The sequence below is a fragment of the Thiopseudomonas alkaliphila genome, from assembly GCF_001267175.1.
In the GTDB taxonomy this organism is placed as follows: domain Bacteria; phylum Pseudomonadota; class Gammaproteobacteria; order Pseudomonadales; family Pseudomonadaceae; genus Oblitimonas; species Oblitimonas alkaliphila.
The window spans coordinates 1,991,101-2,042,500 of record NZ_CP012358.1; the positions used below are offsets into that span (position 1 = coordinate 1,991,101).

Sequence of the window (51,400 nt, forward strand, 5' to 3'; positions counted from 1 at the left end):
AAGAAGAATCTTACCATGCTGTCTAGTGAATAAAAGGCGTGCAACTCAATCGGGTTGCAGAAATCTAGGCTAAGAAGGCGTATGTTAAGTCGCTAAATTTAGTAAAAAGGGGCAGCGTGTGGCATTACCTATTGTGATTATTGGCACGGGTTTGGCGGGCTATAATTTAGCCCGTGAGTTTCGGCAGTTAGATCAAGACAGCGAATTGGTGCTGATTAGCCGAGATGGTGCAGAGTTTTATTCCAAACCCTTATTGTCGAATGCCTTAAGCCAAGGCTTAGCAGTTGAACAAATTATGACTTCTTCGGCGGAGCATATGGCCGAGCAGTTACAGGCCAAAATTTACTCTGAGACTGAAGTGACAGCGATTAATCCCGTCGAACATTGGTTGGAGTTTGCTGGGCAGCGCTTGGCGTACCGTAAGTTAGTCTTAGCCTTGGGCGCTGAGCCATGGATTCCACCGCTGCAAACCGAAGGCTTAATTGAAATTCATAGCGTCAATGATTTGCCCAGTTATGCCCGTTTACGCCAAGCCCTGCCTCGGCAACAGCGCGTATTGATTTTAGGCGCGGGATTAATTGGCTGTGAAATTGCTAATGACCTATTACTCGCTGGGCATCAAGCGCTGTTAGTGGCTCCCTGTGTTTGGCCGTTGCCTGAGCAACTGCCCGAGTTGGTGGCCACAGCCTTACAAACTGAACTAGAAGCGGCGGGTGCTCAGTTTTATTTAAACACCAGTGTGCACCGTTTAACTCAGCAGGGTGCAGGTTATCGTGCTGAGCTGGCCAATGGTCAGCAGTTACAGGTGGATACCATTATTACCGCAGCTGGCTTACGGCCACGAACAACCTTAGCCAGCCAAGCGGGATTAGTGACAGCTAAAGGCATTGTGGTGAATCGTCAGTTGCAAACCAGTGCGCCAGATATCTATGCCCTTGGTGATTGTGTTGAACTAGAGGGACTGAACTTACAATATATCTTGCCATTAATGGCTGAGGTTCGAGCCTTGGCCAAAACCTTAGCGGGTCAGCCTACAGCCGTGGCTTATGGGCCCATGCCAACGGTAGTGAAAACGCCGGCGCTGCCAATTGTATTTGCTGGCCGCGCACCAGCCGATGCCCAGTGGTTAGTTGAGGGCAGTGCGCCACACCTGAGTTTGCAATATCGCGAACAGGAGCAATTACTAGCTTATGTGGTAACTGGTGAGCGGCAGCGTGAGCGCTTACGCTTAAATCGACAGCTACCTTTTGTATTGCCAGCACTGCCAGCGGAGTAAGTACGAATAGGTCAGCCTGCAGGCAAGTTTCAGAGTAAAAACCCTCAGGCAAAAACAGACTCATAAGTCAGTTGCGCCAAGCCTGCTTTTTGTAGCTGAAACCCATTACAATGCCTGCTTTTGAGTGGTTAATCAGGAGCGCTAGCCTTGAAGTTTAGAATTTTATTGTGGGCCCTTAGTCGTTTAATGAAGCGCGCAAGCTGCCAAAGCCCGAAGTTTCAGGAGCAAATTAAAGATAAGGATGTAGTGTTTTTGCTGCATACCTTAGATGGCAAGGTTCAGCGTTATTACCATGTGCATAATCAAACCGTCACGAGCAGCAAAAAATCAGCCCAAGCGCCAACCTTTAGTATTGGGTTTAAAGATGCGGCTTTTGGCTTAGCTACCATGACCGCTAAAAATAAAGCGTTGGCGTTTATGCAGGGTATTCAGGATAAAAGCATTAAAATTGACGGCGATACTCGGCAGGTGATGTGGTTTCAAAACCTGATGAAATATATGACGCCGAAAAAGAAGAAAGCCTAGTCTGTTATGTGTTCAGCGAAGCGGAGTGATCGGCTTCGCTGACTGTTATTGCTGGGCTGTTAAAAACTGGTTACTGCGGTTAATACTTGTGCTTAGGCATAAAAAACCGTGCTAATCGAGGACTAGCACGGTGGTTAAAGCCAAGATCAGTTACTTGATACCTTGACCTAGTACTACGCCATTAACTTTCTCACCGTAAAGGTTAACACCATCGTTAGCGTGGAACTTAACGCGGGTTTTCTCTACATCGCCATCCACTAAGCGTGGATCTTGTGGACGCTCGTGGCTGTTCATAAAGGCGGCAACGTCCCAAGCCTGTTGATCGCTTAAGGTATTGCCTTTACCTAGTGGCATGTTGGCTTTAATGAACGACGCTGCAGTGTTGATCCGGTGCATACCGGCACCCCAGTTGAACGAGTCCTTACCCCAGAGTGGTGGGAACACGTAGTGCTCGCCGACTTTTTGACCTAAGCCATCATCGCTGTGACAGATGGCGCATTGCTCGGCATAAACTTGCTTACCGCGCTCAATGCTATAGCCGCCTTCTGGCTGAGCAACTTCAGGGTAACCACGGCCTGGAATTTCAACGCCGGTTGGCGCACCAGTGGCTAACCAGTAGGAGTAGGTCATCAGTGCGGTCATTTCTTCACTGTCAGCTGCGGGTGGAGTACCGTCCATACTGAACTGGAAGCAGCCTTGGATTCGCTCGGCGTAGGTGTTGACCTTATCGTTTTTCTTACGATAAGCCGGGTACATGGTGTACGCGCCCCACATTGGTGCGGCGTTAGCCAAACGGCCTTGATCCATGTGACAGTTCACACAGTTCATGCCATTGCCCACTAGCTCGGGCGCTTGACGTTTAGTATCGACAAATAGCGCGTGGCCTTTACGTACCATTTCGCCATAGGCGTTATCTGGTAAGTCAGCTTCTAAGGGCGGCACATGATACTGCTCGCCTTCGGCTTTTACCGGCGCTGGTTTCAGTTGTGATTGGTCTTCCATAGCAATCGGTGCGGCAATCGCCGTACCAATGGCGCTGAGGGCAAATGCACTGAGTAATAATTTTTTCATGGCTTGCTCCTTATTTACCAAGACCAGCGAAGTAATCGGCAACTGCGGTGATTTCTTCTTCAGTGAGTGAGCGGGCAATATGACCCATTAGATCGTTTTGATCATTTTTACGGGTGCCTTGTTGCCAAGCGCGTAACTGGGTTGCGAGGTAATTTGAACCTTGGCCAGCCAATGTTGGGAAGGCATCGCCAACCCCGACACCACTTGGACCATGGCAGGCCACACACTCAGGAATCGAGCGGCTCCAATCGCCACGAATCGCTAAGGATTCGCCCAGATTGTCTGGCGTCTTAGCCCGGGTGATTTCTGCTACTTCAGGTTTCTCAAGACTGGCCATATATTTGGCTACGGCATCAATTTCGGCATCGGTTAAAGCCGTGGCAATTGGCAGCATAATCACGTTTTCACGGGTGCCATTTTTAAAGTCTTGGATCTGCTTAGCTAAATAACCTGCAGAGTAGCCGGCAATGTTAGGAAAGCCGCCGGCATCCATACCTTTACCATCAGGCATGTGGCAGGTAATACAAGCAAGCGCTCCTGGCTGTGAGCCACCTTGCTTATAAATTTTCTCTCCATCGTCTGCCATCACAGGACTGATGGCAGTGGCCAATAAGCCACCATAGATCAGGTGTTTAATTGAGCGCATAGGATATCTCCTTGGCATACTAAAACTGTACTTTTGGTAAAGTTTTAAGCACGGTTTATTGGTGGTTTACACACAAGGATGTCGCATGTAAATACTTAATGTTCTTAGGCTAGATGCACATTTATTATGGTTTTTATCTGGATATTGACGTCATCTTAGACTGAGTAGTGCTAGTCTAAGAACTAAACGTTACTTAGTAAACCGCTAGTGCGACAAATTGCCTAACCCCTTAGTCCTAGTAGGGTTAATTCAATGTTGCAGCACGCTAAAGATTAGCGGGCTGCACTGAGTCGATATTGCAGCGCCTCGGCCAGATGAGTGCGGGTAATGCTGGGGGCGTGCTCGAGATCGGCAATGGTGCGGGCGACTTTTAAGATGCGGTGGGTCGCGCGTAACGATAGGTTGAGGCGCTCACAGGCTTGCTCTAGCCAGTGCTGATCATCAGGGGTCAGTGCACAGACATCACGTAAGGTGAGTAAATTCAGCTGTGCATTGCTGCAACCTTGACGCTGTAATTGGCGCTGATTGGCCGCGGCAACTTGCGCCGCAGCTTGGGCACTGGATAATCCAGGATCGGCATTTGGGGTTAAGCGAGTTGATTCGCGGGCCACGGTTATATGCAGATCAATGCGATCGAGCAGCGGTCCGGATAGTTTGTGTCGATAGCGTTCGGTTTGCTCAGGCGTACAGCGGCAGCGCCCAGAAGGATCGCCTAGAAAGCCACAGGGGCAAGGATTCATCGCAGCGACCAACTGGAAACGTGCGGGAAAGCGGACTTTTTCTTGGGCTCTGGCGATCACAATCTCGCCAGATTCTAAAGGCTCACGTAGCACTTCTAACACTTTACGATCAAACTCAGGTAGCTCGTCTAAAAACAGTACGCCTAAGTGGGCCAAGGTAATTTCCCCAGGCTGTGGTCGGCTACCCCCACCAACTAATGCCGGTCCTGAGGCGCTATGATGAGGTTGCCGAAAAGGTCGTAATGGCCAAGCAGTTAGCGGGGCGTAGCTGACTACCGAATAAATGGCTGCCACCTGCAGGGCTTCTGTTTCCGTCAGTGGCGGTAGTAACCCTGGTAAGCGGCTAGCCAGTAATGTTTTACGGCCGCTGAGGAGTAAATTATGTTGCCCGGCCGCTGCCACCACTAACGCGCGTTTAGCTGCATGTTGCCCCTGAACATCGGAGAGATCTGGGTAGTGCTGGGGGGCTGCAATCAAGCCTTTAGACTGATAAGGCTGCAGCGGTTGTTGGCCAAGAAAATGCAAAACCAGTTGCATCAAGTGTTCGACGGCATAAATAGTCAGTCCCGAAGCAAGACTGGCTTCTTCGGCATTGGCCAGTGGCACTATCAGTTGGCGTTTGGCGGCGCGCGTTGCAAGGGCAGCGGGGAGTACTCCGCGAATCGGGCGTACCTCACCAGATAAAGCCAGCTCACCAATGCACTCAAAACCATCGAGACAATTTTCAGCCAGCTGCCCGCTGGCGCAGAGTAAACCTAAGGCAATCGCCAAATCAAAGCGCCCGCCTTCTTTAGGCAAATCAGCCGGCGCTAGATTGAGGGTGATCCGACGAATGGGAAAATCCAGTCCCGAGGTCATTAATGCGCTGCGTACTCGGTCTTTACTTTCGCGTACCGCAGCTTCTGGTAAGCCGACGAGAGTAAACGAGGGCAGGCCATTGCTTAGGTGAACTTCGACGCTCACGGCAGGAGCTTCAACTCCGGTTTGCGCACGACTTTGAATAATGGCGAGAGACATAGATCCTCCTTGATCTAAAGCTTACGCCGATTACTCAGTAGCTGCGGGGGTATCCTCGCTAGGCTGGGTAGTGGCCGGCTTAGCTTCAGCTGCGGTTGAGGTGGCGTTGCCAAGTTGCTGCTCAAGCTCAGCGACTTTGGCCTCGAGCGCTTCTAAGCGGGCGCGGGTACGGGCTAACACCACCATTTGTGAGTCAAACTCTTCACGACTCACTAAGTTTAGGCGCGAAAAGGCACTTTGCAGTAAAAGATTTAACTGGGATTCTAGTTCGCCTTTGCTGCCAGGTTCAGCGCCTTCAAATAAGCGGTTAACCTGACTGGTGAGCGAATCAAATAATGATTTAGGCGGTAGCATAGGAGTGCTCCAAGCGAATAAAAACAAACCGCAGTGTAGCACGAGCTAACCACCGCTCGTGCGCCGAATGCCAGCGATTCAGCTTACTGCATAAACCAGCCATTACTGGCAACAAAGGATTGCCCGGTTAAGGCTGCACTGGGGAAAGTGGCTAAAAACAAAGCTAGCTGAGCAATATCTTGTACGGTCGTAAACTCACCGTTAACCGTGTTACCTAGCATTACCTGTTTCACCACCTCTTCTTCACTAATGCCTTTTTCTTTAGCTTGCTCGGGGATTTGTTTCTCAACCAATGGCGTTTTGACAAAGCCTGGGCAAATGACGTGGGCGCGTACATTGTGCGCTGCGCCTTCTTTCGCAAGCACACGGGCTAAGCCCAGCAAGCCATGTTTGGCTGTCACATAGGGCGCCTTGAGTGGTGAGGCTTCATGGGAATGGACGGAACCCATATAAATCACCACACCGCCACGATTTTCTGGATACATATGCTTGAGCGCTGCCTGGGTGGTGATAAAAGCGCCGTCAAGGTGAATGGCGAGCATTTTACGCCAGTCACTGAGGGCTAATTTATCGATGGAGTCAATAATTTGAATACCCGCGTTAGACACTAAAATGTCTAAGCTACCAAATTTGGCAACCAGAGCATCGACCCCAGCGTGTACTTGTTGCTCATCGGTCACATCCATAGCCAGCGCCATAGCGCGGCCACCGGCGGCCTGAATTTGTTTTGCAGTGGTTTCAGCGGCGGCTAAGTTTAAGTCGGCAATTCCCACTGCGGCTCCGGCTTTGGCATAGCTTTCAGCAATGGCTTTACCAATGCCACTGGCGGAGCCGGTGACTAAAGCAACTTTATGGGAAAGATCGGGTGCGAGAGTAGTTGGCATAATATCGGACACTAATGAGTGGAAGAAAAAACTGCCGAATCAACGGAGTAACGAAGATCAGACTGCCTTACAGCGCATTAGTTGTCCACAAGGCAGCTACCTGGAGAAAATTACTGCATGTGCTGCCCGCCGTTAATGGCAATATTGGTCCCGGTAATAAAACCGGCTAAATCACTGGCAAGGTAGCTCACTAGTCCAGCAATTTCTTTTGGTTCTCCTAAACGACCGACAGGAATTTGCGCAATGATGCTCTCGCGCACTTTTTCTGGTACTGCCATCACCATCTCGGTAGCGGTGTAACCGGGGGAGATGGTGTTAACCGTTACGCCTTTACGGGCCAGCTCTTGGGCTAGTGCCATGGAAAAACCGTGCATGCCTGCTTTTGCCGCACTGTAGTTGGTTTGTCCAAATTGTCCTTTTTGACCGTTAATTGAAGAAATATTAATGATCCGGCCAAAGCCTTGCTCAGCCATATCATCGGCTACCAGCTTGCAGGTATTAAATACCGAGTAGAGGTTGGTTTGAATGACTTCGTGCCATTGCACAGGTGACATCTTACGTAAGGTGCCATCGGCAGTTATACCGGCATTATTGACCAGTACGCTGATGTGGCCATGCTGCTGTTTGATAGTTGAGACCAGTTGTTGGCATTGCTCATAATCACCAACGTCACATTGATAGGCAAAGGCTTCAATCTGATCTTGCGCCAGCGTTTGTTTCCATTCTTCGTCGCGGCCTGGTCGCATAAAGGTACTGATCACTAAAAAGCCTTGCTGGCCCAATGCTTTACAAATTTCACGACCAATACCACCTAAACCGCCTGTTACTAACGCAATTTTCTTTTTCATCCTGTATTCCTTTAAGTATTGCCCCTAGCAGTAGTTATCATCCTTTTTCTTGAGTCATCCTACTCAAGTGGGTGTGGCTTGTTATTTTTGTAGGACAAAGGCTAGGTGGCTTTCTGGGTGATGAATATACAACGTAAGGCTAAGCCGTTAATTGCTGCAGAATGATTAAAGGGTTGCTTAGAATTTTCAGATTGAGTCAGAGCTGGATGTAAGTAGTTGAATTTGCATCTATTTGTTATTTTTTGGCGGCGGCTTGCACAAATAATCAAAAAATGTGCTTATTACCTGTTGCAATCGCTCAGCATAGGTCTTAGATTGCGCGCCTAGAACGCTCATACTGGAAACGATCCATGCGGCTCAAGTACTGCTGACGAGAGGTTGGTAGCTGATTTAGGGATAACCTTAGATTTTATGGCTATAAATCCTCGGCGACATGCCTTGGGAAGTAGGCGAACCAAAGTGGGGAAACTGATAAAGCGTTCGGTATTCACCCCTTTATTTCTATTGTTTTCCGAGGAGAAACCGGTATGTCCATTAACGTGGAAGATTATTTCGCGCCCGAAACTTTTGCTAAGCTGAAAACCTTTGCTGATCAACAAGAAACGCCTTTTGTAGTAATTGATAAGCAAACTATCGCTAACGCCTATGATGAGCTGGTGGATAACTTTCCTTACGCTAAAATTTACTTTGCAGTGAAAGCGAATCCGGCGCTTGAGATTACTGATTTATTGCGTGAGAAAGGCTCAAACTTTGATATTGCCTCGATCTATGAGCTAGATAAGGTAATGTCCTGCGGCGTTAAAGCCGAAACGGTGAGTTTTGGTAATACCATCAAAAAAGCCCGCGATATTCGCTATTTTTACGATAAAGGGGTGCGCTTGTTTGCCACCGATTCAGAGGCGGATTTGCGTAACATCGCCGAGCAAGCACCGGGTTCTAAAGTGTATGTGCGTATTTTAACCGAAGGCTCAAGCTCTGCTGATTGGCCGTTGTCGCGTAAGTTTGGTTGCCAAACCGATATGGCGATGGACTTGCTGGTACTGGCCCGTGATTTAGGTTTGGTGCCCTATGGCGTGTCGTTCCATGTGGGTTCGCAGCAGCGTGAAATTGGCGTATGGGATGCAGCAATTGGTAAGGTTAAAATCATTTTTGATCGTTTGCGTGATGAAGATGGTATTCATCTAAAAATGATCAATATGGGCGGTGGTTTTCCTGCTAATTACTTAACTAAAACCCAAGACCTAAAAGCCTACGCTGAAGAAATCACCCGCTTTTTGGTCGAAGACTTTGGTGAAGAATTACCTGAAATTATTCTGGAGCCAGGCCGTTCATTGGTGGCCAATGCGGGAATTTTAGTGAGCGAAGTGGTGTTGATTTCACGTAAATCCAATACTTCTATGGAGCGCTGGGTGTTTACCGATGTGGGTAAGTTTTCTGGGCTGATTGAAACGATGGATGAGTCAATTAAGTTTCCAATTTTGACTGATAAAGACAGTGACACCAACGTAGAAGATGTAGTGATTGCGGGGCCGACCTGTGACAGCGCCGATATTATGTATGAAAACTACAAATATGGTCTGCCTTTAAGCTTACAAAGTGAAGATCGTTTATATTGGTTATCCACAGGGGCTTACACCACCAGTTATAGTGCGGTTGAGTTTAATGGTTTCCCGCCGCTGAAATCGTTCTATATTTAACCCCGACTGCGGGTTCGTTCTAATAATGCCAAGCCCTTTGCTTGGCATTATTGTTTCAGCAAATGAGCAAAAATCAGTACAAATCACGGCGATAGCGGCCTTCGGCAAGCAGGTGTTGCAAGGCGTCTTGACCTAGAGTTTCAAGCAGGGTCTGATGCACTGCTTCGCCCATGCCTTTAAGGCTACCGCAAACATAAATAGCACCGTTTTGTGCAATCCAGTGCTTAACTTGCTCAGCCTGTTGCTGCAAGCGGTGCTGTACATAGTGCGGTTGCTTAGGGCAGCGCGAGTAAGTTAAATCAAGCTGTTGCAATAAGCCTGAGCTTTGCGACTGTTGAAGCTCAGCAATTAATGGCTGATCGTTGTGTGGATCACGCTCACCGTAAATTAGCCAGTTCTGAGTGGTTGTGGGGCGCTGCTGTAAATGTCCCCGTAATCCTGCTAGCCCACTGCCCGCACCGATCAGTAACAGTGGTGTTGAATCATCTGGGCCATGGAAGTTTTGGTTGCTGACTAGCTCGGCATCAATGCGGTCGCCCAGTTGCAGTGAGTGACATAACCAACCAGAGCACAGGCCAAACTCTGGGCCTTGGGCAGTGTGATGCTCGGCCAGCCGTACAATTAGATCCAGGCTGCCAGATTGCTGAATAGAGGCTAATGAATATTCGCGTGGCTTATGCTGTGTATCATTCCATGGATACAGTTTAACTAAATCGCCTGCTTGCCAGTGTGCAGTTTTGGGCAGGCTAAATTGCAGGTAAAATAATCCGGCGTGTGGGCTTTGTGGATTAAGGCGGGTACGTTTAACCAGCATCAGTGGATAACTGGGCGTTGGCGCTGGCTGGCTAAATTCAAGGCTAAAGTGTTGGTTTAAGGTCGATTGCCAGCGGGTTAAATCAGTAGGGTGTAAGCAATCTAGGGTATGTAATGCTACTTGAGGTTGTGCACCTAAGCGTTGCAGTTGCTGATCTAATTGCTGGGCAAAACCACAAAACTGTTGATAACTGCTATCACCTAAGCCTAACAGCCAGTAATTGACGCAGGATAAGTCTAAGTGGCTGCGCCTGAGTTGCTGATAAAAAGCTTGGGCATTATCTGGCGGTTCCCCTTCACCATAGGTACTGACGATAAAAATCACTTGGGTTAAGCCGTGGAGCCGCTCTGGGGTTAGTTGCTTTAGGGCGATGGCTTGGGCACTGAGATGTGACTGCTTAAACGCAGCCAGTAATTGTTCGGCTTGTTTTTGTGCCTGACCCGACTGGCTAGCCCAAGCAATAACTATCGAGTCCTCAGCAGTTAGCTTGGGCTGCGCAGCGCGGCGCTGTCGAGCCTGCCACAGTAACGCGCCACACCCCGCAAGGTAACTGAAGGTTAACCCTGCGGCGAGCAATTGGCGGCTTGTGTTTTGAACCAGCTCGAACATATCGCTTAGGGCGCTAACACTTCAAAGGTAGCACTGTAGCTCGCGCGGCGTTTTTGGGCCGGTGAGTCTTTGAGTTGTGGCTGCGTTTCGGCTACGGCTTCTAACCAATACATGCCAGGACCTTGCCAGTCGATGCTGATTTTGCCGTCTTGATCAGTTTTTAAGGTTAAATCATTGAGCTCATCGCGGTAACGATTGCCGCCTGGCACTACAGAAACCTCTAAGTTAGCTGCTGGCTGACCGTCTAATAAAAACTGAAACACAGCCGCTTCATCGGCTACCAAGTCATTGGGGTGAGTCTCTGGAACTAATTCTAAGCCTTGCTTGCTTGGTTTTAGCACTTCGTCAGTTGGGTTGCCTGAAGTGACAAACACTTCCATACGGCTTGCGGTTTCAGTGACCTGTAGTTTGTCAGCTGTTGGGTTCACCTGTTGGGCAAAGTCTGCCGCTTTACCTGACCAGCGCTGCATTTTTCCATCTTGCTCAAAGCGGGCGAATAAGCCTTGGTTAACGATAGCCAGTTTCCACGTCCCTTTTTGATCCAACTGCACATCAAAGGTGCTGCGGTAGCGGCCCGTGTTGCCGTATAGAGGTTCGGCTTTACTGCCATCGGGGCGAATAATTTCTAAGTTGGCGCGAGGACGAGCGGGCGCTGGTTTTGCATCTTTTTTCTCGGCTGCGGCTTTTTGATTGGGTAGCACAAGTGGCTCGCCAACACCTTCAATTTGCAGTGGAAAATGCTCAAAGTAGAACAAATCATTAGAAACAGCGGCATCCACGGTAATCCAAGGCTCTTCACCCGACAGCACCGTCGCTGAAGGTAACATCCAAGCGCGGTGGGCTTGGGCGCTTAGGGGGAGACAAACGGCTAATGCTAAAGCGGTCCACTTAACGACAGGTTTCATAGGTGCTCCTTACGAGACAGAGAGAAATAACTTAAGGGGTTAGGGTGAGATTAATCTTGCCCAACTCGCTGTTGCCTTGAGTGCTGAGCATTTCACTGGCTTTTGGCGGCCAGTTAAAAGAGATTTTAAGTAGCTCACGGCCACCAACTTCTCGGGCAGCTTCAACAATTAATTGATACTCGCCTGCTTCAAGTTGCTTAAGGGCTTGATGATCGTGTTTAAAGTTAAGGGTATGCGTGCCTACAGGGCGAGTTGCTGCGCTGACACCATCAACAGGAAACTCAAGGCTGCGGCCACTTTTACGCCACCACTGGCGCATATCCTTTAGCCATTTTTCGCCTTCGTTGTCTTTCATCTTTAGGTCATACCAGACGTTGAGGTCGGCAACGTGTTTATTGTTTTGCTCAATCCATAACGCAACATAGGGACGGTGGTATTCAGCAACGTCTAATTGGGGTACTTCAACATCAATTGAGATTTCAGCCGCAGTAGCTGAAAAACTGAGACTTAGGGCGCTCAGTGTTAGCATTTTTTTAAGCATAACAACTGTCCTTAGGTAAATGCTGCCTCAGTGAATAAACAGCAGCATGATGAGTAACGGCAGTAATAAGCCGGCGAGGGTAATGGGCCAGGTGGTTGGGCGTGATTTAGCTTGGTGCTGCAGCAGCCACAAGCCGGTTAGGCTAAACACCACACAAATCCCAGCAAAAATATCAATAAACCACGACCATAATTCGCCCGAATTGCGGCCTTTGTGCAGGTCATTAAAGTAGGCAATCCAGCCTCGATCAGTAGATTCATACAGCAGCTCGCCGCTGTCTAAATCTAAACTCAGCCAACCATCACCGCCGGGGCGTGGTTGGGCTAAATACAGTTCATCTTCCGACCATTCTGGGTCTTGCCAAGCAAGGCCGCGGGGTACTTGTTGCTCAATCCATTGCTTAATGGCTGGTGTGAGTTGTTGATTAGCCGCAGATTTTTGCAGTTGCTTGAGTAGCGGCTTTGGCAACTCGGCCTCTACCGTGATCGTTTGGGGCTTCGCTTCGATGCTGCCGGCGTGATTTAGCGTAATGCCGGTGATGGCAAATAACAGCATCCCAGCTAAGCACAGCGCCGAGCTGATCCAGTGCCATTGGCGCAGTGTGCCGAGTGAAAACTGTTTAATAGCGTATTTAGACATAGGGCAAGTAATCACTGCCGCTTAGTTAAGCGGCAGTGAGGATTGGCTTAGAAGTTATAAGTAGCTGATAACCATAAGCGGCGACGCTCTTGGTTATTGTTGTACTTATTGTCGTAGGCAACTTTTCCAGACGAATCTGTATACGATTTATACTTAATGAAGTCTTTATCTAATAAGTTATAGATAGTGGCGTTAAGTACAAGGTTATCTGTTGCTTGGTAGCTGCCGCCTAAGTGGAATAAAGTGTAGGCCTTGTAATCACCAAATGCGTTATAAGCAAAGTCTTCACTTGCATCAGTACGGCGATAGCGCTCACTCCGGTATTCGGTTTTAAGCCAAGTATTCAACCGATCAGTGGTTTGCCAATTGAGTCCAGCGTTAAACATATGGCGTGGAGTATTGGTGAGTGGCCAGCCTTTGTTAGCCCCACTTTTTTGCTCAGTGCGGGTATAGGTATAGTTAGCGTTGAGACTCCAGTCATCAGTAAAGTGATAGGTACCAGCAACTTCGTAACCTTGAGTAACTGCCTCATCTACGTTAATTGCTTTACTGAAGGTTGGGGCTACTTGTTCCCAGCCAGCGCCAATATCTACACAGCTTGCACTATTGGTTACCCGACAGTTATCAACTGTGGTGGTAGCAAGTTTATCTTTAAATTTGTTGTGGAATAGGGTGAAGTTACCGTTGAAGTTATCTAGGTTATCGAAATAGAAACCTAACTCAGTGCTGACGGTTGTTTCTGGTTTTAGATCTGGGTTACCAATTAATGGAAGTTTTCCTTGTCGACCAAAGCCATTAATACCATCAGCGAGCTGCTGTAACTCAGGGGCTTTAAAACCTTTACTGACGCCACCTTTTACTGTCCAGTTATCATTAGCATTCCAAACCAAGTAGGCGCGTGGGCTGTACTCAGTGCCAAATTTGTCATGGTGGTCACGACGTAGGCCTAAAGTTAATGAGAAGTCATCATGGAAGCGCCATTCATCTTCAATGAACAGGGCATTCATGCGGTGTTTAAATTTGTCGAGCACTACACCATCGGTTAGTTCTGCTTTATAAAGCTGTCCACCTACGCTCATAAAGTGGTCGCCTAAAGAGAACATAAACTTAGTGTCAAAAATAGTGTTTTCAGACTCTAGTTTGCGCTTTCCACCTGGGGTAATACCTGGCGTGGTCATAGCTGACGGATTTAATCTGCCATGGGTTTCAGTGGTGTTACGCATAATGCTAGATTCCAAGGTACCTAGAGCATAACGGCCGGTATGGAACAAGGTGTATTGTTCGCGATCGTAGCGCTGCTCATCTTCATAACCACCGGCAGCCCCTAAAGTACCTAGTTGGCCTTTTTTATTGTCGTAAGTTTGCTTATTAACTTCGTATTCAAAACCAAGGTCATTATCTTCATTGGGGGTGAAGACGAGACGAGTACCTAAGTTATAAATATCGGATTTTACGGGGTTGCGGCCCATACTTGGGTTTACACTTTCACCGCTAGCATTGTCGTATTTAATTTTAGATTTATCGCGTTCAAAATAGCTACCGCGTAGGGTTAAACCTAACGTGTCTTCAATAATTGGTCCGCTTAAATAAGCATTGGTGGCGCGACTATTGCCATATTGGCTTTTTTCTTGAAGAGTGGTTTCAGCAGTAATGGAGCCGCCCCATTCAGTATTTACTTTGCGGGTAATGATGTTAATCACACCACCCATGGCGTCGGAGCCATATAACGTGGCCATCGGTCCGCGAATAACTTCAATCCGTTCAATCGCGGAAACAGGAGGCATAAAGCTAGTGGAGGTTTCGCCAAAACCATTAGGGGTAACATTACCAGCAGCATTTTGACGACGGCCATCAATCAAAATTAGGGTGTACTTACTTTCCATGCCGCGCATGCTGATGTTGAGACCGCCTGTTTTTCCTGCGCTGCCCCCTACATCCACACCTTCTACATCTGATAGCGCATCAGCGATACTTGTTATGCGCTTTTTTTCAAGCTCTTCTCGGCTAATGACAGAAATACTTGCCGGTGCATCGGTGATTTTTTGTTCAAATCCTGACGCACTAACAACAACATTACCAAAATCAATGGTTTCATTAGCAAGCGCTACTGAAGATACCGCAAAAACAGAACACGCCAACAGAGAGCGTGAAAAAGGAATGTGCATGGCAGCCTCCACCTAGTTATAGTGGCGCACATGCTAATCATTCTCAGTAGCTAAGTAAAGGCAAATGAGAGTAATTGTCGTTTGCCGTCTCATTTGCCTATTAGGGCGAATGCCAGAGAAGGTTATTGCACTTCAATCACACCATCGGCAGACAGCGTTACTTGGGCATTGCCGCCTTCTACTTGAGGAATATCAGCCGACTCGCTCATGGCATATTTAGCACTGGCAGCGCGCATATACATGGGCGGCGTTGGAAAGTTACTGGTGTTCAAGTTTAAGTTCACCACTTTATAAGACTTGCCACCCAATGCATCGGTGGCAATTTTGGCCCGAGATTTAAACGCACTAATCGCTTCGGCTAGTAATTTATCCTCGTGTTCGCGGCGGGTTTCTGGGGCAATTGCAAACTGCATACCACCCATTTTTAACTCTTTTAACAGCTCACCAGTGAGTTGCGAGAGGGCTGTGAAGTCTTTACTTTCTAAACGAACTTCACCGCGTTCTTGCCAAGCGGTAATTTCTTGATTCTTTTCACCGTAAACTGGGTAACTATTACGATTACCCATACTGATCTTAATGCCTTCTACTTTACGAGCACTGGTCACTGCTTGGTTTAATTGTGCGGTGACTTTTTCGGCAATAACGTTTGGCTCTGCGCCACGTTCCTCGCTATATAGGGTGACCGACATCAGATCGTGGGGCACCTCGGTGCTGGCTTCAGCCCGCAGTGAAATCTGATTAAAGCGTGGCTCGGCCGCTTGGGCGGAATTTAGCAATAAACTGCCCGCCACTAACAGCGGGGTTAAAAATAACGGCTTAAGCACAGAAGACATAGGTAAACTCCAAAATTAATCAGCCCAATGACTGTTAAACTACAGGTTGAGTTCCATAGTAAGCCAAGCCGCTACTGTACTGGCTAGCTTTTTGTAAGGATAAATTTAAGGAAAACTATGCTTGCCCCTGCCCAACTGTTTTCTGCTAGCCAGCAAAATTTATGGCGCTTAGCGATTATTCGCATGGTGGTGTTGGTCGCCCAAGGCGCTACCTTATGGATTGCCTACGCCTCGGAGTTAATTCATTTAGATTGGATGCAGCTAATAGGGTTGTTGGTACTGTCGTTTATTGCCATTTTGCTCACGCTATTACGGTTGCGTTTGTCATGGCCGGTGACGGAGTTTGAGTTTGCCGTGCAACTGGGTTTCGATATTTTTATCCATAGTGCCTTGCTGTATTACACCGGTGGGTCAACCAATCCCTTTGTGGCCTATTATTTAGTGCCGCTAACCATTGCTGCTGCGACCTTATCTTGGATGTACTCGCTTATTTTGGGCGGCTTAGCGTTAACCGGTTATACCGCGCTATTAATTTGGTTTCATCCATTACACATGGTGGGTGAAAAGTACGGCATTAATCTGATTTCTTTGCACCTGTTTGGTATGTGGCTGAATTTTGCGTTATCGGCGGTTTTTATTATCTTTTTTGTGGTGAAGATGGCTGGCGCGGTGCGCAATCAAGATTTATTGCAAGCGGTGCGTCGTGAAGAAGCCATGCGCGATCAGCAGTTGTTGGCGGTAGCTACCCAAGCGGCAGGTGCTGCGCATGAATTAGGTACTCCGTTATCGACCATGAGTGTGTTGCTGGCAGAGCTGGAACAAAGCTATCGCGCGGATCGTTTGTTACATGAAGACGTTAAGTTATTACAGGGCCAAGTTAAGTTATGCCGCGAAACCTTACAGCAATTGGTGCGGGCCTCAGAAGCGGATCGCAATCATAAAGCCGAGTGGCAGCCGATTACCCAGTGGATGAAAAAATCCTTAGATCGCTGGCATCTGATGCGCCCTGAGGCTACTTACAGTTATCAAGTGTTAAGCCGTGAGAATGAGCCAAGTAAACAGATTCCAGCGGATGTGACGCAAGCACTATTAAATGTACTGAATAATGCTGCAGATGCTTGTCCAGATAATTTGATTATTACCCTGGAGTGGAGCCGAGAATGGATCAGCGTCAAGATTAAAGATCATGGCAGCGGAGTGCCCTTAGCCATTGCTGAGCAACTGGGTAAACCCTTTATTACCACCAAGGGCAAAGGCTTTGGTTTGGGCTTGTTTTTAACTCAAGCCAGCGTCAACCGAGCAGGGGGCACGGTAAAGCTTTATAATCATGCAACGGGCGGGACTTTAGCCGAGTTGCGCTTACCTTGCGCTTAAGCATGTCGATAATTAATCGCCCGCTCGAATAGGAGTACGCAATGACTGATGACGCTATATTTGATAGCACCGAGCAGCCCCATTTACTGCTAGTAGATGATGATGAAACCTTTACCCATGTTATGGCTCGTGCAATGACGCGCCGTGGCTTGCGGGTATCGGTGGCAGCCAATGCCGATGACGGTTTACAGATCGCGAAACAGGATTTGCCTAATCTAGCGGTGCTTGATCTGAAAATGGAGGGTGATTCTGGCTTGGTCTTGCTGCCAAAATTACTCGAGTTAGATGCTGAAATGCGTGTGCTGATTTTAACCGGTTACTCCAGCATTGCTACGGCAGTCGAGGCGATTAAGCGCGGGGCCTGTAATTACCTGTGTAAGCCAGCCGATGCTAATGATGTATTGGCTGCCTTGCTATCAGATAAAGCCGATGTGGAAACCTTGGTTCCAGAAAATCCTATGTCAGTGGATCGTATCCAATGGGAGCATATTCAGCGGGTATTGGCCGAACATGATGGCAATATTTCCGCCACGGCACGGGCTCTGGGTATGCATCGCCGGACTTTGCAGCGGAAGTTACAAAAACGTCCGGTGCAGCGCTAAATGATGAATCGCACACTGTATAGCATCTTGCTGTATCTGGCCGTGCCTTTTATTTGGTTGCGCTTGCAGTTTCGTGCGCGCCAAGCACCGGCCTATAGGCAGCGGATTGCCGAGCGTTTTGCATTAAAAAAGTTAGCCTTTAAGCCTGGTGGTATTTGGTTGCATGCGGTGTCAGTGGGTGAAAGCATTGCCGCAGCACCGGTAATTAAGCAGCTGCAGCAGTTATATCCGCAGTTACCGATCACCTTAACCTGCATGACGCCTACCGGTTCTGAACGGATTCAAGCCTTGTTTGGTGATTCGGTGCAGCACTGTTACTTACCTTACGATTTGCCCTGTGCGGCGAAACGCTTTTTAAATCAAGTGCAGCCTAAACTGGCCATTGTGATGGAAACCGAGCTATGGCCTAACCATATTCATCAGTGTTATTTGCGCTCCATACCTGTGGTATTGGCCAATGCGCGTTTATCTGAGCGCTCAGCTAAAGGTTACGCCAAGTTTCAGCGCTTAACTGCACCTATGCTGGCTGAACTATCTGGAATTGCGGTGCAAAGCCAAGCGGAGGCGAAGCGCTTTTTACAATTGGGTGCGCAACCCGCCGCGGTGCAGGTGACCGGATCAATTAAGTTTGATTTAAACCTAGCTCCTGAATTACTGCAATCGGCGGCACAGTTAGCGGATATATGGCACTTAGCATCACGTTTTGTCTGGGTTGCAGGAAGCACCCATGCCGGTGAGGATGAGCTAATTTTACAGGCCCATCAGCAGTTGTTGCAGCAAGTGCCTGAAGCCTTGTTGATTTTAGTCCCACGTCATCCAGAGCGTTTTAATCAGGTGGCGCAGCTGATAGAACAGCAGGGGCTGCGCAGTATGCGGCGTTCGCAGCAGCGTCCATTACAGATGGCGGATCAAGTGTTGCTAGGCGATAGCATGGGCGAGCTGATGCTGTGGTATGCCGTGGCCGATGCCGCCTTTGTTGGCGGAACCTGGGTGGACAATGGCGGGCATAATTTTTTAGAGCCTGCAGCACTGGCTAAACCCATTGCAGCTGGCCCTTCGCGCTTTAACTTCTTAGAGATTGCCGAGCAATTGCAGCAGGCGGGCGCCTTAACTTTAGTGAGCACGCCAAGTGCGCTGGCTGAACAACTGCTGGGTTGGCAACAGTCCGAGGCGTTGTGTCAGCAACAAGGGCAGGCTGGAATTAAGGTGTTGCAACAAAACCAAGGGGCTTTGGCGCAATTAATCGGGCTGCTTAAACAACAGTTAGAGAAAACCAAGTAGCAGCAGCTAGAACTACCGATTGTTTTTCCCAGCGCATATCGTTGGGCTAGCACTTCGGGTTAAACTGCAGGCTAAGTCATTCATGTAAAAGGATTGAAACTATGAAATTTTTAGTGGTGTTGATTGCCTTAGCAGCGCTTGTGTTTTATCTGTATAACCGCGTAGTTACCTTGCGTGAAGCGGTGATTTCCAGTGAAACTGCGATTTCAGTGCAGTTGGATCGACGGGGTAAGGTGTTTGATAGTTTGCTGGCTACGGTAAAAAAATACTTAAGTCATGAGTCTGAAGTTTTTACTAAAATTACCGAACTACGTGCTCAAGCTCAGTCAACTAATCCAAGCGAAGCCAAAGCCGCCGAGCAAGAGTTATCTAAAGTGGTCTCTAGTGGGGCGATTAATGTCGCGGTGGAAAACTACCCCGAATTAAAGTCAGCAGAGATTATGACTAATCTGCAAGAAGAAATTGTTTCTACCGAGAACAAACTGTCTTTTGCGAAAACAGGCTATAACAACTCGTTAGAAAAGTTCCGCGCTTACATTGCTTCGTTTCCGGCTTTATTTATTATGAAGTTTTTTCCTTCACTTAACCTAGATAAAGATTACTGGCGTTTAGATGAAACTGCGATTAAACAAGAGGAAGAGCGCCGTATCAGCTTTGATTAATCCTGTACTTAATAATGCTCTGAGTCACTGCTAACAAGGGCTCAGGGCCAAAGGAGTTAGTCATGGATTTTCGTGAAATTATTCGTCGTAATAACCAACGCACTAAATTAGTTATTGTTAGCTATATGCTGATTATGACGCTGGTGGGGCTGTTGGTAGATACGGTATTAAATGCTAACCCTTATTGGGGATTAGCGGAAAACCTATGGGCTTTTGCTAGTTTTCAACAAATGCCTTACGCCACCTTGTTGATTTTAGCGCTGACAGTACTCGGGATTATCGCCATTCATTTTTGGGGGCATAAGATGATGCTCACCGGGATGAATGCCAGAGAAATTTCACCTGCTGCAGAGTTATCTCGTGGCGAGCGGCAGCTATTAAATATCGTTGAAGAACTTAGCCTGGCCGCGACGTTAGGCTATATTCCCAAGCTCTATATTCTAGCCACCCCTGAACCCAATGCCTTTGCGGCCGGATGGTCATCGAAAAACGCGATTCTCGGGGTTACCCAGGGCTTACTGGATCAGTTAAATCGACAAGAAGTACAGGCAGTAATGGCCCATGAAGTGGGGCATATTGTGCATGGCGACTCAAAACTTACGTTGTATGTGGGTATTTTAGCTAACGTTATTTTGACGATTACTAACATCTTTAGTCAGCTGTTTTTTGTTGCCCGTGGTGAGCGTAATCAGGCGGCGAATAAAGCGCGGATGATTTTAATGCTGCTTAACTTGGTCTTGCCGGTGATTACCCAGGTGTTATATCTATATTTGTCACGGACTCGCGAGTACATGGCGGATGCGGCAGCGGTGCAGCTCACCCAAGATAATCAAGCGATGATCAGCGCCTTGCGTAAAATTTCTGGCCAACATCAGCAGCACCAGTATGAGCACGAAAGCACTGGGCAAGCCTATCGCAGTGCAGCCTATATTTATAACAAAGGGGATTCGTTATTTTCCACGCATCCCAGTATTGAAAACCGAATTGCCGCTTTAGAAGGCCGACGGCCGCAATAGTCCACGAGTTAAATAAGGAGTCACTATGCGTTTGCGTTTAATTTTACTCGGTGGCGGTAATGCGCTGGGTAAGGCCTTAATGCATTTAGGGGCGGAAGATGATATTGCCTTTGTGGCTCCGATAGCGCCAGAGGGCGACTGGTGTGCGCAAAGCTTGCAGGCGCTATTTGCTGAAGTACAGCCTGATTTAGTGCTGAATTTGGCGTATTACTACGACTGGTTTCAGGCGGGTGCGGTTAACCCTGCAACTTTTCCACCGCAACAGCAGGTGCTGCGCTTACTGGCTGAGCGCTGTGCAAAGGATCAGGTGACCTTAATTCAACCCTCCAGCTACCGCGTGTTTGATGGCGCGAAGGCTACAGCCTATTCAGAAAAAGAAGATTGCCAGCCGTTAAGTCCCCGTGGTCAAGCTTTGATGCGTATGGAGCAGGTGGTTCGTGAAACCTGCGAACAGCATATTATTCTGCGCTTGGGCTGGGTGCTTGATGATAATCCTCAAGGCTTATTAGGCCGTGTGTTACAGCGTGCGCAAGATCACCAACTGATTGAAATGGCCGATGACCGCCGTGGTAATCCAACGCCGATTGCTGATGTGGCTCGGGTCTTGATGGCGATCTTAAAGCAGTTAGATTGTGGCGCGGCACTGTGGGGGACTTATCACTATGGTGGGCAAGAGGCAGCGACCAGCTTAGCGGTGGGCAAAGCTATTTTAGCTGAGGCTAAACAATGGCGACCCCAACTCTCCGAAGAGGTTATTGCCCAGCCCCACGCGTATTTCTCCGACGCCACAATTGAGCCGCAGCATGGTGTGTTAGATAACCGTAAAATTACTTATACCTTCGGCATTAAGCCACGCGCTTGGCGGGCAGGCTTAGCTGAACTTTTGGATAGCTATTATCGTAATGTCTAAATTAACTATTTTGGTCACCGGTGGGGCCGGCTTTATTGGCTCGCATTTAGTGGATAGCCTCTTAGCTCAAGGGCATCAGGTACGGGTGTTGGATAACTTTTCAACGGGTAAGTTAAGTAACTTACCGCGTAGCGAGCGCTTAACGGTTATTGAAGGTGATATTGCTGATGCAGAGCTAGTAGCGAGCTGTGTTGCAGGCTGTGATGCCGTGGCGCATTTGGCGGCGGTGGCTTCGGTGCAGGCGTCGGTTGAACAGCCTTTAGCCACTCATCAAAGTAATTTTATTGGTACCTTAAATGTCTGCGAGGCCATGCGCCAGCATCAAGTGAAGCGGGTGATATTTGCTTCTAGCGCAGCGGTATATGGTAATAACGGTGAAGGTGAGGCGATTAGCGAAAGTTTAGCCAAACAGCCCCTTACACCTTATGCCAGTGATAAATTAGCCAGTGAATATTATTTAGAGTTTTATCAGCGCGAGCACCAGCTAGAGCCGGTTATCTTTCGCTTCTTCAATATTTATGGCCCACGCCAAGATCCTTCTTCGCCTTATTCTGGAGTAATTAGCATCTTCACTGAGCGGGCTAAGCAGCAGTTGCCGATTACCGTATTTGGTGACGGCGAGCAAACCCGTGACTTTGTGTTTGTCAGTGATCTAGTGAAAATTTTGCAGGCAGCACTTGAGGTGGATGAGATCCCAAGTGGTGGGGCGATTAACGTTGGGCTAGGCGGCTCGGTGAGCCTGAATCAATTACTGCAAGGGATCGAACAGGCCTTACAACAGCCCTTGAGTGTTAGTTATGGCTCAGCTAGAGCAGGGGATATTAAGCATTCACTAGCCAATAATCAGCGCCTCCAGCATTACTTTCCACTAACCCAGCCCGTCTCAATTGAGCAAGGCTTGGCTGAGTTGTTGAAGGGCTCATAACAATTAAACTCAGCATAAAAAATAGGCGCATCATGCGCCTATTTTTAATAGCTAAGAAATTAATCTTAGAATTTGTAACCTATACCAGCCATATACACTAGAGGCTCTACGTTTACGTTAACTTTAGCACGCACACCTAAGGCGCTATTATTAACATAAGCACGGGTATCGATATCGATGTAGCGTACTTGCGCGTTTAGCATCAGATTATCAGTTAGCATGTAGTCAGCACCTAACTGTGCTGCCCAGCCCCATGTGTTTTTAACGCGGAAATTGTTAAAGCCTTTTTGTTTGGCTTCGCTAGATACTTTCTCATCAAAGAACCAAGTGTAGTTAATACCTAAACCTGCATACGGCTGGAACTTATTACCAGAGTCCATTGGGTAGAAAACAGCGCTTAAAGTAGGTGGTAAGTGTTTGAGACTACCCAGTTTGCCATTAGCAAAATCATTAGCTAAGCCTGCAGCACTTAAGTCAGTACCTTTTAGACCAACATCGTGCTTAAACGGAGTAGCAGCTAATAACTCAACGCCCCAGTGATCAGTCACCATGTAGGCAAAGTTTAAACCAAGCTGAGTATCATTATCTAAAGTGGCTTTACCACCTAAGTTAGCACCAGCTAATGCACCACGGTCTACTTTTACACCAGAGGTATTTTCTTTAGTTTGAACGGTTACTGCACCCGCACGAACGATGATGTCACCTGCCTGGTGGGCGTATGCAGCTGGGGCTGCTACTGCAAGCGCTAGTAATGAGGCTGCAAAAACGGATTTACGCATAATAAACTCCAATAAAACGAGTACAAATAACTAAATAATTACAACGTTAGTCGTATTGTGTGGCACATCTTAGCTCAATGTCTTGATCTTGCTCAAATTTTCAACAGTTAGCAGGAACTTTAAACGGGTAAGCAGAAGTTGATTTAGCTAGGTGGCGGATTCAGCTACAATAGCCAGCATCATCTTTTTCTGATCAAACATGCTGTTTGAGCTTAATTAATAGGGTGCAGCTGATCGGCTGTGCTCGTTGCTGTAGCCCTTGGAGCTAATATGTCCCGTACCAGCCTTAGTCGTTTTCTTATTGAGCAAACCCGCTCGCATCAAACCCCTGCCGAATTACGCTTTTTAATTGAAGTGGTGGCCCGCGCTTGCAAAATGATCAGTCACCAAGTTTCTAAAGGTGCCCTAGGTGGGGTGCTTGGTAGCATGGGTACGGAAAACGTACAGGGTGAAGTACAGAAGAAATTAGATGTACTGTCTAACGAAATTTTACTCGAAGCCAACGAATGGGGTGGACACTTAGCTGCCATGGCTTCTGAAGAAATGGAAAAGGCTTACCAGATTCCAGGTCAGTACCCTAAAGGTTCTTACCTATTAGTGTTTGACCCGTTAGATGGCTCAAGCAACATTGATGTTAACGTCTCAGTAGGTACTATTTTCTCCGTATTGCGCTGCCCTGATCGCAATGGTGATACCGGTGATCTTGGTGAAGATGCCTTCTTGCAAGCAGGTACTGAGCAAGTGGCTGCGGGTTATGCAATTTACGGCCCGCAAACTATGCTGATTTTAACGCTCGGCAGTGGGGTGATTGGTTTTACCCTAGACTCTGAAATGGGTTCATTTGTTTTAACCCACGAGAATATGCGCATTCCTGAAACCACCGCTGAATTTGCGATTAATATGTCAAACCAGCGTCATTGGGAAGCACCAGTGAAGCGTTATGTGGATGAAATGCTGGCAGGTGTCGAAGGTCCGCTAGAGAAAAATTACAACATGCGTTGGATTGCTTCGATGGTTGCTGATGTCCATCGCATTTTGACCCGCGGTGGAGTCTTCATGTATCCAAAAGATAATCGTGATCCAAGCATGCCTGGTAAGTTACGCTTAATGTACGAAGCCAATCCGATGTCGTTTATCGTAGAGCAAGCCGGTGGTGTTTCAACCGACGGAGTGCAGCGTATTATGGATATTCAGCCAACTTCGCTGCACCAGCGCGTACCTGTATTCCTAGGCTCTAAAGAAGAAGTTGAGCGGGTCACGGGTTATCATCACGAAGTCAAATAATCGTTTTTCGATTAAAAAGGCAGCCGTAGCGGCTGCCTTTTTTATGCATTTTTATCCGGATTCATAGGTATAAGGTTTAGCTAATGAAAGCATTGATTCAGCGTGTTAGCCGCGCCAAGGTTGAAGTAGAGCAACAGACTATCGGGCAAATTGAGCAAGGCTTATTAGTACTCGTCGGGATTGAGCCGCAGGATACGCCGGCATCTGTGGCTAAGATGCTGCATAAGTTATTGAATTACCGCGTGTTTGCTGATGCCGAGGATAAAATGAATCTATCCTTAAAAGATATTCAGGGTGGTTTATTATTGGTTTCCCAATTTACTTTGGCAGCTAATACGAAAAGTGGGCTGCGTCCTAGCTTTACTACCGCTGCGCCACCTGCCTTAGGGGAAGAGCTGTTTGATTTGTTAGTTAAGCAAGCAAAACAACAGCACGCGATAGTGCAAACCGGTCAATTTGGGGCGGATATGCAAGTTAGCTTAACCAACGATGGGCCTGTTACATTTTTACTCGAAGTGTAAGCGCTTGCTGTAATTTATTAGCGAGCAACAAAAACGCCGCTGACATTGAGCGGCGTTTTGGGTTAGCGAAGCAGTAGAGCTAGTTACCGTATACCGGTAATTTGGCGCAGATTGCTTTCACTTTTTCGCGTACTTCAGCGATCACTTGCTCGTTTTCGATATCAGCTAAAATATCGCAGATCCAAGTTGCAAGGTCACGGCACTCAGCTTCTTTGAAGCCACGGGTGGTTATTGCTGGGGTACCAATACGTAAACCAGAAGTAACGAAAGGTGAACGTGGGTCATTTGGCACGGAGTTTTTGTTAACGGTGATGTTCGCGCGGCCTAGAGCAGCATCGGCATCTTTACCGGTAATGTCTTGCTTGATCAGGGATAACAAGAACAGGTGGTTTTCAGTACCGCCAGACACCACATCAAAGCCACGCTCAACAAAAACTTGAGCCATGGTTTGTGCGTTCTTTACTACCTGCTGTTGGTAGGCTTTAAACTCAGGCTGTAATGCTTCTTTAAAGCAGATAGCTTTACCAGCAATGACGTGCTCTAACGGGCCGCCTTGGCTACCTGGGAATACCGCTGAGTTTAGTTTTTTCTCAAGCTCAGGGTTAGCTTTAGCTAAAATTAAACCGCCACGTGGACCGCGTAAGGTTTTGTGGGTAGTGGTGGTTACCACGTCCGCAAAGGGTACTGGGTTGGGGTAGATGCCAGCAGCAACTAAACCAGCAACGTGCGCCATATCGACAAACAGGTAAGCACCTACTTTGTCCGCAATTTCACGGAAGCGGGCAAAATCTAACACCTGAGAATAAGCTGAGAAACCGGCTACGATCATTTTTGGCTTATGTTCAACCGCTAAGCGCTCAACTTCGTCGTAGTCGATGAAACCTTCATCGGTGATGCCGTACTGCACCGCATTGTACAGTTTGCCTGAAGAGCTCACTGAAGCACCGTGGGTTAAGTGGCCACCGTGGGCTAAGCTCATACCTAAAATAGTATCGCCCGCTTCTAATAATGCTAGGTAAACAGCAGAGTTAGCTTGTGAGCCTGCATGGGGCTGTACGTTAGCGTAGTCGGCGCCGAATAGCTCTTTAGCGCGATCAATGGCTAATTGCTCGATCACATCAACGTGTTCACAACCGCCGTAATAGCGCTTGCCTGGATAACCTTCAGCGTACTTGTTGGTCAGCACAGAACCTTGCGCTTCCATCACTGCTGGGCTGGTGTAGTTTTCTGAAGCAATAAGCTCAATGTGCTCTTCTTGGCGTTGGGCTTCTTTCTCCATCGCCTCGAACAGTTCGGCGTCAAAACGAGCAATAGTTAAATCACGGCTGAACATAACAGTCCCCTGAGAATTAGCTGGGCGGAATAAATTTAAGCGCTGATTCTACCCTAAGTTGCTTCAAGGCGCACATGAATCAGGGTCACTTGTTGCATAAGAAAAGCTCAGTCTGGAGAAAAGCTGCTACAGAATTAAGAAACAGCGTAAAATAGCCTGATTGTTATTTGCCCAAGTGCCGAGATTCAGGTAGCTTGCCTGCAAAATCCTCAGGTTTAGCCTGAGCTTTATGGTTGTTTAATTAGCTAGGTATTTCATGTCTCAATACGTGTTTACAATGCACCGCCTAAGTAAAGTGGTGCCGCCCAAGCGCGAGATTTTAAAAGATATTTCGTTGTCCTTTTTCCCAGGGGCAAAAATTGGGGTTTTAGGTTTAAACGGTGCGGGTAAGTCTACTTTGCTGCGCATTATGGCGGGTGTGGATAAAGAGTTTGATGGCGAAGCTCGTCCGATGCCGGGAATTAAAATTGGCTACTTGCCCCAAGAACCACAGTTAGACCCAAGCAAAACCGTACGAGAAATCGTTGAAGAAGCGGTGGATGAAATTAAGCAAGCCCAGGCGCGTTTGGATGAAGTGTACGCCGCGTATGCCGAACCCGATGCGGATTTTGATGCGTTAGCCACCGAGCAAGCAAAATTAGAGGCAATTTTACAAACCGCCGATGGCCATAACCTTGAGCGCCAATTAGAAGTGGCAGCAGATGCACTCCGTTTGCCGGCATGGGACGCCAAGGTTGAGCATTTATCGGGTGGTGAGAAGCGCCGCGTTGCCCTGTGCCGTTTATTGCTATCAGCGCCTGATATGTTATTGCTGGATGAGCCAACTAACCACTTGGATGCCGACTCGGTTGCGTGGCTTGAGCGCTTCTTGCATGATTTCCAAGGCACTGTGGTGGCGATTACCCACGACCGTTATTTCTTAGATAACGTAGCTGGTTGGATTTTAGAGCTAGACCGAGGTCAGGGTATTCCATTTGAGGGTAACTATTCCCAGTGGCTTGAAGCTAAAGCTAACCGTTTAGAGCAAGAAGCGAAGCAAGAGCTAAGCCACAACAAAGCGATGAAAGCGGAGTTAGAGTGGGTACGCCAAGGGGCTAAAGGCCGCCAGTCTAAATCTAAGGCACGTTTAGCGCGTTTTGAAGAAATGCAGTCGCAAGAGTTCCAAAAGCGTAGCGAAACCAACGAGATTTATATCCCAGCGGGCCAACGCTTAGGCGATAAAGTGATTGAGTTTCATAACGTGCGCAAAGGCTTTGGCGATCGTATCCTGATTGATGATTTATCCTTTGCGGTACCTAAAGGGGCGATTGTTGGGGTAATCGGTGGTAACGGCGCTGGTAAATCGACGCTGTTTCGCATGATTATGGGCGAGCAACAGCCAGACTCCGGTGAAATTGTTATTGGTGAAACCGTTGAGTTGGCCAGTGTTGATCAGCACCGTGATCATTTAGATGGTAATAAAACGGTCTGGGAGCAAATCTCTGACGGTGCTGACATGATTAAAGTCGGTAACTATGAAGTACCTTCTCGCGGTTATGTGGGGCGCTTTAACTTTAAAGGTGCCGATCAACAAAAATTTGTCAAAGACTTATCTGGTGGTGAGCGTGGTCGCTTGCATTTGGCGTTGACCCTAAAGCAAGGCGGCAACGTATTGCTGTTGGACGAACCTTCTAACGACTTAGACGTAGAAACTTTACGCGCACTAGAAGAAGCCTTACTGGACTTTGCTGGCTCTGCGATTGTGATTTCCCACGACCGTTGGTTCTTAGACCGAATTGCAACCAATATTCTGTCCTATGAAGATGATGGCCAGGTGGTGTTCTTTGAGGGTAACTACACCGAGTTTGAAGAAGATCGTAAAAAACGTCTTGGTGATGCAGCGCTACAACCGAAGCGTGTACGTTATAAGCGTTTAGCTTAAGCTGTGCACTAGCCAAAAGCCCATCCTGAGTGATGGGCTTTTTGGTTTTGAGCATTCGAGGTTAGCTCTAGCACAAACTATTTATTCCATGCTGAGTCTGCTATAGCGTAAATTAGTCCTTTGTTTGAAAGGGCGTGAGCTACTTTCAAGCCTTTTATCCCTGCCGAGGAACCTGCGATGTCGATTCAATCTATACAATTACAAGATATGCAGTTATTTCGCCAGCAAGCCTTTATTAATGGCCAGTGGTGTGATGCACAGTCAAAACAGTTTATTGATGTACATAATCCAGCCACCCAAGAATTGCTCGGCAGTGTGCCGAAATTAGGGGCGGCAGAAACCCAGCAAGCAATTCAAGCCGCAGAGCAGGCGTTGCCAGCTTGGCGGGCGCTGACGGCCAAGCAGCGTGGAGCCTATTTACGGGCTTGGTTTGAGCTGATAATGGCCAATCAAGACGACTTGGCGCGGCTGATGACGCTCGAGCAGGGTAAGCCGTTGGCCGAAGCTAAAGGTGAAATTGCCTATGCCGCTTCTTTTATTGAGTGGTTTGCCGAAGAAGCGAAGCGAGTTTACGGTGATATTATTCCTGCACCACAAACCGATCAGCGGTTACTGGTGATTAAACAGCCTATTGGTGTGACTGCGGCCATTACGCCATGGAATTTCCCATCTGCTATGATTACCCGTAAAGCAGGGCCGGCTTTGGCTGCAGGTTGCACCATGGTGCTTAAACCTGCTTCACAAACTCCTTACTCTGCTTTAGCGTTAGCTGAGTTAGCTCAGCGTGCTGGGATTCCAAAGGGTGTGTTTAATGTGGTGACGGGCTCGGCAGGAGAAATTGGCCAGGTTTTAACCAGTAGTCCTAGTGTGCGTAAGCTATCCTTTACCGGCTCGACTGATGTTGGTCGCCAGTTAATGGCGGAATGTGCGGCTGATATTAAAAAGGTGTCACTGGAGTTAGGCGGCAATGCGCCCTTCATTGTCTTTGCTGATGCTGACATTGAGGCAGCAGTGGCGGGCGCGGTGCAATCGAAGTATCGCAATAATGGTCAAACCTGTGTTTGTACTAACCGTTTCTATATTCATGAGGCGGTATACGATGAGTTCGCTGAAAAATTTGCCAAAGCCGTCAGCCAGTTACAGGTAGGTAATGGTTTAGCTGAAGGAGTGAACTTAGGGCCACTGATTGATCAGCAAGCCGTGGCTAAAGTGCAGGAACATATTGCCGATGCGACGGCTAAGGGCGCTAAGATTGTATTAGGTGGTCAGCCCCATACGTTAGGCGGCAGTTTTTTTGCGCCAACTATTTTAACGGAAGTGCCAGCGACGGCGCTGGTAGCTAAGGATGAAACCTTCGGTCCCTTAGCGCCATTATTTCGCTTTAGTGACGAGGCTGAGGTGATTCGGGCAGCAAATGACACTGAGTTTGGCTTAGCTGCTTATTTTTATAGTCAGAATCTTAGTCAAATTATGCGAGTTGGTGAGGCGTTAGAGTACGGCATGGTAGGCGTGAATACCGGCCTCATTTCGAATGAAGTGGCTCCCTTTGGAGGAGTTAAAGCCTCTGGCTTAGGTCGTGAGGGTTCTAAATACGGTATTGAAGATTATTTAGAGATTAAGTACCTGTGCTTAAAAATCTAAAGGGCTCTGTGACTGTAAGCATCTAACAAAAAACCCAAAAAGTGCGGCTGCTTTTTGGGTTTTTCTTTGTCTACTCCACGCTAGCAAGACTTAAGGTAGTGAAACCTTGGCTAGATATTCAGCAAACGGCAGTTGTGGTTGCTGTTCGATGGCCTGTTGTTCAGCAATTGATTGACTGGCTAGTTGTTGGTAATAAGCCAGCTGCTCAGCGGTTAATGGCTTAGCGGCCAACGCTTGGGCATGGCGCAAACTTTGGGCGAGGGCAAACTCACTAAAGCTTTGCTGCTCGGCGCGCATGCTGGCCAATACTTGAGCTGAAGGCGTCAGCTCAACATTGAGCAGCTTTTGGTAGTTGCTGCTAAGTGCGTCACTGTGCTGGTTAGTGTTATAGGCTTTATCTAGCAACTCAGCCGTAGCTTGCATGCCATCAAATAGCTCTTTAGCCCAGTCTTGCAGACTAACCGAGCCTGATTTGCGGGTTAGCATCAGGCCGGGTTTACGACCTTGTTTAACCACTTGCATAAAGTTTTCCGTGCACATCGGGCACTCGCCACCTTCTAAGCGAGGGCTGTCTTGCAGGGCACAGTACAGTAAAAACACATCTAAAAATCGAGCTTGCTCTAAATCGATACCAAGCATTAAAAATGGGTTGATATCAATACAGCGTGCCTCGACATACTGAATCCCTCTGGCTTCTAAAGCCTCGACTGGGCGCTCATTACCTTGGGTAATGCGTTTGGGACGAATGATCGAGTAGTACTCATTTTCAATCTGCAAAATATTGGTATTGAGCTGGCGCCATTCACCATTGGCTTGCTCGGTGCCAAAGGCGGCGTAAGGCGGATAAGGTGTAGCCACCGCTTTGCGGATACTTTGAATATAGCTGGACAGCTCATTGTAGCAGGGAGTGAGGCTGGCCTGAGCATTACTTTGGTAGCCCAGATCACTCATGCGTAAACTGGTGGCGTAGGGCAAATACAGCGTATGCTCATCAAACCGCTTAAGGGAGTGCTGCATATGGCGCACAAAGCTGTTATCTACCGCAGGTGATGCACCAAATAAGTACATTAATAACCAGCTATAGCGGCGGAAATTACGAGTTAGCGCAATATAGCGAGCGGACTGATAATCTTGAGCGCTGCGCGGGTCTTGATCATCTTCTTGCAAGATGCCCCACAGTGAATCAGGCAAGGAGTAATTGTAGTGAATGCCCGCAATGCACTGCATGGTTTTGCCATAGCGTACGGCTAATCCTTGGCGATAGACCCATTTAAACTGGCCAATATTTGATTCGCCGTAGTAAGCCACCGGAATTTCACTTTCATCGGGCAAAACCCCTGGCATTGAAGGAGCCCAGAGCACCTCATCGGCCAGTTGTGAAATGGTAAAACGGTGAATTTCTTCTAGCTGCTCAAGGGTTTGCTGAGAGTCCGGTAAAGCGGCGGTAATAAATTCGAGTAATGGCTCGGCATAGTCGGTGGTGATTGAGCCGTGAGTCAGCGTTGCACCCAGTGCTTTAGGATGTGGTTGCTGCGATAGCTGCCCACTTTTATCGACTCGTAAACATTCACGCTCAATGCCATGTAAGCTTTGTTTGAGCTGAGCTAGGGAGTCGGGTTGGCCTAATAGGGCCAAGCGACGGTTATAAATTTCGCTCAAGTTCATTGTCCTCTTTGTTTGCACTAAGCGTTAAACTGCGAGCGCCGAAGCGACGCTCGTAAATAAAGACTCTCGTCCAAACCAAGGGTTCGTTAGTCTGAGAGCGCACTTAGAGTGCGTTATTTCTTTTTAAGCTGTTTGGCGTTGGCAAATAATGCCGCCATGCTACCTTGTTGCTGGCTGGCAGCGGTATTCTTTTTCGCCGTTGTGGCTTGCTGTGGTCGCTCGGTTCTGCGTTGGTTAGGTGCTGAACTTGCTCCTGGTTGATCGCTAAGACGCATAGACAGAGCAATACGTTTGCGCTCGATCTCTACTTCCATCACCTTCACTTGCACAATATCACCGGCTTTAACTAGGGTATGCGGATCTTTGACGAACTGCTCGGATAGGGCCGAAATATGCACTAAACCATCTTGGTGCACGCCAATATCTACAAAGGCGCCAAAGTTGGTGACGTTGGTGATTACGCCCTGCAAAATCATGCCAGGTACTAAATCTTTTAGCTCTTCAACGCCATCTTGAAACTCTGCGGTTTTAAATTCAGGGCGCGGGTCACGGCCAGGTTTATCCAGTTCGGCCAAAATATCTGTCACCGTTGGCAAGCCAAAGTGCTCATCGGTGAAGCGTTGAGGATCCAGGCTATGCAAAAATGCCGAGTCACCAATCAGTGAGCGAATATCGCGCCCAGTATCTTGGGCAATTTTCTTAACCAGAGGATAGGTTTCTGGGTGAACGCCTGAGCGATCGAGTGGATTGTTGCCGTCCATCACGCGTAGGAAGCCAGCCGATAGCTCAAAGGTTTTAGCGCCTAAACGGGGTACTTTTTTCAGCCCAGAACGATCAACAAAAGCACCATGCTCATCGCGATAGTTCACAATATTGTGGGCGAGGGTGCTGTTCAAACCAGAGACCCGCGTTAGCAGTGCCGCCGAGGCAGTGTTTACATCCACGCCTACTGAGTTTACACAGTCTTCTACGACCGCATCTAACGAGCGAGCTAATTGCACTTGGGAAACATCGTGCTGATATTGGCCAACGCCAATAGACTTGGGATCAATTTTGACTAGCTCGGCCAGAGGGTCTTGCAGGCGACGGGCAATGGACACCGCGCCGCGCAAAGAGACATCTAATTCGGGAAATTCCTTGGCTGCTAGTTCTGAGGCCGAGTACACCGAAGCACCAGCCTCACTGACGGTGATTTTTTTCATCTTCAGTTCAGGCAGCAATTTTAAAAGCTCGCCAGCCAGCTTATCGGTTTCACGGCTGGCGGTACCATTGCCAATCGCAATCAGTTCGACCGCATGTTTCTTGCACAGCTTTGAGAGTTCCGCTAAGGACTCCTGCCATTGCCGGCGTGGCTCATGGGGATAAATAGTTGTGGTAGCGAGCAGCTTACCGGTTTTATCCACTACCGCGACTTTACAGCCAGTACGAATACCTGGGTCTAGGCCTAAGGTGCAGCGTGGTCCAGCTGGGGCGGCGAGCAATAAATCATGCAGGTTGCGGGCGAATACATTAATTGCCTCGGTTTCTGCTTGTTCGCGCAACTCATTAAATAGATCGGTTTCTAGATGCGTGGCTAGCTTAATACGCCACGTCCAGCGCACCACTTCTGCCAGCCAAGCATCAGCCGGGCGCTCTTGATAGGTTATGCCAACCTGCTGAGCAACCATCACTTCACAGGGATACATAGCACCGGGCACTTCATCGGGGAGTACTAGTTTAGCGGTTAAAATCCCTTCATTTCGTCCACGGAAAACAGCTAATGCACGGTGCGATGGCACCGACTTAAAGGGCTCTTGATGACTAAAGTAATCACTAAACTTGGCTCCTTCGTGTTCTTTACCGGTAATGACGCTGGCGCTAAACAACGCTTCTTGCTGTAAAAAAGCACGTAGCTGGGCCAGCAACTCAGCGTCTTCAGCAAAGCGCTCCATTAAAATATATTTAGCCCCTTCTAGCACCGCTTTACTGTCGGCAAAACCTTGCTCTGGGTTAATAAAACTGATTGCTTGTTGTTCAGGGTCTAGGTTGGGATCGTTAAATAGCTGATCCGCTAGCTCGCCAAGGCCTGCTTCTAGAGCAATTTGGCCTTTGGTGCGGCGTTTGGGCTTATAGGGTAAATATAGGTCTTCAAGGCGAGTTTTAGTGTCAGCTGTAGTAATCGCTGTACGTAACTCGGCGGTTAATTTTCCTTGCTCTTCAATGCTGCTTAAAATACTGCTGCGTCGTTCTTCGAGCTCACGTAGATAGCGTAGCCGTTCTTCTAAGTGACGCAGCTGGGTGTCATCTAGGCTATCGGTTACTTCTTTTCGGTAACGCGCAATAAAAGGGACGGTTGAGCCTTCATCCAGTAAAGCGATAGCTGCATTCACTTGTTGCGAGCGGACACCGAGCTCTTCGGCAATGCGGGAACTGATACGATCCATGAGTTACCTAATTGTCTGGAGTATGAATTAAATGAAATGGCTAATTATAGGACAAGCGTTGGCGCAAGGCATTGGATTCCTTAGAAAACCCTTAGCAGAGTGTAAAATTTGCTAACAATGCGTACTAACCTCCCTCTGCGGCTTAGTTCATAATAAACAGCAATTAAGAGAGGATGCACTATGAATAATGAAGCCGAAAAAATTTTGATTGTGGATGATGATGCTCGTTTACGTAATTTGTTAGAGCGCTTTTTAAATGAGCAAGGCTACCGTGCTCGAGCGGTAGAAAACACTGAACAGATGAATCGCCTATTGGCCCGTGAAGTGTTCAATTTAGTGGTGTTAGATTTAATGATGCCCGGTGAAGATGGTTTAACTGCTTGCCAACGCTTACGCCAGGAAAACAACCAAATTCCAATTATTATGCTGACTGCCAAAGGTGATGAAAGTAGCCGGATTCAAGGTTTAGAAATGGGCGCAGATGATTACTTAGCCAAGCCCTTTAATCCACGTGAGTTATTGGCGCGGATTAAAGCTGTGCTGCGTCGTCAAGTGGTGGCAGTGCCTGGGGCCCCAGGCAACAGTGAGCAGGTGGTGAGCTTTGGAGATTATCAACTGCATCTGGCCACCCGTGAATTGCAAAAAGGCAGTGAACTACAAATGCTTACCACCGGTGAGTTTGCAGTGCTTAAAGCCTTGGTTGAGCATCCACGGGAGCCGTTAACTCGAGATAAGCTGATGAGTTTAGCGCGCGGCCGAGAATGGGATGCGCTTGAGCGCTCAATTGATGTTCAGGTTTCAAGATTACGGCGCATGATTGAGCCAGATCCAGCCAAGCCCCGTTATATTCAAACAGTATGGGGTGTGGGGTATGTGTTTGTGCCGGATGGGCAGAAGTAAATGCGTTTGCCTTTTTGGTTTCCACAAAGTTTCTTTGCTCGCACCTTGTGGATGGTGCTGCTTACGGTTTTATTTTCTAAAGCTTTAACCTTGGTTTATCTGATGGTTAATGAAGATGTACTGGTGGACCGTCAGTACAGCCATGGGGCAGCGCTTACCTTGCGTGCTTACTGGGCCGCAGCACCTAATGAGCGGCCGGTCATAGCTAAAGCCGCAGGGCTGCAGCGGGTACAGGAACAAGAGGTACCGCTAGGAGAAAAACACTGGCCCTATAGTGATATTTTCAGTGAGCAAATGCGCGCCGAGTTAGGTGAAGAAACCCAGGTGCGGATTCGTGCCCAAGCCCCTCCAGCGTTATGGGTGCATGCACCAGCGCTGGGCCCAGATTGGGTGCGGGTACCGCTATATCCCCATCCTTTACGTGGGCAGCGGATGTGGAATTTATTTGGCTGGTTTTTAGGTATCGGTTTGCTGTCCACAGGCGCGGCATGGATTTTTGTGCGGCATCTGAGTTTGCCATTAAAGCGGTTAGTCCATGCGACTCGGCAACTAGGACAAGGGCGCAGCGTACGTTTACCGGTGGCCCCCGAAACCGCTAGTGAAATGGCTGAGGTGTATCGAGCATTTAACCAGATGGCCGAAGACGTAGAGCAAGCGGGTCGTGAGCGCGAGCTGATGCTGGCTGGGGTTTCCCATGATTTGCGTACGCCACTGACGCGTTTGCGCCTATCGGTTGAGTTGTCTAATCAGCACTGTGAGTTTAAAGAGGACATGGTGCGGGATATTGAGGACATGGATGCCATTTTAGATCAGTTTTTAGCCTTTATTCGTGATGGCCGTGATGAACCGCTAGAAATGGGTAACTTGGTTGATCTGATTAAAGAAGTGGCAGCGACCTATAATCATACCGATGCCAGTCAAGAACCTCTGGTGCGTCTCTGTTTAGAGGAACTACCTGATGTGCCTTTGCGCCGGGTGTCGATCAAGCGATTACTGGTCAATTTAATTGAAAATGCGCTGCGTTATGGTGGCAGTGGAGTAGAGGTTGCCGCCTCCATTGAAGGCAATGAGTTAGCGCCCTATATTGCAGTCAGTGTGCTCGATCGTGGCGCTGGAATTCCAGCAGAGGAAATTGAAAGTATTTTCAATCCCTTTATTCGTGGTGATGCCGCGCGTGGTGGGCATGGCGCGGGCTTGGGTTTATCAATAGTTAAGCGCATTGCCCAGCAGCACGGCGGTTCAGTTGAACTAAACAACCGTGCAGGTGGTGGTTTAGAAGCTAAAGTCAGTCTGCCGATTGGCTTATTATTACCCCGGTCAATGGCTTAAACAGTCGGCTAGGGTAGTGCCTAGCTGTTCGATAAAGCGCACATAGCCATCAGCGGTGACAGGGATGTCAGTAGCGAGGGGATCCAGTGGCAGCAGAGTCACGGGCAGGTTGTGGGTCAGGCTAGCGGCTAGTTTTGGGGTCAGTGGTGTTTCGTAGAACAAGCAGCTGGCGCCGGCTTGTTCTAAAGTGTGGCGCGTTTGCTGTACGTGTTTAGCGCCAGCCTGTACTTCGCTGGATAGATTAAACACTGCTTGGTGCTGCAGTTGATAGCGTTGTTCAAGATAGTTGTATGCCTCGTGAAAGACAAAAAAAGGTTTAGGCTGCTGGATAGTTAAGCGCTGACTGAGCGTTTGTTCCAATTGTTGTAGCTGCTGACGGAAGCGCTCAAGATTCGCTTGATAGGTGGCAGCGTTGGTGGGATCCAGGGCGGAAAAATCATTAGCCATCCGTTCTGCAATACGCTGGGCATTGGCTGGATCTAACCAGAGGTGCGCATCTAAGCTGTGTTCATGTTCATGTTCATGTTCATGTTCATGTTCATGTTCATGTTCATGTTCATGGCTGTGTCCATCGGCAAAATGCAGCAGCTTTAACTGCGGCAGATCCTGTACTGCCACTGAGAGCTGCTGACGCTGCTTGAGTAGCTTAGGTAAAAAATTCTCTAAATCAGGGCCAATCCAATAAAAAACGTCGGCCTGTTGTAGGCGGCGCAAATCAGAAGGGCGTAAAGTAAAAGCATGGGGCGAGGCACCCGGTGGTAGCAGAACCTCTACTTGATTGGCATCGCCTTGAATAGCGGTGGCAATTAATTGTAGCGGTTTGATACTGGTTAACACCTTTACTTCAGCTTGAGCGGAAGCAGCAGTTGCGGCTAGAACCACCGCGGAAAGAAAATTGCGCAGCATGATGATGTATCTCGCTAAAGAAAAGTTATATAGTAACGTTTAGTTTTTGTGGAGTCAGCTACCAATGGAAAAAATACCTAACCATTGCAGTGAAGAGAATCATCAGCACTGTATTGATCATGCCTTAGCCCAAGCCGAGCAGCTATGTAAACAGCAAGGATTACGTTTTACCCAGTTACGGCAGCGGGTGCTGGAGCTGGTTTGGCAAAGTCATCAGCCGATGGGGGCCTATGATATTTTAGAGGTGTTGAGTACCGTGGATGGCCGCCGTGCTGCGCCGCCTACGGTATATCGAGCGTTAGACTTTTTATTGGAAAATGGCTTAATTCATCGGATCGCTTCATTAAATGCCTTTGTTGGTTGCCAGCATCCAGAAACCCCGCACCAAGGGCATTTTTTCATTTGTCAGCTGTGTAAATCAGCCTATGAATTTCCCCATGGTTTAATCGATCAAGCAATTGCGCAACAGGCGCAAAGTATTGATTTTGTAGTGCACAACCATACTGTGGAAGTAGCGGGTGAGTGTGCCCAATGTCGAGCACAGCATGCCTAAACCCTTAGTTAAGTTAGATAATATTGGTATTGAGTTTGCCGGTAAAAACACTCTAGAGCAGATCAGTCTTGAGTTATATGCCAATGAAACGCTTACGTTAGTTGGCCCAAATGGTGCTGGCAAAACCACTTTGGTAAAAATTTTATTAGGATTACTCGAGCCCAGCAGCGGTAGCATGACGCGCCAAGCAAAGTTACGTATTGGCTATATGCCGCAAAAGCTAGCGGTGCATCCGACTATGCCGTTGACCGTTGAGCGTTTTTTACGCTTGGTGCCAAATACTCGTAAGAGCGAGATTCAACAGGCCTTAGCCGAAGTGGGAGCGGAAAAAGTCTTGCATAGCCCCATTCAGCGTATTTCTGGCGGTGAGTTGCAGCGGGTGCTCTTAGCCCGTGCGCTGCTTCGCAAGCCCCAGTTACTGGTATTAGATGAGCCGGTTCAAGGGGTGGATGTGAATGGTCAGCTGGAGCTGTATAAGTTAATCGCTGACTTACGAAAGCGTTACCAATGTGGTGTATTTATGGTGTCCCATGACTTGCACTTGGTGATGGGGTCAACTGATCGGGTGATTTGCTTAAATCGCCATATTTGTTGTTCAGGACACCCTGAGCAAGTGAGCGAAGATCCAGCTTTTATTGAGCTATTTGGCCGCAAAGCTGCCAGTAACTTAGCGGTGTATCACCATGATCACGATCATGCCCACGATTTACATGGCTGCGTAGTCACGCCGCATACTTCTCATCATCAACACGGGCCCGATTGCACCCATGGCTGACTTTCTTTTATATGCACTAATTTCTGGTATCGCTTTGGCTTTAGTGGCAGGGCCTTTAGGTTCTTTTGTGGTATGGCGACGCATGGCCTATTTTGGCGATACCTTGTCTCACTCGGCATTGTTTGGGGTGGCTTTAGGCTTATTGTTAGAAATTTCACCGAGCGTAATGGTGCTAGGGGTTTGTTTATTGTTGGCTGTGTTTATGGTGATTATGCAGCAACAGCAGTCGCTAGCAGCCGATACGTTGTTGGGCATTATGGCGCATAGTAGCTTGGCCGTGGGGTTGGTGACCTTAAGTTTTATGCCCCGTGTCCGGGTAGATCTTATGGGTTATTTATTTGGCGATCTACTGGCGGTGAGTTTTAATGAAGTACTGCTCATAGTTTTGGGTAGTATTTTGGTGCTAGGACTATTGGGCTATTTTTGGCGTAACCTGCTGGCGTTAACGGTGGATGAAGAACTAGCCAAAGTTGAGGGTTTACCAGTAACCCAACTGCGCTTGGTGTTGATGTTGTTAATTGCAGTGGTGATTGCAGTGGCAATGAAGGTGGTGGGGGTGTTATTGATTACCTCGTTACTGATTATTCCCGCTGCCACCGCACAAAAGTTGGCCCGCAGCCCTGAGCAAATGGCGTTAATGGCCAGTGTAATTGGCCTGTTGTCAGTGCTTGGAGGGTTATCCATGTCGTGGCATTTAGATACTCCCGCTGGGCCTTCAATTGTGGTGTGTGCGGCATTGTGTTTTGTCTTAAGCTTACTGATTAGGTTGCGTCGCTAAGGGGAATTTTGTCTGCGGCAATTTATCCAAACCGCATGAAGGTGTAGACTGCACGGCAATTTAGTGACTCGGAAAACAACTTAATGAAACAATTCATGGTGCGCAGCATTGCGCTGAGCGGAATGTGTGTTTTTTTAATGGCTTGTCAAGGAGTGGCACAGCAGACAGCACAAGAGCAGCAAGAGATGCAGTTTGCCATCTCAGCTCAAGTGTTTGAGCAGTATTTACAGGCAGATAATTTGCCGTTTGCCGCAGAGCAGTTACATGAAATGCAATCTGCGGGATTGTCTGGTACCGCGCTTGAGTTATATCAGCAGCAGCTAGCAGAGGCGTGGTTAGCTAAAAGCAAACACGCGCTAGAGCAGCATGATATGCAACAAGCAGCAACGGCGCTGGCCAATGCCCGCAAATGGTTACCCGATGCACCCGCTTTAGCTGCTGAATTACCTGAGGCGGTGATAGAGCCTGCACCTCCTGAGCCAGTGGTACCGTCTGTTAAAGCGTTACCCAAGCCCGCTGTTAAAGCCAAGCCAGCACCTAAAGCCCAAGCACCATCGCCAGCAGAACCTACCGATGTGGTGCCTACGGCGAGCCAGCTGACGGTGGTAAAAAGCATTGCCTTACCCATGCAAGATAATCTGCGCTTGGGGAGCACCTTAGAGCAAGCGGCGAAACAAGCGATTGATGGCCGTTACCAGATCGCAGTCCAGGTGCAAGACACCAAAGAGTTTCATTGGGTGGCCGCACTACTGAATACGCGCTTTAAGCGATTATCTGCGACCTTTAATCCACAGTTGATTGAGCGAATTGCCGTGGATCAGGCGCCGTTGTTGCAGTTATTAAGTGCTGAATAATTATATATTCCAAAATCATCTTAGGCTGATACTTTAAAGTATTTATCATTCTAAGTGGTGGCGGGCATAGTGATCGACCGAGTAGGGTCGGACTCTCAACTCTATACAAGGTTTTTTGTGATTAAATTCCACGACATTACAAAGTCCTATCACGTGCATGGGCAGCTAGTTCCTGCGCTGCAAACAACGAACTTAACGGTTGCACGTGGTGAGATTTTTGGTTTGATTGGCCACTCGGGCGCTGGTAAAAGTACTTTATTACGTTTGATTAATCGCCTAGAAGAACCAAGCGGTGGCCGGATTGAAATTGATGGCACCGAAGTAACTGCTTTAAACGCAGAAGGGCTAAGAGCATTTCGTGCACAAATTGGCATGATTTTTCAGCATTTTAATTTATTGTCGTCAAAAACTGTCGCGGATAACGTGGCCATGCCACTGCGTTTGCACGGTAAGCACAGTAAAGCAGAGATTACGCGAAAGGTTGCCGAGTTATTACAGTTGGTTGGTTTAAGCGAGCATGCACACAAGTACCCTGCTCAGTTGTCGGGTGGGCAAAAGCAGCGGGTTGGGATTGCTCGGGCATTATCCACTGATCCCAAAATTTTGCTGTGTGATGAAGCAACCAGCGCCTTAGACCCACAAACCACCGGTCAGGTGTTGCAGCTATTAAGGGATATTAATCAGCAGCTTGGGCTAACTATTGTGCTGATTACCCACGAAATGGATGTGATTCGACGGGTGTGTGATCGGGTAGCAGTAATGGATGCGGGGGTGCTGGTTGAGCAGGGGAATGTGGCCGAGGTGTTTTTGCATCCGCAACATCCGACCACCCAGCGTTTTGTGCAAGAAGATGAGGACGATGATGCCTTGGATTTGCAGCAAATTCAGGGACGTATTGTACGTCTGACCTTCCTAGGCGAGTCGACTTATTCGCCGGTGCTGGGTGATGTAGCTCGCGCCACTGGAGTGAATTACAGTATTTTATCGGGCCGGATTGGCCGTATTAAAGATCAACCTTGTGGCCAGTTAATGCTGGCGCTAACAGATGGTGATGTGGAATTAGCCGAGCAGCAGTTACAGGCCGCAGGCGTAACAGTTGAGGTAGTACGCCCATGATAATGGCTGATTTTTTTAGTAACGTTGATTGGTATGAAATTTGGCAGGCTAGCCTAGATACTTTAATTATGTTGGGTGCCTCTTTGCTCTTTATTATTCCGTTGGGATTGTTCATCGGCATCGTGTTATTTTTGACTGCGCCCAATCAATTATTCGCTAATGGCAAGCTGTATGGAGTGTTATCGTTCGTGGTGAACGTAGTGCGCTCTTTGCCGTTTATTATTTTATTGATTGCGATGATTCCCTTTACCGTGATGATTACCGGTACTTCGCTAGGAGTAATGGGGGCTATTCCGCCCTTGGTAATAGGGACAACGCCGTTTTTTGCCCGCTTAGTAGAAACGGCACTGCGTGAAGTGGATAAAGGGATTATTGAGGCAACCCAAGCCATGGGTGCTACCACTCGACAGATTATCAGCAGTGCTTTATTGCCTGAGGCTTTGCCGGGAATTATTGCCGCGATTACAGTGACGGCGATTACGCTGATTTCTTACACCGCGATGGCTGGTTTAGTAGGAGCAGGTGGTCTTGGAGATTTAGCTGTACGTTATGGCTACCAACGCTTTCAGGATGATGTCATGCTGGTAACCGTGGTGTTACTGGTAGTGATTGTGCAGATTATCCAAAGTGTGGGTGATCGCTTAGTGGTTCATTTTTCGCGTAAGTAATGAGTGATTCAAGGAGAAGACAAATGAAAAAATTATGGTTAGCCATTGCTGCCGCCAGCACCTTAATCGGTTCGGCCCATGCAGCAAGCTTAACAGTAGCCGCAACACCTGTGCCCCACGCTGAGATTTTAGAGTTTGTAAAACCACAGCTAGCAAAACAAGGCATTGAGCTGGAGGTTAAGGTATTTACCGATTACGTACAGCCCAACGTTCAGGTGGCTGAAGGACGCTTAGATGCTAACTTCTTCCAGCATCAACCCTATTTAGATGAGTTTAATGCAACTAAGAAAACCAACTTAGTCAGTGTTGCAGGCATTCATATCGAGCCATTTGGCGCTTATTCAGCCAAGCTTAAATCCCTTGAAGAGCTGCCAAATAAAGCCAATGTGGTGATTCCTAATGATGCTACCAATGGTGGTCGTGCGTTATTGTTATTACAGCAAGCGGGCGTGCTTAAGCTAAAAGAAGGTGCAGGGATCACTGCCACTCCAAAAGATATCGCTGATAACCCCAAGCAAATTAAAGTGCGCGAGCTAGAAGCTGCGACCTTGCCACGGGTATTAAATCAGGTAGATGTGGCGTTGATTAATACCAACTACGCGCTAGAAGCCAAGCTTAATCCGCAAAAAGATGCGTTAGTGATTGAGGGTGCCGATTCACCTTATGTGAATATCGTGGTAACCCGTGAAGATCACACCCAAGACGATGCGATTCAGCAGCTAGTAAAAGCCTTAGAAACTGAAGAAGTGAAAAACTTTATCAATGAAAAGTATCAAGGAGCGGTGGTTCCAGTCTTTTAAGTAGGTTTTAAGCTTTTAGCTGCAGTCGTTAGGCTGCAGCTATGGGGCGGGATCCAGAGTTAAGCCGATCTACTTACCGGGTGCCGTAGATCACCATGGTTTTTCCCGCCACTTCAATCAAGCCTTGCTCTTCTAAGTTCTTTAGGACGCGGCCAACCATTTCCCTAGAGCAGCCGACAATGCGGCCAATTTCTTGGCGAGTAATTTTGATTTGCATGCCATCTGGATGAGTCATGTAGCTCTGGTTTATATAGCTAGTTTCTGTAATTTCACATTCAGAGCGTGTACGAAAACATGTGCTGCGTGCTTCTGCTGTCTCATCAAATAATGCTAACTTACCAAAAGTAATCTTTATTTAGGTAGGCAATAATAGCTTCTTTGGCATCATAAAAACCTAAATTGATCAGAGAGCGATTCGCACTTGCCTTAATTTTTAACTGGCTCAGTATAGCGTTTTAAAAAAAATCTGCAGCTAGGTTAAACTGATTTTTTCTTAGGAGTTAGGTAATAATGCAAGCAACAGTTAAGTGGGTAGATGGCGTACAGTTTGTGGCTGAGAGTGGCAGTGGTCATGCCGTTGTTATGGATGGTCCACCAGAGTTTGGTGGACGTAATATGGGCGTGCGACCAATGGAAATGGTGCTAATGGGGTTAGGTGGTTGCAGCAGCTTTGATGTGATTAATATTTTGCAGAAATCACGCCAGCAGGTAGTAAGCTGTGAAGCTCAGTTACAAGCTGAACGGGCAGAAACCGAGCCTAAAGTTTTTACTAAGATCAATTTACACTTTGTGGTTAAAGGCCATGAGCTGAAACCCAGTGTGGTACAGCGTGCGGTTGATTTATCGGCAGAAAAATACTGTTCAGCTTCGATTATGCTCAGTAATGGTGGCGTGGAAATTACCCATTCGCTAGAGATTTTAGCAGCCGATGCTTGAACGAATGAAATAGATAGCTAACTGCGGGTGAGTTTTGCATAATACCCGCCTTTTTAAGTGAGGCTCTAGGGCCTACAGAACAAAACCATAATCGCATAGCGAAGAGGTGAAACACGCCCTACGCAGCTCATTAGTGATCACAATGAGCTGACAGGCATACATTGATAACGCGGCTAGCCGCATTTCTTAAGAGTAGTGACCAGTGACTAGTAAACTTCGGCTGCATGGGTTTAATAACCTAACCAAAACCCTAAGCTTTAATATCTATGATATTAGCTATGCTCAAACCACGGACGATCAGCAAGCCTATGTGGCTTATATTAATCGCGAATACGACGCGGAACGCTTAACGCAAATTTTGACCGATGTGGTGGATATTATTGGCGCTAATATTCTTAATATTGCCCGCCAAGATTATGAACCCCAGGGTGCCAGTGTCACCATTTTGATTTCTGAGCAGCCAGTTGAGCCAACAGCAAGCCAAATTGAAGAGTCGCCAGGTCCATTGCCGGAAACTGTGCTGGCCCACTTAGATAAAAGCCATATCACTGTGCATACCTACCCAGAAGTGCACCCGGTAGATGGTATTGCTACGTTCCGAGTGGATATTGATGTATCGACTTGCGGTGTGATCTCGCCACTGAAAGCGCTGAACTATCTCATCCATCAGTTTGATTCTGATATTGTCACTGTTGACTATCGCGTGCGTGGTTTTACTCGTGATGTTGAGGGACGTAAGCACTTTATTGATCACGAAATTAACTCGATTCAGAACTACTTAACAGACGTTACCCGCGCTGACTACCAAATGACAGACGTGAACGTTTATCAAGAAAACCTGTTTCACACTAAAATGCTGTTGAAAAACTTTGAGCTAGATGACTATTTATTTGGTGATGCCAGTCGCAATCTATCTTATGAGCAGCGTCGTGACGTTGAGCAGCGCTTACGCCATGAAATGCTAGAGATTTTCTACGGCCGTAATATGCCTTACTAAGTAAGCGTTATATTGCATTACGTAAAAAGCACGCCAAAGCGTGCTTTTTGTGTTTTTAGACTAGGACTAAATACGGTAAGTAGCTTTAGTCATCACTTTAGCAATTTGGCTCATACCCCATTTCACCGGAGTTGGGAAACGAATTCCGCCAGCAGCTAAAGCGCCGGTAGCATGTTCTTCTTCATCGGTACGCATTTGCTCTAAAATTGCGCGGCTTTTTTGATCTTCAGGGGCCAACTGAGTCAGGTGATCATCTAAATGCTTACAGACTTGCTCTTCAGTGGCAGCAACAAAACCTAAGCTGATACGATCGCTAATTAAACCAGCCCCAGCGCCAATACCAAAAGATAAACCATAAAATAGAGGATTCAATACACTGGTATGCCCCCCCAGTTGATGGATACGCTCCTCACACCAGACTAGGTGATCAATTTCTTCATCAGCCGCGCGCTCCATGGCTGAGCGTATTTCTGGCAAGCGTGCAGTCAAAGCTTGGCCTTGGTACAGGCCTTGAGCGCAGACTTCGCCGGTGTGATTAATGCGCATTAGACCTAAGGTATGGCGCCGCTTTGATTCGGTTAGCTCAGCTTCTTGAGCTAAATGGGCGGGCGAAGGGCGGGTTGAGGTGTTGCTTTGCGGAAGCAAGGTCTTTAAGGCAGCATCCGCCTGCAGTAGCAAGCGATCGAAAGGTGAATAGTGACGTTGATTAGCCATGCTGAACTCCGAAAAAGTGAAGGCTGCCCATAAGCAAATAGAGGCAGCCAGTATACTAGCCTGGAGGCCACTCCAATTGACGCTGACCAAGTACATGTAAATGAATATGGTACACTGTTTGGCCGCCATGCTCATTGCAGTTCATCACCACGCGATAGCCTGCATCACAGCCAAGTTCATTAGCTAAACGCTGGGCGGTATATAAAATATGCCCTGCCAGTTCACGGTCGGCTTCGGTTAAGTCATTGAGAGTGGTGATATGTTTTTTAGGAATCACTAAAAAATGCACCGGAGCTTGCGGCGCTATGTCATGAAAAGCGTACACTAATTCATCTTCGTAAATTTTATTGGAGGGAATATCGCCTTCAATAATCTTACAAAACAAACAATCCATCTGCAGATTCCTCTTTGTTTTATTTTTTGATAAGTGAGTTTAGCGATGCCTAGGCATGAGAGCCAGCGTTAATTTATGGGGCATGCTAGTAATGATTGCACTTAGCCTCAGCGGTTTGAATAGCAGTATAAGGGTTAGAGTTGAGTATAAAAATGAAAGGTGTGGAAGGCTTACATAGTTAGCATCTTTTGAAACGATGTTATGACGCGAATTAAAGCGTCATAACATCGATAGAGCGCTTAAAAAGGTTTCAAGACGGCTAAAATAATAATCGCCAGTAAAAAAATGACTGGAATCTCATTAAACCAGCGATAAAAGACATGGCTTTTAGTGTTGGCGTTATTAGCGAATTTTTTCAGCATGGCGCCACACACGTGGTGATAGCCAACCAACAGCACAATTAAAGTAAGTTTGGCGTGCAACCAGCCTGATTGAAACCACGATGGATTTAAATACAGCATTAAACCACCAAACACCAAGGTGGCAATCATTGAGGGGTTCATAATGCCACGATAGAGTTTGCGCTCCATAATCTGGAAGCGCTCTTGGCTGATGCTATCGGTGCTAGCTGCATGATAGACAAATAATCGTGGTAAGTAGAAGAGTCCTGCAAACCAGCACACCATTGCAATCAAGTGCAGTGCTTTAAACCAAAGATAGGCCACGTTGGCTCCTTATCAAGTCAAAAAAGATAGCTTATTAGAACATAATTACCTGCAGAATAAATTCCCGCGGCGCTTAATAGCTTATCAGCGTAAGTCTGATAAAATTCCCATACGGTTCATTCATTTTAGGAGAAAGGTCAGTGATTAAAGTCGGCATTGTGGGTGGAACAGGGTATACCGGCGTAGAACTGCTGCGCTTATTAGCACTGCATCCGCAGGCTGAGGTAAGTGTGATCACTTCGCGCTCAGAAGATGGCGTTAAAGTAGCTGATATGTACCCTAACTTGCGTGACTATTATCCTGAGCTAACGTTTTCTAATCCATCGGCTAAAGAGCTTGGACAGTGTGATGCGGTATTTTTTGCTACACCCCATGGCGTAGCCCATGGCTTAGCCGCTGAATTATTAGCTGAGGGTACCAAAGTGCTTGATCTCTCAGCTGACTTTCGCCTAGAAAATATTGCCGAGTGGGAGCAGTGGTATGGACAAACCCATGGTGCTCCAGAATTAGTGACAGAAGCTGTTTATGGCTTACCCGAAGTTAATCGGGAAGCCATTAAGCAAGCCCGTTTAATTGCAGTGCCAGGCTGCTATCCCACTGCGGTACAGCTGGGTTGGTTGCCGTTAGTTGAGGCCGGCTTAGTTTCTGGTCCGATGATTGCTAGCTGTGCGTCGGGTGTGAGTGGTGCAGGGCGTGGCACTAAGTTGGGCTCACTCTTTTGTGAGGCAACGGAAAATATGATGGCGTATGCAGTAACTGGCCATCGCCACTTACCTGAAATTAAACAAGGTTTACGTCGTGCCAGTGGTGGTCAAAATTTTGACGTAACCTTTACGCCGCATCTAGTGCCTATGATTCGGGGAATTCACGCCAGCTTATACGCCACAGTTCAAGATCGCACCGTGGATCTGCAGCAGCTATTTGAGCAGTATTATCAACACGAGCAGTTCGTTGATGTTTTACCTGCGGGTATAAATCCACAAACCCGTTCAGTGCGAGGAGCCAATTACTGTAGGTTAGCCGTTTATCGTCCACAGGATGGCGATACCGTGGTAGTGCTTTCGGTGATTGATAACTTGGTCAAAGGAGCTTCGGGTCAAGCGATTCAGAACTTAAATATTTTATTTGGTTGGCCTGAAAATAGCGGCTTAGAGTCGGTAGCGCTCATGCCTTAAATTGGCAGAGTGCTTAATAGTTGACTAGAAAGGTCGGAAAAGACATTATATCCATCTGCTGATTAGTTAAATGTGCTTGCGTGCGCGTTTGATCTAGCTGATTAACCATTACTGGCGTAAGCCGGGAGAAAAATAAATGAGTGTTGAAGCCTTCGTTCCTGCTGCCATGCATTTTACTGCCAATGCAGCGAACAAAGTTAAAACCTTGATTACAGAAGAAGGTAATCCAGAGTTAAAACTGCGGGTATTTATTACCGGCGGTGGTTGCTCAGGTTTTCAGTATGGCTTTACGTTTGATGAAGAGCTCGCTGAAGATGACACCTTAATTGAGCGTGATGGCGTGGCCTTAGTGATTGACCCTATGAGCTATCAATACTTAGAAGGGGCCGAGGTGGATTATCAAGAAGGGTTAGAGGGTTCACGTTTCGTGATCAATAACCCAAATGCCACCACTACCTGTGGCTGCGGCTCTTCATTCTCGATTTAAGCAGACATTTACCCTGTATTACGCAGGGTAAATCCCTCCGAGTATTCGTAAGCCTTTAGCGCCCGTCACTTCAGGGCGATTGCCGGGAATTCCTTCTAGGCAACAATAGGCTAACCATGCAAAGGCCATAGCCTCAATCCAGTCGGCTGGAATGCCTACAGTATCGGTTGTGCTAACAGTGCAGCGCGGTAAATGGTGCTGTAACCGCTGTAATAAATATAAGTTATGCGCGCCACCGCCACATACTAAAAGTTTTTCGGCCTCTGGCATTGCTTGCAGCAACGCATCAGCACAGCTTTTGGCGGTGAGTTCTAGCAACGTTGCCTGTACATCTGCAGCGGGTAAGTCTGGAAATTGCGCTAGGTGCTGGGTTAGCCAAGGCCAATTAAACAGTTCCCGTCCAGTACTTTTGGGGCCAGTGCTATGGAAAAAAGCTTCACTGAGCATCGCTTCAAGTAGCGCCGGTTGCAGTGTGCCGCTAGCAGCCCATTGTCCTGCAGCGTCATAGGCTTGGCCTTGATGTTGCTGGATCCAAAGATCCATTAATGCATTACCAGGGCCGCAATCAAAGCCAGTGACCGGCTGATTGGACGCCATCAAACTTAGGTTGCTGAAGCCGCCAATATTGAGTACGGCACCGGGCGCATTCAACTGGTGAGTAAATAATTGGTGATGAAAGGCTGGTACTAGTGGTGCACCTTGACCGCCCGCTGCAACATCTCGCCGCCTAAAGTCGGCCACTACAGTGATTCCAGTAAGCTCGGCTAAAAGAGCAGGGTTATCAATTTGAATGGTAAAACCTTGCTCGGGTTCATGCCGTACGGTTTGACCATGGCTACCAATCGCAGCGATGGCTTGCGGACTAATTTGTTGTTGTTCTAGCAGCTGCAAGATCCCTTGAGCAGCTAACTCAACCCATTGATTGGCCGCTTGTGCAGCTAAGGCGAGTTCATTGTCACCGCTGGCCGATAGGCGTAATAAGGTTTGGCGTAAGGTGCTGGGCATGGCAACAAAAAAGCTAGCGACTAATTGCGTAGTGCTAGCTTCTTGTTGGATTAATGCAATGTCGAGCCCATCAAGGCTGGTGCCCGACATAATACCGAGGTACAGATTGGAGGGGCTCATTTTTTAGCCAGTAGCGTATCTTTATGCTGATCAATTTTGGCAAACAACGGTTGTGTCATGCTAAGGAAACGCTGCTTTTCTTTTCCAGTTAATGGGTCAGCAGTGGGTAAACGTTGGCTTAAGGGGTCCACATGCACACCATTCACTTGAAACTCATAATGTAAATGTGGCCCAGTAGACAGCCCTGTGGTACCAACGTAGCCAATAATTTGGCCTTGACGCACACGGCTGCCATTACTAATTCCTTTGGCAAAACCGTGCATATGAGCATACAGCGTTTGATAACTTTGTCCGTGTTTAATGATCACGGTGTTGCCATAACCACCGCGGCGGCCAGCATGGGTAATAACGCCATCACCGGTTGCTTTGATCGGCGTGCCACGAGGTGCGGCATAATCAACCCCGTTATGGGCGCGAATCTTGTTTAAGATGGGGTGCTTACGGCCAGGATTAAACCGTGAGCTGATCCGTGCAAACTCAACCGGAGTGCGGATGAAAGCTTTACGCATGCTTTTGCCGTCAGCGGTGTAGTAGGCAGCTTGCCCATCACCTTGTGCATAGCGTACCGCGGTGTAAGTTTTGCCACGGTTAGTGAAGCGTGCAGCTAATATTTTACCGGTGCTGATCAGTTCACCATCCAGCGTGTGCTTTTCGTAGACCAATTCAAAGCTGTCACCGGCACGAATATCTTTAGCAAAGTCTACATCGTAGCGAAAAATATTAGAGAGTTCGGTAGCGACTTTTTGTGGCAGGCCTGCAGTGCGTGCTGCTGCATTCAGCGAGGTTTTTACAGTGCCAGTAGCTACTGCTTGCTCAATGGTAGGCACTAGCTTTTCGCTTTTGAACTTGTATTTTTCCGCCGCCGCTTCGCGCTCAATGTAGATGCTTTCAAGGCGGCTAACATCGGTGCTCATAGACAGCAGCTGGCCTTGTTCATCTAATTGCACGGATAAGGTCTGACCAACTTTTAGCTTAGTAAAGCGTTGAGCCTGCTTATCTTCGCGTAACAGCTGATTTAATGCACTAGAACTGAGGCCTAAATTAGCAAAGATGCTGGACAGGGTGTCGCCACTATTAACTGTAATAGTTTGGGTAGACGGGCCAGACTTCTTTTCGGTCTCACTTGCAGCTAACTCTGCGGCGAGGGAAAACGCATTGTCTGTAGGTTGATAGCGAGAAACTTCTAACCGATCAGTAAAAGGATTGAGCTTTAGTTCACTTACCCCATTGGCTGGGTTTAGAGCGGTATAAGGTTTTTCGACGTAAGAAGTGTCGAAGTCTAGATTTAAATAGGTTTTTTTAGCTTCAACTTCTGTAGATGGAAAAATAATAAAAGTTAAGCTAAGAATGGCAGCAATCCCGCTAACAGCTAAAAGATGCTGCTTGGGGTAGCTCCCTGCGTTGGCTGGCTTGGGCTTGGTCATAATAAATACATAAAGAAATAGTCAGATAAAAGAAGAGAAAAATGGGTTAACAAAATGACTGTATAAAATATAACCAAAAGCCAAGAACTACAAGCTGTTTTCGATAAAAAACTTGCTTTTTCTAAAAAAGGCAATATTTGCCTAGATAAAATCGATGCGAGCTACCGTTAAAGATGCGAAAAGGTTGTTTTTCGGCTTTATTATTGTATCGTGAAGCTTCCTTTTTTTAATTTATTGAGTTTGTTTCGATGATGACAGTTGACGAGCAGTTAGCGCTATTAAAGCGCGGAGCTGAAAATGTATGGGTAGAATCTGAATTACGCGAGAAGTTAGCCAGTGGCAAACAGTTGCGCGTAAAAGCAGGTTTTGATCCAACGGCTCCTGACCTACACTTAGGTCATACCGTGGTAATCAACAAGTTGCGTCAATTTCAAGAGTTAGGCCATAAAGTATTATTCTTGATTGGCGATTTCACCGGTAGCATCGGTGATCCCAGTGGTAAAAGTACTACTCGTCCGCCATTGACTCGCGAGCAAGTGCTAGCCAATGCGGAAACCTATAAAGAGCAAGTGTTTAAAATTTTAGATCCGGCATTAACTGAAGTGGTATTTAACTCCGAATGGTTAGATCAGTTAAAGCCAGCAGATCTGATTCGCTTAGCTTCCCGTTATACCGTAGCGCGGATGCTGGAGCGTGAGGATTTCCACAATCGCTATACCACTAATCAGCCCATTGCGATCCATGAGTTTTTGTATCCTTTAATCCAAGGTTACGACTCGGTAGCGCTGGAGGCAGATATTGAGCTGGGTGGTACCGACCAAACCTTTAACGTATTAATGGGGCGTGAGTTGCAGCGTTCCTATGACAAAACTCCGCAATGCGTGATCACCATGCCACTCTTAG

General features: G+C 47.6%; 49 protein-coding genes and 2 pseudogenes (1 of these 51 cut by a window edge). 28 read left to right on the top strand and 23 right to left on the bottom strand.

Going from position 1 to position 51,400, the window contains the following annotated elements; genetic code table 11:
- Positions 1-118 precede the first annotated feature (118 nt).
- Positions 119-1,276: an FAD-dependent oxidoreductase gene (locus AKN87_RS09620; RefSeq protein WP_053103295.1), complete on the top strand. Its 1,158-nt coding sequence runs from the start codon at positions 119-121 to the stop codon at positions 1,274-1,276.
- A gap of 147 nt (positions 1,277-1,423) precedes the next feature.
- Complete coding sequence (locus AKN87_RS09625; protein WP_053103296.1) at positions 1,424-1,801, top strand: hypothetical protein; 378 nt, start codon at positions 1,424-1,426, stop codon at positions 1,799-1,801.
- Between the two features lie 150 nt (positions 1,802-1,951).
- Here the strand turns inward: AKN87_RS09625 and AKN87_RS09630 are convergent, their stop codons facing one another.
- The 6 genes from AKN87_RS09630 to phbB form a co-directional block, all read right to left on the bottom strand.
- On the bottom strand, positions 1,952-2,872 hold the full coding sequence (locus AKN87_RS09630; protein WP_053103297.1) for a c-type cytochrome: 921 nt from the start codon (positions 2,870-2,872) through the stop codon (positions 1,952-1,954).
- A 10-nt stretch (positions 2,873-2,882) separates the two neighbouring features.
- Positions 2,883-3,518, bottom strand: a complete 636-nt coding sequence (locus AKN87_RS09635; RefSeq protein ID WP_053103298.1) for a c-type cytochrome — start codon at positions 3,516-3,518, stop codon at positions 2,883-2,885.
- Between the two features lie 272 nt (positions 3,519-3,790).
- Positions 3,791-5,275, bottom strand: coding sequence for a YifB family Mg chelatase-like AAA ATPase (locus AKN87_RS09640; protein WP_053103299.1), 1,485 nt, complete (start codon positions 5,273-5,275; stop codon positions 3,791-3,793).
- A 30-nt stretch (positions 5,276-5,305) separates the two neighbouring features.
- A complete protein-coding gene (locus AKN87_RS09645; RefSeq protein ID WP_053100918.1) occupies positions 5,306-5,629 on the bottom strand; it encodes an accessory factor UbiK family protein in 324 nt (107 codons plus the stop codon).
- An 83-nt stretch (positions 5,630-5,712) separates the two neighbouring features.
- Positions 5,713-6,513 (bottom strand): 3-hydroxybutyrate dehydrogenase, encoded by an 801-nt coding sequence (locus AKN87_RS09650; RefSeq protein ID WP_053103300.1) that lies wholly within the window; start codon positions 6,511-6,513, stop codon positions 5,713-5,715.
- A 110-nt stretch (positions 6,514-6,623) separates the two neighbouring features.
- The gene (gene phbB, locus AKN87_RS09655; RefSeq protein ID WP_053103301.1) at positions 6,624-7,361 is read right to left on the bottom strand and encodes an acetoacetyl-CoA reductase; all 738 of its coding nucleotides are present in this window, start codon (positions 7,359-7,361) and stop codon (positions 6,624-6,626) included.
- A gap of 527 nt (positions 7,362-7,888) precedes the next feature.
- Between phbB and AKN87_RS09660 the strand changes: the two genes are divergently transcribed.
- The gene (locus AKN87_RS09660) at positions 7,889-9,058 is read left to right on the top strand and encodes a type III PLP-dependent enzyme (RefSeq protein ID WP_053103302.1); all 1,170 of its coding nucleotides are present in this window, start codon (positions 7,889-7,891) and stop codon (positions 9,056-9,058) included.
- 73 nt (positions 9,059-9,131) lie between these two features.
- Here AKN87_RS09660 and AKN87_RS09665 read toward each other — a convergent pair whose 3' ends face one another.
- The 6 genes from AKN87_RS09665 to AKN87_RS09690 form a co-directional block, all read right to left on the bottom strand.
- The gene (locus AKN87_RS09665; protein ID WP_053103303.1) at positions 9,132-10,481 is read right to left on the bottom strand and encodes a sulfite reductase subunit alpha; all 1,350 of its coding nucleotides are present in this window, start codon (positions 10,479-10,481) and stop codon (positions 9,132-9,134) included.
- Between the two features lie 5 nt (positions 10,482-10,486).
- The gene (locus AKN87_RS09670; protein WP_053103304.1) at positions 10,487-11,386 is read right to left on the bottom strand and encodes a DUF4198 domain-containing protein; all 900 of its coding nucleotides are present in this window, start codon (positions 11,384-11,386) and stop codon (positions 10,487-10,489) included.
- A gap of 31 nt (positions 11,387-11,417) precedes the next feature.
- On the bottom strand, positions 11,418-11,927 hold the full coding sequence (locus tag AKN87_RS09675; RefSeq protein ID WP_053103305.1) for a DUF2271 domain-containing protein: 510 nt from the start codon (positions 11,925-11,927) through the stop codon (positions 11,418-11,420).
- A 27-nt stretch (positions 11,928-11,954) separates the two neighbouring features.
- Positions 11,955-12,566 carry a PepSY-associated TM helix domain-containing protein gene (locus AKN87_RS09680; protein ID WP_053103306.1) on the bottom strand — a complete coding sequence of 204 codons (612 nt, stop codon included), beginning with the start codon at positions 12,564-12,566 and terminating at the stop codon, positions 11,955-11,957.
- A 47-nt stretch (positions 12,567-12,613) separates the two neighbouring features.
- Positions 12,614-14,731: a TonB-dependent receptor domain-containing protein gene (locus AKN87_RS09685; protein WP_199533067.1), complete on the bottom strand. Its 2,118-nt coding sequence runs from the start codon at positions 14,729-14,731 to the stop codon at positions 12,614-12,616.
- Between the two features lie 122 nt (positions 14,732-14,853).
- Positions 14,854-15,564, bottom strand: a complete 711-nt coding sequence (locus AKN87_RS09690) for an SIMPL domain-containing protein (RefSeq protein WP_053103307.1) — start codon at positions 15,562-15,564, stop codon at positions 14,854-14,856.
- Positions 15,565-15,681: 117 nt separating this feature from the next.
- On the opposite strand from AKN87_RS09690, the gene AKN87_RS09695 reads away from it, so the two are divergent.
- From AKN87_RS09695 to AKN87_RS09725, 7 genes are all read left to right on the top strand, one after another.
- Positions 15,682-16,938 carry an ATP-binding protein gene (locus tag AKN87_RS09695; RefSeq protein WP_053103308.1) on the top strand — a complete coding sequence of 419 codons (1,257 nt, stop codon included), beginning with the start codon at positions 15,682-15,684 and terminating at the stop codon, positions 16,936-16,938.
- Positions 16,939-16,979: 41 nt separating this feature from the next.
- The gene (locus AKN87_RS09700) at positions 16,980-17,540 is read left to right on the top strand and encodes a response regulator transcription factor (RefSeq protein WP_053103309.1); all 561 of its coding nucleotides are present in this window, start codon (positions 16,980-16,982) and stop codon (positions 17,538-17,540) included.
- Positions 17,541-17,543: 3 nt separating this feature from the next.
- A complete protein-coding gene (waaA, locus tag AKN87_RS09705) occupies positions 17,544-18,821 on the top strand; it encodes a lipid IV(A) 3-deoxy-D-manno-octulosonic acid transferase (protein WP_053103675.1) in 1,278 nt (425 codons plus the stop codon).
- 101 nt (positions 18,822-18,922) lie between these two features.
- Complete coding sequence (locus tag AKN87_RS09710) at positions 18,923-19,483, top strand: LemA family protein (RefSeq protein ID WP_053103310.1); 561 nt, start codon at positions 18,923-18,925, stop codon at positions 19,481-19,483.
- Between the two features lie 62 nt (positions 19,484-19,545).
- Positions 19,546-20,499, top strand: a complete 954-nt coding sequence (gene htpX, locus AKN87_RS09715) for a zinc metalloprotease HtpX (protein WP_053103311.1) — start codon at positions 19,546-19,548, stop codon at positions 20,497-20,499.
- A 25-nt stretch (positions 20,500-20,524) separates the two neighbouring features.
- On the top strand, positions 20,525-21,409 hold the full coding sequence (locus AKN87_RS09720; protein WP_053103312.1) for a sugar nucleotide-binding protein: 885 nt from the start codon (positions 20,525-20,527) through the stop codon (positions 21,407-21,409).
- Positions 21,402-22,334, top strand: a complete 933-nt coding sequence (locus tag AKN87_RS09725) for an NAD-dependent epimerase/dehydratase family protein (RefSeq protein WP_053103313.1) — start codon at positions 21,402-21,404, stop codon at positions 22,332-22,334. The genes AKN87_RS09720 and AKN87_RS09725 overlap by 8 nt, the downstream gene beginning before the upstream one ends.
- 65 nt (positions 22,335-22,399) lie before the next feature.
- Here AKN87_RS09725 and AKN87_RS09730 read toward each other — a convergent pair whose 3' ends face one another.
- Positions 22,400-23,113, bottom strand: coding sequence for an OmpW/AlkL family protein (locus AKN87_RS09730; protein WP_053103314.1), 714 nt, complete (start codon positions 23,111-23,113; stop codon positions 22,400-22,402).
- A gap of 270 nt (positions 23,114-23,383) precedes the next feature.
- On the opposite strand from AKN87_RS09730, the gene AKN87_RS09735 reads away from it, so the two are divergent.
- Both AKN87_RS09735 and dtd read left to right on the top strand, forming a co-directional pair.
- Positions 23,384-24,397 (top strand): class 1 fructose-bisphosphatase, encoded by a 1,014-nt coding sequence (locus AKN87_RS09735; protein WP_053103315.1) that lies wholly within the window; start codon positions 23,384-23,386, stop codon positions 24,395-24,397.
- Positions 24,398-24,480: 83 nt separating this feature from the next.
- Positions 24,481-24,918 carry a D-aminoacyl-tRNA deacylase gene (dtd, locus tag AKN87_RS09740; RefSeq protein WP_053100934.1) on the top strand — a complete coding sequence of 146 codons (438 nt, stop codon included), beginning with the start codon at positions 24,481-24,483 and terminating at the stop codon, positions 24,916-24,918.
- A gap of 79 nt (positions 24,919-24,997) precedes the next feature.
- Here the strand turns inward: dtd and glyA are convergent, their stop codons facing one another.
- On the bottom strand, positions 24,998-26,251 hold the full coding sequence (gene glyA / locus AKN87_RS09745) for a serine hydroxymethyltransferase (RefSeq protein ID WP_053103316.1): 1,254 nt from the start codon (positions 26,249-26,251) through the stop codon (positions 24,998-25,000).
- Positions 26,252-26,507: 256 nt separating this feature from the next.
- Here glyA and ettA point away from each other — a divergent pair, with 256 nt between their 5' ends.
- Both ettA and gabD read left to right on the top strand, forming a co-directional pair.
- A complete protein-coding gene (gene ettA / locus AKN87_RS09750; protein WP_053103317.1) occupies positions 26,508-28,172 on the top strand; it encodes an energy-dependent translational throttle protein EttA in 1,665 nt (554 codons plus the stop codon).
- 192 nt (positions 28,173-28,364) lie between these two features.
- Positions 28,365-29,813 carry an NADP-dependent succinate-semialdehyde dehydrogenase gene (gene gabD, locus AKN87_RS09755; protein ID WP_053103676.1) on the top strand — a complete coding sequence of 483 codons (1,449 nt, stop codon included), beginning with the start codon at positions 28,365-28,367 and terminating at the stop codon, positions 29,811-29,813.
- A 90-nt stretch (positions 29,814-29,903) separates the two neighbouring features.
- Here gabD and gshA read toward each other — a convergent pair whose 3' ends face one another.
- Positions 29,904-31,472: a glutamate--cysteine ligase gene (gene gshA / locus AKN87_RS09760; protein WP_053103677.1), complete on the bottom strand. Its 1,569-nt coding sequence runs from the start codon at positions 31,470-31,472 to the stop codon at positions 29,904-29,906.
- A 235-nt stretch (positions 31,473-31,707) separates the two neighbouring features.
- Positions 31,708-33,901: pseudogene (locus tag AKN87_RS09765) on the bottom strand (Tex family protein); the annotation flags it as partial.
- A gap of 180 nt (positions 33,902-34,081) precedes the next feature.
- Between AKN87_RS09765 and ompR the strand changes: the two are divergent.
- Positions 34,082-34,801: an osmolarity response regulator transcription factor OmpR gene (gene ompR, locus AKN87_RS09770; RefSeq protein ID WP_053100938.1), complete on the top strand. Its 720-nt coding sequence runs from the start codon at positions 34,082-34,084 to the stop codon at positions 34,799-34,801.
- Positions 34,802-36,130, top strand: coding sequence for an ATP-binding protein (locus AKN87_RS09775; RefSeq protein WP_053100939.1), 1,329 nt, complete (start codon positions 34,802-34,804; stop codon positions 36,128-36,130).
- Here AKN87_RS09775 and AKN87_RS09780 read toward each other — a convergent pair.
- A complete protein-coding gene (locus AKN87_RS09780) occupies positions 36,119-37,036 on the bottom strand; it encodes a zinc ABC transporter substrate-binding protein (RefSeq protein ID WP_053103319.1) in 918 nt (305 codons plus the stop codon). The two genes, AKN87_RS09775 and AKN87_RS09780, sit on opposite strands and share 12 nt — an antisense overlap.
- 64 nt (positions 37,037-37,100) lie before the next feature.
- Between AKN87_RS09780 and AKN87_RS09785 the strand changes: the two genes are divergently transcribed.
- The 7 genes from AKN87_RS09785 (at position 37,101) to AKN87_RS09815 (ending at position 42,580) form a co-directional block, all read left to right on the top strand.
- Positions 37,101-37,589 (top strand): Fur family transcriptional regulator, encoded by a 489-nt coding sequence (locus AKN87_RS09785; protein WP_053103320.1) that lies wholly within the window; start codon positions 37,101-37,103, stop codon positions 37,587-37,589.
- Complete coding sequence (gene znuC / locus AKN87_RS09790; protein ID WP_053103321.1) at positions 37,582-38,364, top strand: zinc ABC transporter ATP-binding protein ZnuC; 783 nt, start codon at positions 37,582-37,584, stop codon at positions 38,362-38,364. Before AKN87_RS09785 ends, znuC begins: the two co-directional genes overlap by 8 nt.
- A complete protein-coding gene (gene znuB, locus AKN87_RS09795; RefSeq protein WP_053103322.1) occupies positions 38,357-39,142 on the top strand; it encodes a zinc ABC transporter permease subunit ZnuB in 786 nt (261 codons plus the stop codon). Before znuC ends, znuB begins: the two co-directional genes overlap by 8 nt.
- An 83-nt stretch (positions 39,143-39,225) precedes the next feature.
- Complete coding sequence (locus AKN87_RS09800; protein WP_148561499.1) at positions 39,226-39,996, top strand: hypothetical protein; 771 nt, start codon at positions 39,226-39,228, stop codon at positions 39,994-39,996.
- A 117-nt stretch (positions 39,997-40,113) separates the two neighbouring features.
- On the top strand, positions 40,114-41,112 hold the full coding sequence (locus AKN87_RS09805) for a methionine ABC transporter ATP-binding protein (RefSeq protein WP_053103324.1): 999 nt from the start codon (positions 40,114-40,116) through the stop codon (positions 41,110-41,112).
- 2 nt (positions 41,113-41,114) lie between these two features.
- Positions 41,115-41,780: a methionine ABC transporter permease gene (locus AKN87_RS09810; RefSeq protein WP_080995552.1), complete on the top strand. Its 666-nt coding sequence runs from the start codon at positions 41,115-41,117 to the stop codon at positions 41,778-41,780.
- A gap of 23 nt (positions 41,781-41,803) precedes the next feature.
- Positions 41,804-42,580, top strand: coding sequence for a MetQ/NlpA family ABC transporter substrate-binding protein (locus tag AKN87_RS09815; RefSeq protein ID WP_053103325.1), 777 nt, complete (start codon positions 41,804-41,806; stop codon positions 42,578-42,580).
- 73 nt (positions 42,581-42,653) lie between these two features.
- On the opposite strand, the pseudogene AKN87_RS12590 reads toward AKN87_RS09815, so the two are convergent.
- A pseudogene (locus AKN87_RS12590) lies at positions 42,654-42,966 on the bottom strand (helix-turn-helix domain-containing protein); the annotation flags it as partial.
- A 124-nt stretch (positions 42,967-43,090) separates the two neighbouring features.
- Between AKN87_RS12590 and AKN87_RS09820 the strand changes: the two are divergent.
- Positions 43,091-43,516, top strand: coding sequence for an OsmC family protein (locus tag AKN87_RS09820; protein WP_053103326.1), 426 nt, complete (start codon positions 43,091-43,093; stop codon positions 43,514-43,516).
- A 202-nt stretch (positions 43,517-43,718) separates the two neighbouring features.
- The gene (speD, locus tag AKN87_RS09825) at positions 43,719-44,513 is read left to right on the top strand and encodes an adenosylmethionine decarboxylase (protein WP_053100949.1); all 795 of its coding nucleotides are present in this window, start codon (positions 43,719-43,721) and stop codon (positions 44,511-44,513) included.
- A 66-nt stretch (positions 44,514-44,579) separates the two neighbouring features.
- On the opposite strand, the gene coq7 is transcribed toward speD, so the two are convergent.
- The 3 genes from coq7 to hemJ form a co-directional block, all read right to left on the bottom strand.
- Positions 44,580-45,227 carry a 2-polyprenyl-3-methyl-6-methoxy-1,4-benzoquinone monooxygenase gene (gene coq7 / locus AKN87_RS09830; RefSeq protein WP_053103327.1) on the bottom strand — a complete coding sequence of 216 codons (648 nt, stop codon included), beginning with the start codon at positions 45,225-45,227 and terminating at the stop codon, positions 44,580-44,582.
- A gap of 55 nt (positions 45,228-45,282) precedes the next feature.
- Positions 45,283-45,621 carry a histidine triad nucleotide-binding protein gene (locus AKN87_RS09835; RefSeq protein ID WP_053103328.1) on the bottom strand — a complete coding sequence of 113 codons (339 nt, stop codon included), beginning with the start codon at positions 45,619-45,621 and terminating at the stop codon, positions 45,283-45,285.
- Positions 45,622-45,860: 239 nt separating this feature from the next.
- Entirely contained in the window at positions 45,861-46,286 is a 426-nt protein-coding gene (gene hemJ / locus AKN87_RS09840) for a protoporphyrinogen oxidase HemJ (RefSeq protein ID WP_053100952.1), read from the bottom strand.
- Between the two features lie 140 nt (positions 46,287-46,426).
- Here hemJ and argC point away from each other — a divergent pair, with 140 nt between their 5' ends.
- Together argC and erpA are read left to right on the top strand one after the other, a co-directional pair.
- A complete protein-coding gene (gene argC / locus AKN87_RS09845) occupies positions 46,427-47,461 on the top strand; it encodes an N-acetyl-gamma-glutamyl-phosphate reductase (RefSeq protein WP_053100953.1) in 1,035 nt (344 codons plus the stop codon).
- Between the two features lie 136 nt (positions 47,462-47,597).
- A complete protein-coding gene (gene erpA, locus AKN87_RS09850) occupies positions 47,598-47,948 on the top strand; it encodes an iron-sulfur cluster insertion protein ErpA (RefSeq protein WP_053100954.1) in 351 nt (116 codons plus the stop codon).
- An 18-nt stretch (positions 47,949-47,966) separates the two neighbouring features.
- On the opposite strand, the gene AKN87_RS09855 is transcribed toward erpA, so the two are convergent.
- Both AKN87_RS09855 and AKN87_RS09860 read right to left on the bottom strand, forming a co-directional pair.
- The gene (locus tag AKN87_RS09855; RefSeq protein ID WP_053103329.1) at positions 47,967-49,073 is read right to left on the bottom strand and encodes an anhydro-N-acetylmuramic acid kinase; all 1,107 of its coding nucleotides are present in this window, start codon (positions 49,071-49,073) and stop codon (positions 47,967-47,969) included.
- Entirely contained in the window at positions 49,070-50,497 is a 1,428-nt protein-coding gene (locus tag AKN87_RS09860) for a peptidoglycan DD-metalloendopeptidase family protein (RefSeq protein WP_053103330.1), read from the bottom strand. Before AKN87_RS09860 ends, AKN87_RS09855 begins: the two co-directional genes overlap by 4 nt.
- Positions 50,498-50,745: 248 nt before the next feature.
- Here AKN87_RS09860 and tyrS point away from each other — a divergent pair, with 248 nt between their 5' ends.
- Positions 50,746-51,400 carry the 5' portion of a tyrosine--tRNA ligase gene (gene tyrS / locus AKN87_RS09865; RefSeq protein WP_053103331.1) on the top strand. It continues 542 nt past the right edge of the window, so only the first 655 of its 1,197 coding nucleotides appear in the window; its start codon is at positions 50,746-50,748; the stop codon falls past the right edge of the window.

What these genes read in the sequence shown, in the direction of transcription:
- AKN87_RS09630 (WP_053103297.1), bottom strand. Translation starts at nt 2,872, where the DNA reads ATGAAAAAATTATTACTCAGTGCATTTGCCCTCAGCGCCATTGGTACG.
- AKN87_RS09635 (WP_053103298.1), bottom strand. Translation starts at nt 3,518, where the DNA reads ATGCGCTCAATTAAACACCTGATCTATGGTGGCTTATTGGCCACTGCC.
- AKN87_RS09640 (WP_053103299.1), bottom strand. Translation starts at nt 5,275, where the DNA reads ATGTCTCTCGCCATTATTCAAAGTCGTGCGCAAACCGGAGTTGAAGCT.
- AKN87_RS09645 (WP_053100918.1), bottom strand. Translation starts at nt 5,629, where the DNA reads ATGCTACCGCCTAAATCATTATTTGATTCGCTCACCAGTCAGGTTAAC.
- AKN87_RS09650 (WP_053103300.1), bottom strand. Translation starts at nt 6,513, where the DNA reads ATGCCAACTACTCTCGCACCCGATCTTTCCCATAAAGTTGCTTTAGTC.
- phbB (WP_053103301.1), bottom strand. Translation starts at nt 7,361, where the DNA reads ATGAAAAAGAAAATTGCGTTAGTAACAGGCGGTTTAGGTGGTATTGGT.
- AKN87_RS09660 (WP_053103302.1), top strand. Translation starts at nt 7,889, where the DNA reads ATGTCCATTAACGTGGAAGATTATTTCGCGCCCGAAACTTTTGCTAAG.
- AKN87_RS09665 (WP_053103303.1), bottom strand. Translation starts at nt 10,481, where the DNA reads ATGTTCGAGCTGGTTCAAAACACAAGCCGCCAATTGCTCGCCGCAGGG.
- AKN87_RS09670 (WP_053103304.1), bottom strand. Translation starts at nt 11,386, where the DNA reads ATGAAACCTGTCGTTAAGTGGACCGCTTTAGCATTAGCCGTTTGTCTC.
- AKN87_RS09675 (WP_053103305.1), bottom strand. Translation starts at nt 11,927, where the DNA reads ATGCTTAAAAAAATGCTAACACTGAGCGCCCTAAGTCTCAGTTTTTCA.
- AKN87_RS09680 (WP_053103306.1), bottom strand. Translation starts at nt 12,566, where the DNA reads ATGTCTAAATACGCTATTAAACAGTTTTCACTCGGCACACTGCGCCAA.
- AKN87_RS09685 (WP_199533067.1), bottom strand. Translation starts at nt 14,731, where the DNA reads ATGCACATTCCTTTTTCACGCTCTCTGTTGGCGTGTTCTGTTTTTGCG.
- AKN87_RS09690 (WP_053103307.1), bottom strand. Translation starts at nt 15,564, where the DNA reads ATGTCTTCTGTGCTTAAGCCGTTATTTTTAACCCCGCTGTTAGTGGCG.
- AKN87_RS09695 (WP_053103308.1), top strand. Translation starts at nt 15,682, where the DNA reads ATGCTTGCCCCTGCCCAACTGTTTTCTGCTAGCCAGCAAAATTTATGG.
- AKN87_RS09700 (WP_053103309.1), top strand. Translation starts at nt 16,980, where the DNA reads ATGACTGATGACGCTATATTTGATAGCACCGAGCAGCCCCATTTACTG.
- waaA (WP_053103675.1), top strand. Translation starts at nt 17,544, where the DNA reads ATGAATCGCACACTGTATAGCATCTTGCTGTATCTGGCCGTGCCTTTT.
- AKN87_RS09710 (WP_053103310.1), top strand. Translation starts at nt 18,923, where the DNA reads ATGAAATTTTTAGTGGTGTTGATTGCCTTAGCAGCGCTTGTGTTTTAT.
- htpX (WP_053103311.1), top strand. Translation starts at nt 19,546, where the DNA reads ATGGATTTTCGTGAAATTATTCGTCGTAATAACCAACGCACTAAATTA.
- AKN87_RS09720 (WP_053103312.1), top strand. Translation starts at nt 20,525, where the DNA reads ATGCGTTTGCGTTTAATTTTACTCGGTGGCGGTAATGCGCTGGGTAAG.
- AKN87_RS09725 (WP_053103313.1), top strand. Translation starts at nt 21,402, where the DNA reads ATGTCTAAATTAACTATTTTGGTCACCGGTGGGGCCGGCTTTATTGGC.
- AKN87_RS09730 (WP_053103314.1), bottom strand. Translation starts at nt 23,113, where the DNA reads ATGCGTAAATCCGTTTTTGCAGCCTCATTACTAGCGCTTGCAGTAGCA.
- AKN87_RS09735 (WP_053103315.1), top strand. Translation starts at nt 23,384, where the DNA reads ATGTCCCGTACCAGCCTTAGTCGTTTTCTTATTGAGCAAACCCGCTCG.
- dtd (WP_053100934.1), top strand. Translation starts at nt 24,481, where the DNA reads ATGAAAGCATTGATTCAGCGTGTTAGCCGCGCCAAGGTTGAAGTAGAG.
- glyA (WP_053103316.1), bottom strand. Translation starts at nt 26,251, where the DNA reads ATGTTCAGCCGTGATTTAACTATTGCTCGTTTTGACGCCGAACTGTTC.
- ettA (WP_053103317.1), top strand. Translation starts at nt 26,508, where the DNA reads ATGTCTCAATACGTGTTTACAATGCACCGCCTAAGTAAAGTGGTGCCG.
- ompR (WP_053100938.1), top strand. Translation starts at nt 34,082, where the DNA reads ATGAATAATGAAGCCGAAAAAATTTTGATTGTGGATGATGATGCTCGT.
- AKN87_RS09775 (WP_053100939.1), top strand. Translation starts at nt 34,802, where the DNA reads ATGCGTTTGCCTTTTTGGTTTCCACAAAGTTTCTTTGCTCGCACCTTG.
- AKN87_RS09780 (WP_053103319.1), bottom strand. Translation starts at nt 37,036, where the DNA reads ATGCTGCGCAATTTTCTTTCCGCGGTGGTTCTAGCCGCAACTGCTGCT.
- AKN87_RS09785 (WP_053103320.1), top strand. Translation starts at nt 37,101, where the DNA reads ATGGAAAAAATACCTAACCATTGCAGTGAAGAGAATCATCAGCACTGT.
- znuC (WP_053103321.1), top strand. Translation starts at nt 37,582, where the DNA reads ATGCCTAAACCCTTAGTTAAGTTAGATAATATTGGTATTGAGTTTGCC.
- znuB (WP_053103322.1), top strand. Translation starts at nt 38,357, where the DNA reads ATGGCTGACTTTCTTTTATATGCACTAATTTCTGGTATCGCTTTGGCT.
- AKN87_RS09800 (WP_148561499.1), top strand. Translation starts at nt 39,226, where the DNA reads ATGAAACAATTCATGGTGCGCAGCATTGCGCTGAGCGGAATGTGTGTT.
- AKN87_RS09810 (WP_080995552.1), top strand. Translation starts at nt 41,115, where the DNA reads ATGGCTGATTTTTTTAGTAACGTTGATTGGTATGAAATTTGGCAGGCT.
- AKN87_RS09815 (WP_053103325.1), top strand. Translation starts at nt 41,804, where the DNA reads ATGAAAAAATTATGGTTAGCCATTGCTGCCGCCAGCACCTTAATCGGT.
- AKN87_RS09820 (WP_053103326.1), top strand. Translation starts at nt 43,091, where the DNA reads ATGCAAGCAACAGTTAAGTGGGTAGATGGCGTACAGTTTGTGGCTGAG.
- coq7 (WP_053103327.1), bottom strand. Translation starts at nt 45,227, where the DNA reads ATGGCTAATCAACGTCACTATTCACCTTTCGATCGCTTGCTACTGCAG.
- AKN87_RS09835 (WP_053103328.1), bottom strand. Translation starts at nt 45,621, where the DNA reads ATGGATTGTTTGTTTTGTAAGATTATTGAAGGCGATATTCCCTCCAAT.
- erpA (WP_053100954.1), top strand. Translation starts at nt 47,598, where the DNA reads ATGAGTGTTGAAGCCTTCGTTCCTGCTGCCATGCATTTTACTGCCAAT.
- AKN87_RS09855 (WP_053103329.1), bottom strand. Translation starts at nt 49,073, where the DNA reads ATGAGCCCCTCCAATCTGTACCTCGGTATTATGTCGGGCACCAGCCTT.
- AKN87_RS09860 (WP_053103330.1), bottom strand. Translation starts at nt 50,497, where the DNA reads ATGACCAAGCCCAAGCCAGCCAACGCAGGGAGCTACCCCAAGCAGCAT.